Below are 57,671 nucleotides of genomic sequence, written 5' to 3'. Positions count from 1 at the left end.
CGCATTCGTCTGCTCGCTCGCCCACCCGATCGGATCCTCACTGACGAATCTGGCGGTCGTTGGGTCGTAATACCGCTCCCGATTGTAGACAAACGGTACTATCGCGCTCTCGCGCAAATGATATGTTGGAGGTTACGTCGTAGTTGCTGGCGCGCAATACTGCTCCGTCCGAGTGATCTAGGCGCGGGGTGCCATTACGTCTTACGTGCAGATCTCTTCCGCCGGGTTTGGCGGCGCGCGCAGCGCGACGGCAAACCCAGCGGAACAAGACCGTCGTGTGCCACCGCTCCAAGGCCGCGCTGGCCTTCGCGAACCACCCTGACGCCCCCCCTCAAGGTCGCGCAACGCGCGCCCGCAGGGCCTGATCGTCAAGTACGAGACTGAACGATGCTCGTCCAGACTGAAGTGATGTAAACGCAGCGCGGGCGATGAGTGCGTCAGCACTCACCGCCCGCCGACCACCACCAACTCACACAAGGAGTTGATCATGCCGATGCCAATCATAAAGCACGTTCACCCATCTCCGAGCGGTCCGTCAGCATTTAGGAATCCGGGCGTTATCAGAAACCGGCACGCCTGCCCTACCGTATGCGCAAGGAGCCGGCCACTTTTTCCGTGGATGAATCTCTCCGGACGCTGGATCGAGACCGCCGGCTTCGAGCCCGGACAGCGCGTGCGCATCACCGTCGGGCACCAGAAGCTCGTCATTACGCCGCTTTAAATGAAGAAGGGCCGCTCGCGCGGCCCTTCTTCACTTCACAACCACATCAGCTATGGATACACCACAATATTGGGCTCCAGCAGCACAGCGCCGCGATAAGGCCGGATGGAACGGATTTCCGCCGTCGCACAAACAAGTCGAACGTCCAGCCCGATGTTAGGTTCAAGATCAAACGCAAGTAACCCGTCAATCTGATGCCGCAAGCTGATTTCCGAGACAAAGCTGTCATCAAGCATAGCGTTGACATCAATGTTGGCACTGCGCACATCCAGGAGGGCGATCGTGACCGCGTAATCAGACCGCCCAAGCCGCTCGACCGCCGGTCGATGCTCCCGGTGTAGTACTTCAAGTATCACGTCGACAAACTCCAGCCGACGCGGATCGACGGGCCCATCTGCCGGATCGTGTCTTCTCATCCGCTTGGCTCGCTCCACGCTGATGGAAAGCACGCTCGCATCATGAAAGGATGGGTATCTCCCGAAGACCTTCAGGAGAAGTTCATTGTCTTTCACAACAGGCCACGCCGAACCACTTACCTCGTCCATTTTCTTCGCCCTTTTACTGAAACCGCCTATGGAATTGGGCAGAGTTCCAGCCCGTCGTTGCGATCAAACCCTGGACCTGCGTTGTGGCCATGCGGCGTCATCCCATCATGAGAATGACCACCATGATACTGAGCCGACAAATCGCCATTTGAATCGTAGTAGTTCACGTTGGGTTTAAAAGGATGAACGATAAACCCGCCCCGCGGCCCACCCGTAATGGGCATAAGTTTAGACTCACCAAACGGATCCGTGAATTGAACCGGATTCCCTCCCACGTAAGCATACGCATTCGTCTGCCCACTTGCCCACCCAACCGGATCCTCACTGATGAACCTTCCGGTTTGCGGACTGTAGTACCGCTTCCGATAGTAATACAACCCGGTCCCGTCATTCTCCCGCCCCGCGTACTGCTGCGTGTTCGGATCGGCCAGACCCGTCTGCATCGTCGCACCATACGGCTCATAGCTATATTGCGTCTGAGTTTGCTGCTGCGCATCCGTCAACGCGAGCACATTGTTGTTCGCATCGCGCAGAACGTACCTGTCCTTGCTCGAATCGTCCCCAATGCGTCGGAACGTCAATTCATCTACGCCATTCGTAGGGTACGGGGAGAACACCCGGATCCGCTGCGACCAATCCCCGTCCGGCACCATGAAGTTCATCTCATCGCCAATCCAGGTGGTTTGCATACGGTGGCCGTTGATCGTGCGGTCCTTGCGGCGACCGAACCTATCGTAACCGAAGCTCGCCGTCACGCCGCCGCTGATCTGGCCAAGCCGGCCTTGTTCGTTCCAGCTGTATTGATTGGTCCCGTCGCTTACGACATTACCGTTGAGGTCGTATGAGAACGTCTTACCCGCCCAACGCGTCAACTGGTTCGCGGCGTTGTACTGTGCGTCGCCGACCGCCTGCGGCAAACTTATCCTGGCAAGACTGCCACCCGTTTTGACACGTCGCCCGGCGAGGTCATATCCATACGTCAGATCACCCAGAACGCTGCCGTCGACGCGCTTGTACGTGATCCCCGTCAACTGGCTCGCAGCATCCCAGGCGTAGATGGCAGCGATTCCATTGGCAAACGTGACTTTACTCAGACGACCAAGCGCGTCATACGAGTAACCGAACGTACGCACGTCTTCGTCATTCACCTGATACTGGATCTGCGTCACGCGATGTTCCGCGTCGCGGCTGTAATTCACGGTTGCGCGGTCCATGTCGATACCGGCGACCTCGCGTGTGTCAGGTGCGTAGCGGTATGTCCAGATGCCCTGGATCGTCGGAGCATCCAATGTACGTATAAGCTTGCCAGTTACGGCATCGTAGTAAAAAATGGTATCGACTTCTTTCTGGTTGCGGCCATCAGCTGTGGGGAAAAAGTCCTGTGTGCCGCTCAAGTTTCCAGTCTTGTTATCCCAGCCGTACACCCAGCTTCGGACGGGCGCAGCGCCTGCTGCCGTTCGGAAATCGGTCTGTACTGCACGACCGGCTGCGTCGTAGATATAGGTCGTTACCTGTCCCTTGCGGTCGGTCACCGCCGCTATTTGCCCTGCGCTATTCCATTCGTAGCTCTCGCTGTTGCCCAGAGGATCTGTCCTGGTCTGAGGACGTCCAATGGAGTTATATGTGTATCGCGTCGTGACGCCCTTGGGATCAGACTGACTCAGCAGGTGGCCGTTGCGATCCCATGTGAGACGTATCACGTTGTTGAGCGCATCAGTAATGTCGAGGGTGCGGCCAAGCGCATCTAGCGTCCGCTGCGTCCTGTTGCCCTGCGGATCCTGTACCGCCGTCACCCGACCGGCCGCATCAGTCGTGAACTGAGTGGTCCGGTTCAACGGATCTGTCACACCAGTAAGATCGGTGCCCGTCCAAACATACGCGATCAAGCCCTTCAGCGGGTCGGTGACCGTCAAACGGCGGCCCTGGCTATCATTCGTGAAGGTTGTGCGGTTGCCGAGCCGGTCCGTAGCCGATAGCAGATTTCCCTTGGAGTCATATGTGTAGGCGAGACTTACGGCGCGTTGAGGATCGCCTGCCTGCGCTTTAGTGAGCAACCGACTGTAAGCATCGAAGGTTCGCGTCACGAGAGTGCCGTACTGATCCGCATCGGTGATGCGGTTGCCGTTTGCATCGTAGGCGAACGCATACTGACGGTCGCCGACTGTGGCGCTCGTCATGCGGCCCGCCGCGTCGTAGCCGTACGTCTGAACCTGAGCGATGCTCTGTCCGGCCGGATAGGTGTTACGCTGCACTCGTCCGTTCACATCGAACTCCAGACGACGGACGCTGCCGCGTCGGTCGGTCACCTCCGTCTGGATGATTGCCCCACCCGTGACGGTGTAGGCCATCGCAAACGTGCTGCCGTCCGCGAGCTTCTGGCGCACCACGCGGTCATTGTCGTCATAGGTGTTGATGACCTGCTGGTTGCCTTCGGGGTCCGTAACGCCGACAAGCCGACTCTTGTCGTCCCAGCTATATTTCCAGAGGCCGCCCGCTGCATCCGTTATCTGAATCAGGCGGTCCTGACCGTCGTACTGGTAACTCACCTGACGGTTCAGCGCGTCCGTTACGCGAGAAACGAGTGGCGTGCCGCGCGTACCGGTCACCGATGTAAACGCTAGCGATCTACCGTTGGGGCTCGTCAGCTTCGTAACCGCGCCCGTCTTACTGTCGCGGGTGATCGTTACCGTGTTGCCGTTACGGTCTTGAAGGCGTGTCAACCGGTACACCCCGCCGATCATCGCGAACTGCATGGTGCGGCCGTCGCGCAGCGTCAGCAGTTTGGTACCGCTGCCAGTAATAGTGGCGCGGAAATACTTCCCCGGGCTCGTCAGGTCGTCCCACGTCGACGTACTGCCGGAGCGAAGCGTGAATGAAACGCGGATTCCGCTCGGCAGATACAGCTGGATGAGCTGCCGAAAATTGTTGCTGTCTGCGGCGCTCACCGTTAAATAGCTGTCGTAGTTGAACGTCGTGCCGATGCCAAAGGCGCCGGCCATCGGTCTACCTGACGAGTCGTATGCGCCGCTGCGGTAGACGCGTGCGAGATCCAGCGGAATAGTGTCGCCAACGCGCAAATCATGAGCAACGAGATGGAACTGACCGGTGTTCAGTTTCACCGGGTCCGCACCCGACGTGCTGCTGCCACAGCCGGCTGTCGCCCCGCCGTCGCCACAGCCGCCAGCATCACCCGAGCCGCCTGAGCTATCGGAACCGTCTGGACTCGCTGAGCCGCCAGAACCGTCGGCTCCGCCCGATTGATCGTCAGCGTCGTCCGTGCCGTCGCCATCAGCAGTTATCGTTCCGTCGGGCGAGGACGGCTCGGACGTTGTACCGGTCGTGGGGCCGCTGCAGTAAGCGGCAATTGTTGAGGTATCTCCGCACGCGTAACCGCCCATACCACCAAAATCGGCGGACGCGGCATTCAACGGGCATTGCGGATCAGCAGGATAAGCGCCTGAATTGATATACCTTGTCTCGCAGTCTATTGCCGCATGGGCATGCGGTGACACGAAGCCTGACAAAAGAACAAAGAAGAACAGGACGAACGGACGCATCAGCGCCCGGCGCCCCGCAATGGCATCGGTGACTTGCATGGATTTCTCGAGGAAGAACACGAATTGCCTGGCTAGCGCGAGATTTGCGCCCAAGCAACGGATGAAGAAGTCACTTCAGGGCTAACCAACGCCGAAGAATTCAGCGCATCTGTAGGCGTTGAAGACACCGCCATTTGTCTGCGAATCCCCGATATGTTGCCCGCCGCGTCGTAGTCGTAATAGGCAGTGGCGCCCGCGACCGATACCGACGTGAGGCGACCTGCTGGGTCATAGGCATACGTGATGTCGTCAGCGTGTGCCGACATCGGCAGAATCGCGATATACGCCACTGCACTGGCGCACGCGATTTGCAGCGCCCATTCCCGACCTCGCTTGGCTGAGCTATACAAGCGAGCACCTCGGTCCCCAGGAAAACTCGTGATCGATATCCTTATTATTAGGTTAGGTAGCTTTATTAATGGCTTATACGACACCGAAGCGTGAAACGAATATCTATCAGACCGGTCTCTATTTAAGTAGTACTCCTCCTGCCCTTGTAGGGCTTTTCTCATATATCCGTGACACACGGTATCAGCTCGTTTTTGCGTTGCCCAACTACGCCGTCCAATGGTCCTTTGATCCGCACTTTCGGGCAGTCCAATCATTTCCGTGTCATCGAGTCTAACCAACCGCGACTTAGTCCAACGAATTCCGTTTCCCGACAAATCCATATCTCGGTTTCCAAGGCCCATGACAAAAGCACTGTATAGATGTACAGTGCCGATAAAATACCTGCCAACCTCACCTGCCCCGTCCCGCTGCTTATCGAGAACGCTGCTGATGAGCGTCGCGTTGCCCGGGCGGCACCACCGAACGCTACTTTTGAGTAACAAGGCATGCCAGATGATCGGCGCATAGCCCACATCGACATGGACGCATTCTTTGCGTCTTGTGAACTGTCGCAGTATCCAGAACTACGAGGCGAGGCCATGGTGGTTGCCGGTCGTCGCACGGATGCGCCGCGAACCAACCCGGACGGCACGCGGGAATTTTCGCGCTTACGCGACTATGTGGGCAGAGGCGTCTTAACCACCGCCACCTACGAAGCCCGCGCACTCGGAGTTCATTCCGGCATGCCCACCATGAAGGCCGCCCGGTTAGCGCCGAATGCGATTCTCCTTCCGGTGAACTTCGACCTCTATCGAACGTATTCGCGACTGTTCAAAGATGCAGTGCGGTCGGTCACCCCGAGCATACAAGACGTCGGAATCGACGAAGTCTACGCAGACGTCTCGCTCACGAGTGGCAGTTCGGAGGAAGTAGCGCGCAAGTTGAAGTCCGCGGTGTTGGAAGCAACAAGTCTCACCTGCTCTGTGGGAATCGCACCCAACAAGCTGCTTGCAAAGCTGTGCTCCGATATACAAAAACCCGACGGCATCACGATCCTGAAGTTCGAGGAAGTGCAGTCCAGGATCTGGCCAATGGCCGCGAACAAGATCAACGGTATTGGCCCCAAGGCCAGCGCGAAGCTTGCGTCATTGGGAATAACCACCATCGGTGGAATCGCTGCGTGCGACGAGCCCTGGCTCATCGAGCACTTTGGCCGAAGCTACGGTTCGTGGCTTCGCAGAGTGTCCCACGGTCTCGATGACAGACCCGTGGTGACATACAGCGAACCGGTCTCGATGAGCCGCGAGACCACATTCGAACGGGATCTGCATGCGGTGCGGCACCGGCAGGAACTGGGCGCCGCATTCACCCGGCTGTGCGAACAGGTGGCAGCCGATCTACAGAGAAAAGGCTATCTGGCGAGGAAGATCGGCATCAAGCTGCGCTTTAACGACTTTAAAACAGTCACGCGCGACATTACGCTTCCTGAACCCATTGCCAACGCGGAAGCCTTGCGTCGCGCGGCAACTGACTGCCTGAAAAGAGTGGAGCTCGTTAAATCCATCAGACTGCTCGGAGTCAAGGCCGGTAACCTGCAGCCCGCCGGACAAGCTCCTCGCGACGAGTCGGTTCAGTTCACGCTCGATTTCTAACTCGCGCGTTCTGTTCCATGCAGCGCGACACCGGAGCGCCGAAGCCGTGCCTGCCAGTTCAGGCAGACTTTCCTTTTACCAGTGAAGAATAAGAAGCCGGTGCCGCTGCGGGTGGATTGTTTGCGTTCGCCCCAGCATTTCCCGCACTATTCCCCGGCACGTTCCCCGCATTCGAACGTAGCGGCGGCGTAACGCTGTCCGCAAGCCAAGCAGCAATCGAAAATGCAAACGTATTGACGCCGTTCGCGCTCTGCACTGACACGCTGCCGCGATGCATCTCCGCGATCGCCTTAACGATTGCAAGACCCAGGCCGTGATTCTCGCGGCTATTGGTGCGCGACGCTTCAGCACGATAAAAACGGTCGAACAGATGTTCGAGCACGGCGGGCTCGATCGGCTCGCCGGGATTCGCAACTTCAATGCGCACCTGTTGGCCGTCTCGCACAATGCGCACGTTGATCTGAGCACCAGGCTGGCAATGCTGGATCGCATTCATCAACAGATTCGTGCAGGCGCGACCGAACAGCGAGCGGTTCACATGCGCTGCGGCGTCGCCATGCAAGCGCGCATGCACGCGAGCTTCTTCGAGCGGAATCTCCAGAAACTCCAGCGTGTGCGCAACTTCAGCCGCGAGCGATACTTCAACGAGGCCGGTCGCGCGCTCGCCCTGATCGGCTCGCGCGAGGAACAGCATGTCGTTGATGATCGCGCGCATACGTTCGTATTCCTCGAGATTCGACTGTAGCGTGTGACGTAAATCGTCCACGGAGCGGTTGCGTGTCAACGCCACTTCGGTCTGCCCGATCAGGATCGTGACCGGCGTGCGCAATTCGTGCGCGACGTCCGCATTGAACGATTCAAGGCGGCAGTACGCGCCGTCGAGGCGTTCAAGCGCGCCGTTGAACGAATTAGCGAGATCATTCAATTCATGCGGCAACGACGTGGTATTCAGCCGCTGCGAGCGATTGTTCGGACTGACGGCGGACGCGTCGCGGGTGAGACGCGTCAACGGTGCGAGGCCGATGCGCGTCACCGAATAACTGAGCAGCAGCACCGCGAGGCTGCCAAGCGCCGATAGCGCCGCAAGCGCGAAGCCGAACACGCGCATTGTGCGAATGTTCGGCAAATAGCTCGATGCAACCTGCAACTGCATTGGGGGACGCGTCGAATAGCCAGGAATGGACACAGTAGTGGTGAGCATATCTTCACCGCCGCCCACCGGCCTCACGCGGGCGTAGCCACCAGGCCAGGTCTTCACGGTCGAGCCTTCGATGGGCTTGCCATAGTTGTACGACGGCTCGATGCTCGTTACCGCATATACGGTGCTGCGGTCATGCGGCGTCATGTCGGTCAGCTTCTCACGCGACATGCGCCATTTTTCAGGTGTCAGCCCGTGATTGCAGATGAGCCGAGCGATCTGCGCACGGTCGTCGAGCGACTCGCGCAAGTGGTTCTCGAGCTGCGAGCGCAACACCGCAAAAAGCCCCGCGCCGACGAGCGTAAATACGAACAGCGCGACGAGCGCGAACATCAATGCGAGGCGCCGTGCTATTGAACGGTTCATGGCTGTTCCGCCTCTTCGCGCACTTCGAGCACATAACCCATGCCGCGCACGGTATGCAGCAGTTTGGAAGAAAACGGCCCGTCGAGCTTCGCACGCAATCGCTTGATCGCCGTTTCCACGACGTTAGTATGACTATCGAAGTTGACATCCCAGACGAGTTCGGTGATCGCGGTCTTCGACAGAATATCGCCTTGCCTGCGGGCCAAAACGCTTAGCAGCTGGAATTCCTTCGCGGTCAGATCGAGACGCACGCCCTCTCGCGTCGCGCGCCGCCCGATCAGATCGACAAACAGATCGCCGACGGATATCAGCGTGGATTCCTGCGAGCGCGTGCGGCGCGCCAACGCGTGCAGGCGCTCGACGAGTTCGAGGAATGAGAATGGCTTGGTCAGATAGTCGTCGGCGCCTTCGCGCAGACCGCGCACGCGGTCGTTCACATGGTCGCGCGCCGTCAGCATGATGACAGGCGTCGACTTGCGCATGCGCAGCGCCTTCAGCACGCTAAAGCCGTCGCGTTTAGGCAGCATGACGTCGAGCACGATCACGTCGTAATCGAACTCGGTGGCCAGGTGCATGCCCTCTTCGCCATCGAGCGCGACGTCCACGACCCAGCCCTGCTCTGTCAAACCGGAGCGCAGGTAGTCCACCACCTTGTGCTCGTCTTCAACAATCAGCAATTTCATGCGCGCCCCCTAGTGTCTGCATTATACGAAACGCCTCCCGTTGCTTCGCGTGCACTCTGCCGACCCTCACGGGGCAGCGGCACGAGTCTGAACGGGATCGGCGCCCTCCGGCTGCATGTCCTGTTGCGCAACTCTGGGGTTGCCGCTCGCCAGTCCCGTGCTCGCGTCCCAGCCGCCGCCCAGCGCCTTGACGAGCGAGACCGAAAGCGTCATCTGCTGGCCGCGAATCTGTGCGTCCTGACGCCTGCTGTTGAGCAACGACTGCTGCGCGGTGATCACATCCAGATACGCAACGAGGCCGCCCGAATAACGGTCGTTCGCAAGCGCAAGCAGACGTTGCGAATCTGCGACCGCTTGCTCCGACTGCTTCGCCGCGCCGTCGAGCACGGCGAGACCCGTAATGCCGTCCTGCACCTGCTGGAATGCGTTGAGCACCGTTTGCCGATAATCGGCCTCGGTCGCTTTATAACCTTCGCTTGCGAACTGCACGTTAGCCGCGCGGCGTCCGCCGTCGAACAGGACCTGGCTCGCTGCCGCACCGAGCGTCCACATCAGCGTGGGGGCGCTCAGCAAGCTCGCGAACTGCGTGCTTTCCCAGCCGATGCCGGGCGTCAGCGTGAGGCTCGGAAAAAACGCCGCCTTCGCAACGCCGATCTGCGCATTGGCCGCTGCCATCGCGCGCTCCGCCGAGGCGATGTCGGGCCGCCGTTGCAGGATGTCGCTCGGCACGCCGAGCGCAATCGCCGGCACCTGGAAGTTCAGTACCTTCGGCTCGATTGCGAATTGCGGCGCGGGCACGCCGACGAGCGCCGCAAGCGCGTGCTCGAATTGCGCGCGCTGGTTCAGCAGCAACTGCGCCTGCACACGTGTGGTGTCGAGCAGCGATTTTTGCTGCAACACGTCGAGCCCCGACACGGCGCCGAGCTCGTGTTCGGAGTTCACATAATCGAGTGCTTTCTGCTGCAGCGTGACCGATTGGTTCAGCACGTCGATTTCTGTGTCGAGCTCGCGCAATGAGTAGTAGTCGCTCGCCACCTCGGTGGTGAGCACGAGCCGCGCATTGGCGAGATCGTCCGCAGATTGCTCGGCGGAAGCCGCCGCGCCTTCCACCTGGCGGCGTATGCGGCCAAAGAGATCGGTGTCGTAACTGATCGTGGGACCGATCTGCAGATTGTTCTGCACCGTCGACCTGGTCGGCACGCCGTAGTTCGTGCGCGGCCTGTCGCGCGAAATCCGGAAGCGCGACGCCGATGCGGCGAGGTCCACTTCGGGAACCTGCTGCGCACGCGTGTTCGCAAGCGTCGCCTTCGCCTGAGCATAGTGCGCGCTCGCGGCCACCAGCGTCTGATTCTGTGCGAGTGCCTGCGTCTCCAGCGCGGCGAGCGCGGAGTCGCGATAGACGTTCCACCAGTCAGGGTCCATGGGCGCATGCGACGGAGCCGCGACGCGCCAGTACGAATCGGTATTCCACGCGGGCGGCACCTCTGCCTGCGGCCGCTTGTAGTCGGGGCCGACCGTACACGCGGCCAGCATGGCCGCGCTGGCAGCCGCACTCGCAGCCGCACCGACCGCCGCGGCAACCCTGAATACGCCGCTGCTGCCGCGCGTCGGCTTCACGACGCCCCCTTCGTGTTCTTCTGCGGTTGCGCGATCTCGACATGATCGCCATCCGCAATCGAATCACTCGGGTTGATGATGACTCTGTCGTTTCCGTCAATCCCGCTCTCTATCTCGAGCGTCTGTCCGAGATCCTGCGCGATCACGATCTTGCGCAACTGCACATTGCCCTTCGCGTCGACGACTGCAACTCGCGGACCCTCGGCGCGAAACAGCAACGCGTTGCCGGGCACCATCCACTGCGCGCGTGCAGCCGACGGCAGCGCCACTTGCACATAAGCGCCCGGACGCAGCTTGCTATCGGGATTCGGCAGCGTCACTTCGACTTGCAGCGAGCGAGTCGGCACGTCGATCGCGCCCGAGATATGCGTGACGGTGCCATGGAATTGCTGGCCGGGCAGTTCGGCCTGCGTGACCACCACGTTCTGTCCGACCGACACGTTCTGCGCATACGCCTGCGGCAATTGCACATAAACGCGCAGCGGGTCCGACTGTGCAAGCGCGAACAGCGCGCGGCTCGTGCCGCTACCCGCATCGATCAGATCGCCTACGTCGACATTGCGTTGCGTGACCACGCCCGCGAACGGCGCGACGATCCGCTTGAACGATTCAAGCTGGCGCAGGCGCTGCACGTTGGCATCGGCGGCAGCCAGGTTCGCCACGTCCTGCGTGTACGTGCTCTGCCGTTCGTCGAGCTCCTGTTGCGAGACCGCATCACGCTGACGCAATTGCTGCCAGCGTTCGAGCGAGCTCTTCGCAAGCGCGAGACTCGAACTGGTTTGCTGACGCTGCGCGAGTGCCTGCGCGAGCTCCTGATCGATTTCGGGCGTATCGAGTTCAGCGAGCAACTGGCCCTGCTTGACGCGCGTGCCGATGTCGGCATACCAGCGCAGCAGGTAACCGGTAGAGCGCGCAAAGATCGGCGATTCGACACTGCCGCGCAACGTGCCTGGCAACGTGGTGCTGCCACCGCCTTCAGCCGGCGTTGGGCTCGTCACGTTCACATATTGCGTGGCGTTCTGCTTCGTCGTTTGCTCGACGGTGCGGTTTTGCATGAGGTTCGCAATCACAGTGCGCAAGGCCCCCAATGCGAGCAATGCCAGCACGATCCAGATGGCGATCTTCGCGCGCTTCCATTCGCGATTGCGCGGCGGCAGTGCGTGGCCGCTTTCGGTCTCTCGCGACGGAATCGCCAGCGATGCATGAGTTTTTTCGGTCATCTCAGTTAGCCATCTCGGTTAGCTAGCTCCGTTAGCCTGGGTAGCCGTTTTCTTCACGTTTCGTCGATTTGCCTGTTTTTGCCTGGTCGACTTCAGGCCGGTTCGCCGGCGCTGCCGCTTCCACCATCTTCATGTTCGTTGCGATGGCGACGCGCGAGGCGCGTATGAATGCCCGCGAACACCAGCGGCACGAAAAACAGCGTGGATACCGTCGCAAACAGCAATCCGCCGATCACCGCGCGACCGAGCGGCGCGTTCTGCTCGGCGCCTTCGCCGAGGCCGAGCGCCATCGGAATCATGCCGATGATCATTGCGAACGCGGTCATCAGCACCGGCCGGATGCGGCTCGCTCCCGCTTCGAGCGCTGCGGTGAGCGGTGGCGCGCCGGCGGAAAGCCGTTGACGCGCGAACGCGACCATCAGAATACTGTTGGCCGTGGCGACGCCCATCGTCATGATCGCGCCCGTGAGCGCCGGCACGCTCAGATGCGTGCCGGTCAGGAACAGCATCCACACAATGCCGGCGAGAGCCGCAGGCAAAGCGCTCACGATAATCAGCGGATCGATCCACGACTGAAAATTCACGACGATCAGCAGATACACGAGCACGATCGCCATCGCCACGCCGAGGCCGAGCCCGAAATAGGAACTGCGCATCGTCTGTACCTGGCCGCGCACGGTGATCTGACTGCCGCGCGGCAGCGACGCGCGCGCTTGTTCGACGAGCTTGTCGACCTGATCCGCGACGCTTCCCAGGTCGCGCTTATCGACGCTCACGTACAGGTCGATCACCGGCCTGATGTTGTAGTGCGTGACGACCGCGAACTGGTTTTGCGACTGTACGCGCACGAGGTTGCCGAGCAGTTGCGTCGGCCCCGTTGCCGAGGCCGACACTGGCGTGCGCAACAGGTCGTCGATCGACGAAATGCTGTACTGCGGCGTTTGCACCGCAACGTTGTACTCGACCCCGTTGCGGTCGTTGTACCAGAAGCCCGGGGACGTCTGCGAGCTTCCCGATAGCGAAATCAGCACGTTTTGCGCGACATTGCTCGCCGTGAGATTGAGTTGCTGCAAACGGGTGCGGTCCATTTGCAAATTGATGGCGGGCTCGTCGAGTTTCTGCTGGATGTGCGTGTCGACAGTACCTGGAATCATGCGCACCTGTTTGAGCAGCTTGCGCGCGACCTCGAAGTTGCCCTGCTGATCCGCGCCGGCGATCTGCACGTCCACGGCTGCGGGAAGCCCGAAGTTGAGAATCTGCGTGACGATGTCCGCGGGCTGAAAGAAAAATTCCACGCCCGGAAAACGTTGCGGCAGCATAGCGCGCAGCTTGTCCACATAGACTTCTGTCGGCTCGTGACCTTCTTTCAGCGCAATCTGCATTTCGCCGTCGAGCGTGCCGATCGTCCCCGCATTGCTGTACGAAAGGTTGATACCGCTGTACGGCAAACCCAGGTTGTCGAGGATAGTGCCGAGCTCTTTCCCGGGCACGACTTCGCGAATCACCCTTTCGACTTCGTCGGCTAGACGCGCGGTTTCCTCGATCCGCGTGCCGGTCGGCGCGCGCATATGCAAGCGGATATTGCCCGCGTCGACGCTCGGGAAGAAGTCTTCGCCGAGCACGAACGCAAGCCCCATCGACACCACGCAAAAGCCCAGAAAAATGCTGCCGAAGCGCGCCCGGCGCACGAGCAGGCTGCTGAGAATCACAATGTAGGCGGCCCGCATGCGCTCGAAGCCGTTATCGAAGCGGCGATAAAGACGTGCGAACAGACCCGGCTTCGCGTCGGCCTTCGGCTTGTGCGCGTGGCCCATCAGCAGCATGGCCAGCGTGGGCACGAGCGTGCGCGACAGCACGTATGACGCGAGCATCGCGAAGACCACCGCTTCGGCGAGCGGCACGAACAGGTAGCGCGCCACGCCGGTCAGAAAGAACATCGGCACGAAGACGATGCAGATACACAGCGTCGAAACGAGCGCGGGAATGGCGATTTCGCCTGCGCCTTCGAGAATCGCATCGTGCAGGTTGGTCCCCATGTGCAGATGCCGTTCGATGTTCTCAATCGTTACGGTCGCGTCGTCGACGAGAATACCCACCGCGAGCGCAAGGCCGCCCAGCGTCATGATGTTGATGGTCTGCCCGAGCGCATGCAAAGCGATCAGCGAGGACAGGATCGACAACGGAATCGAAATCGCAATGATGCAGGTGCTGCGCCAGTTGCCGAGAAACAGCAGAATCATCGCGGCGGTCAGCGCCGCGGCCACCACTGCCTCGCGCACCACGCCCTGCACTGCCGCCTTCACGAACACGGACTGGTCGAACAGCGCGGTTATCTTCAGATCCGGCGGAAGCGCCGCGCGCGCGGCCGGCAGCAAGCCGTGCAGCGCGTTGACGATGGAGAGCGTCGACGCACTGCCGTTCTTCAGCACCGACATCAGCACGCCGCGATGGCCGTTCTCGCGAACGATATTGGTTTGCGGCGAGAAACCGTCGCGCACGTGAGCGACTTCGCGCAGATAGGTGGTCGCGCCGTTGACCGTGCGCACCGGAATATCGTTGAGCCCTTCCAGCGTCGACGGCGAGCCGTTCATGTTGATCGTGTATTCCTTCGGTCCGATCTTCGCCGTGCCTGTGGGCAGAATAAGGTTTTGCGCGTTGAACGCGCTGACCACGTCGAGCGGCGTGAGGCCTTTGGAGAGCAACGCGCGCGTGTTGAGGTCGACAGAGATCAGCCGCGATTTGCCGCCATATGGATAGGGCACGGCCGCGCCGGGGATCGTCACCAGTTGCGGCCGCAGGAAGTTCAGCGCGGTATCGTTGAGCTGCTGCTCCGAGAGCCTCGTGCTCGACAAGCCCAGTTGAATCACGGGAATGCTGGAGGCCGAATAACTGATCACCAGCGGCGGCGTCGCGCCCGGCGGCATCTGCTTGAGCTGCGCCTGTTCAACGGCCACCGTCTGCGCAATCGCGGTCTGTATGTTCGCGTTCGGCTGCAGAAACACCTTCAGGATCGTGATACCCGCGAGCGATTGCGACTCGATATGCTCGATGTCGTTGACGGTGGTGGTCAGACTGCGTTCGTTGACTGAGGCGATCCGGTGGGCCATGTCCTCGGCGGACAAGCCGTTGTACGTCCAGATGATGCTGACCACCGGAATGTTGATTTCCGGCAGCACGTCGACCGGCGTGGTGAACAGCACGAAAGGCGTCGCCAGCACGATCAGAATAGCCATCACGATGAACGTGTAGGGCCGCTTAAGCGCAACGTTGACAATCCACATGAAACGCGCCTGAGTAAAGTGCAGGTGACTGCAGGAAGCAGGTGAGGGATGGGGACTTGGCGCTTATGCTAGATCGCTGGCACCAACACCTGCATGACGCGAAAATGGCGGGAATGTCAGGAAGCCAATCGTAAGGAAAGGCCGTTGACAGGCGGCCCTCGGCGCTGGCGGGCCGCCGTCATATTTCAATCATCCTACGCTTTTTTTATACCTTCACTTCGCGAACAGCGACGACATATCGGCGAACGCCTTGAATTCGAGCGCGTTGCCCGACGGGTCGAGAAAGAACATGGTCGCCTGTTCGCCGACTTCGCCCTTGAAACGCACATGCGGCTCGATGATGAAGTCGATGCCCGCTTTCTGCAGCTTGTCCGCGGCGGCCTGCCATTGCTCCATTGAAAGCACGGCGCCGAAGTGGCGCACCGGCACGGCGTCGCCGTCGACCTTGCTGGTCTGGCGGTGGCCCACTTCTTCCGGCGCGAGATGCGCGACTATCTGGTGCCCGTAGAAGTTGAAATCGACCCACTGCTCCGAACTGCGCCCTTCGGGGCAGCCGAGCAATTCGCCATAAAACTCGCGCGCAGCGGCGAGACTATGAACAGGAAACGCCAGATGAAACGGCGGCAAGACGGTGTCGGCAACGCTCATGATGTGAGGCTCGCTGGTTATGTAGGTGATGCGGTTGATGATCCCGGTGGCAACCTGCCTGATTCGCCATTAGCTTAACCACAAGTAAAAATGGTGAAAAACGATATATATTTGACCTGACCAACACCGGAATCGATCAATCGAATCATGCTTTCCGAACTCAAGACTTTCATTGCCGTGAGCCAGTATGGGACTTTTTCGGGCGCGGGCGCTCGCATCGGGCTCACGCAATCGGCCGTCAGCGCGCAGATGCAGCGGCTCGAAGAAGAGCTGGGTTTCGCGCTGTTCGATCGCACGGGCCGCTCCGCCACGCTTAACGACGCGGGGCGCGAAACGCTCGCGCTCGCCGAGGAAATGATGACGCTCTACGCGCGCCTGTCCGAACGCGGCGCGGTCGCGGCGGAGAGCGGCATGCTGCGCATAGGCGCCATTGCATCGGCACAAGTGTCGTTTCTCGCGAACGCATTGTCGCGCTTTCGGGTGGACCGTCCAGGGTGGCGGATTCGCGTCGTGCCCGGCGTATCGCTCAACCTGCTCGGACAGGTCGACTCGGGCGAACTGGACCTGGCCGTCATCATCAAGCCGCCATTTGCACTGCCGTCGGAACTGGAATGGCGCACGCTCGTCACTGAACCGTTCGTGCTGCTCGTGCCCAAAGCGCTCGCGCGCGGCAAGCGATCATGGCGCGAACTGTTGAAAAGCGAGCCGTTTATCCGCTACGACCGTACTTCGTTCGGCGGGCGGCTGGTCGACCGCTTCTTGCGGCGCTCGCGGATAAACGTACACGACGTGCTGGAACTGGATGAACTGCAGGCGATCGTGCAACTGGTCGCGCGCGGCATCGGCGTCGCATTGATTCCTGACACCGCGGGCCTCGGCAAGTGGCCCCCCGGCGTGGCCGCCCTGTCGCTCGACGAGGCGACGTTTCATCGCGAGATCGGCCTCGTGCAGCGTCCGCGGCACAGCCGTCAGGCGGTGGCCGGTGCGCTCGCCGAGTGCATCGGAACGGCGGCGAACCAATAAAACGCGGCATACATGAAGCATTGCCCACGAGTGTGCCGATCGACGTGCGTTCAACTGTACCTGTGCGCTACATGCTTCGGCGCGCAGAATCGTCGTTCCCACTGCCCGCCCCTGAGTCGCAGCCCATGACGCCTACTGCCTTTCTCACCGCCGATGTCCTGATCGCCTATAGCGCCTACTTCGTCGGCACGGCAAGCCCGGGCCCGAGCAATCTCGCCATCATGTCGCTCGCAATGAGCGCGGGGCGCCGTTCGGCGCTCACCTTCGCGTTGGGCGTGGTGTCGGGATCGTTCTTCTGGGCGCTGCTGGCTTCGCTCGGTTTGTCGGCGGTACTCGCCACCTGCTCGGAATGCCTCGCCGCGATCAAGATCGCCGGTGGGCTCTATCTGCTGTGGCTCGGCTTCAAGTCGGCGCGCTCGGCCTTCGCTCCGCGTGCACTGCCCGCGAGCGAGGCGCGCCGGAACGAGCCGCTCAAACGGCTCTATCTGCGTGGCCTGCTGCTGCATCTAACCAATCCGAAGGCCGTTCTCGTGTGGATGTCGCTCGTGTCGCTCGCAATGTCGCCAGCGGGCGGTACGTCGCATATCGCGCCAATCGTGCTCGGCTGCATGTGCATTGGCGTGTCCGTGTTCAGCAGTTATGCACTGCTGTTCTCAACGGCATCCGCGCGGCGCGTCTACATCGCGATCCGGCGCTGGCTGGACGGCTCTCTCGCGATCATGTTCGGCGTTGCCGGTCTGAAGATGCTGACGTCGAGAAGCTAACGCCTTCATTGCGCCCCGGGCTGGTCCACGCCCGCCGCGCGCAGTGCTTCGTGCAACGTCCCGAAAATGCAGCTGCTGTCGATAATCGGCGTGATGCCATGCCGGTCCATATCCGAGCGTAGATAGGGGTTCACGCGAGCGAAAATCACGTTGATGCCACTTTGTTTCAGCAGTCCGCACAGTTCGCCCACGGAGCGCGACGCCGAATAATCGAGGTCGGTAATCGCGCTCGAGTCGATCACGAACCAGCGCACTGTGCTCGGCGCGCGATCGATCAGGCGCCGGGCGTCGTCGACGAAAAAGTGGTCGTTCGCATAGAACAGGTCGGCGCCGAAGCGATAAACGATCAACCCCGGCGCAGTCTGCGCGCCGGGAACCGCGGGCACCGGAACCCAGACGCCGTCGTCGCCGGGCGCGAGAATCATCGTATGCGGACGGTAGCTGTGGCGCACATGGCGCAGCAACGACAAAGCGACCGCCACCAGAATGCCGTGCTCGACGCCGATCAGCACCACGGCCGCGGCTGTGAACACCGCGAGCGCGAACTCGCCCGGACTCTCGCGGCGAATCGCGAGCAAGGTTTTCAGGTCGACCAGCCCGACCGCGATTGTGAATACGATGCTTGCCAGAATGCAGCGCGGCAGATACTGCAAAAACCGGCTGAAAAACAGCAGAACGACTACCACGACGGCCGCGAAAACGATCTGCGCGAACTGACTGCGCGTGCCGGCTCGATCGGCCATCGCCGTCTGCGTCGGACTGCCGTTCACCACGAACGCTCCGGAAAACCCCGCGGCTGCATTGGCCGCGGCGATGCCGAGCAGGTCGGCATTCGTGTCGGTCGCCTCGTGATGGCGCTCGGCGAACACGCGGCTCGCCGCGGCGCTTTGCGCGACGATCATCACGAAACACGAGGCGGCGACCGGCACGAGATCGAGCGCCTGCTGCCATGTCACCGACGGCATCCGCAGCGGCGGCAAGCCTCCGGCCACCGGACCGAGTACCGCGATGCCACGTGCGGCGAAACCGTACATATCGCTCGCGGCGATTCCCGCCACGACCGCAATCAACGGCACTGGCAAACGCGGCCACGCACGCTTGAAGAATAGAACTGCCACGACGACGAGCACGGAAATCGCGAGCGTCGGAACATCGAGTTGCGCCCAGTCGCGCGCGACGAGAACAAGCTGATCCACACTGCGCGCCGCATGTCCCGCCAAGCCGAGCATGTCGCCCAGCATCGCAATGCCCACTTGAACGCCGACTCCGGCAAGAAAGCCCACCAGCACCGTGCGCGACAGGAAGTCGGCGAGAAAGCCCAGTTTGAAAATGCGCGCGACGAACAACAGCGCAGCGGTAAGCAACGCGACCATCGCGGCGAGCGACGCGTATTCCGCGCTCGAAACGGGCGCCATGGTCGACAGGCGGCTCGCGAAGATGGTGGCGGTGGCCGAATCCGCCGCGACGACGAGATGCCGCGATGCGCCGAAGAAGGCAAACGCGATAAGCGGCAGAAAGACGGTGTAAAGGCCGGTAACAGCCGGCATGCCCGCAATGCGCGCGTAGCCGAGCACCTGCGGGATGTCCATCGACGCGAGTTGCACGCCCGCCAGCACATCGCGCAACGCCGCCGCGCGGCTCAACGGAAGCACGCCCTTGAGCATGCTTGCGCGTGTCGCCAGATTCGCCAGAAAGTCTTGCATACGCGATGCCGCCCCAAACTCAGGTTATCGCGCATCGTGCCGCGATTCGGCACTCGAAGGCAAGGCCCGCAGGCAAAACCGCCGACGGCTGAAGCCCGGCAACGGCATTTACTTGCCCGTGCCGGTGAAAATCGCGACGTTGAGAATCAACGTTTGAAGTGGCCTGTGCGCGGATCGACATGCAGCGCGAAACCGAACAGCGCCGCAATGCAGATCGGACAGGCAATGAAGAAAACCGCCAACATCTCATACCCCGTAACCAGTTTTCGTTGCCCACGAGTCTACGCGATAAGGTAGCGGAGAAAATGTGCGAAAACCGCACAGCACTGTTGCGGACTATTACACCATTGCCGGATCGCGGCGCATTGTAGCCCATGAAATGCCGGGTAAAAATGCAAAGCGCTTCGTCGGCGCAGATGTCAAAGGTACAAGTTCGGTCGCGCAAACGTTGTCGCGATTATCGCGGCGCGAGGAGCGCTAACAGTCCAGTCCGGTGCGCGAGGAAAATGCTTTTGACACTGGTAGCACGTCATTCGTGCTGGATCGCGTGGCAGCAGCGAGCTGCGTCTATAAAGAGCCGCGCGACCGCAGCGTTTATAATCCGGCATGACTCGAATCCCGCACCACTTCTCCCCGCCGCCCGCCGCGCACGACTGCCGCGTCTCTTGCCACATCCCGGCGGTCGCATGAAAACACCGAAACGTTTGCTCCCGCTAGTCGAGGAAGGCCTGATCGACGAAGTCATTTCCCAATTGATGAGCGGTAAGGAAGCCACCGTGTACGTGGTGCGCAGCGGCGACTCCACGCGCTGCGCAAAGGTCTATAAGGATGTCAAACAGCGCAGCTTTCGTCAGGCTGCGTCGTATCGCGAAGGTCGCAAGGTCAAGAACAGCCGTCAGCAACGCGCGATGGAAAAAGGCAGCCGCTACGGTCGCGAGGTGCAGGAACAGGCCTGGCAGAACGCCGAAGTCAGTGCGCTTTTCCAGTTGGCCAACGCCGGTGTGCGCGTGCCGCAACCCTTCATTTGCAGCGACGGCGTGTTGCTGATGGAACTCGTGACCGACGCGGAAGGCAACGTGGCGCCGCGTCTGAACGACGTCGATCTGAGCGAGGCGCGCGCGCTCGAACTGCATGCACTGCTCGTCAATCAGGTCGTGCGTATGCTGTGCGCCGGCATGATTCACGGCGATCTGTCCGAATACAACATTCTGCTTGCCGCCGACGGTCCCGTGATCATCGACCTGCCGCAAGCCGTGGACGCCGCCGGCAACCTCGAAGCGCCCGCGATGCTGGAGCGCGACGTAAACAACCTCGCCACGTATTTCGGCCGCTTCGCGCCCGCGTTGCTGAAAACGAATTACGGCAAGGAAATCTGGTCGCTTTACGAAGCCGGCGCATTGCACGTGGATGCGCAGTTGACGGGTCACGTCGAAGCCGATACGACGCCGGTCGATCTCGAAGCCGTCCTGCAGGAACTGGAGGACACGCGGCTCGAAGAAGAGGCGCGTCAGCGCCATGAAGAAGCGCTGCGCAGCGGCGCCTGACGCTCAGTGAGAGGCCGCACGCGGCCTTCGGAAGAAACGATCAGGCGCCGCCGCAGCGCGACGCGCTAATCGAAGCCGCCTTTGCGCCCGGTGCCGGCCCCACGGACTCGCGCATTGTCACGCTCACCGGGAACTCGCGGAATATCTCCCACGTGGTTCGATAGCACTCGTTGAGGAGCCAGCGCACCGCGTTTTGCGTCAGTTCGGCCGTTGGAATATGCACCGACGTGAGGCCGGGCGCGGCATAAGCGGCGGAGTAATCGTCGTCGTAACCGATCACCGACAATTCGTCCGGCACCGAAATGCCAGCCTGGTGAAAACGCGCGAGCGCGCTGACCGCCATTGTGTCGTTCGCGCAGAAAAGACCCGTATAACGCCGCTTCGAATCGAGCAGTTTCTGCGCGGCGGCATAGCCGCCTTCTGGCGAGAAGTCAGATTCAATCAAGGTCACGTCGCTGCGGGAAATGCCAGCGCGCTCGAGTTCGGCGAAGAAGCCTTCGAGCCGCGTCAGGTTGTCCGAAGCCGTAAAAGGCCCGGAAATCACGGCGATTTCGCGGTGGCCGTGCTCGAGCAGCGTGCGCGCCGCCAGTTCGCCGCCGTGCCGATGATCCGCGCAGAACGAGGCTTGCGGGAACTGGTCGAACGCCCGATTGAGGAACACCATTTTCGGATGCATTCGATGCAGTATGATGAGGTCTTCATCGTGCAGATCATGGCTGATCACCACGACGCCGTCGCAATCGCGGCCAATCAGAAAACGCACCGCCTCGATGGCCTGCTCGCGCGGCGACACTTCTCCGCAGCCGGTTGCGACCACCACATGCCGGCGCACCGCGCGTAGCTCAGTGTCGGTCTGTTTGAGGATGGTGCCGTAATAGGAGCCGAAAAACGTCGGCACGAAAATACCGATCATGCCGAGCGACTGCATGGCCATCGCGCGGCCGATGGAAGACGGACGGAAGTTCAACTGCTCGATTGCAGCCCGCACGCGCGCTGCGGCGTCGGCCGAAACCGGGCCCTTGCCGGAAATAACCCGCGACGCGGTCGACATGCCGACACCAGCGAGCGCCGCGACATCTTTCAGTGTTGCCACACGGTTCTCCGTCACACCATGCCGTTTTCCACGACACGCACACCGGCGCGTTACAAACGCGCACCGCTCGCCGCGTCGAAGAGCGAGACATGTGTGCTGTCGAGCGAGAACGCCAGCGTATCGCCCGGCACTACCGGGGTCTTGCTTTGGTCGATCGACGCGATCTGCTCTCCATGATAGTCGAGCCAGACGACGCGGTGGTTGCCCATCGGCTCCACGAGCGAAACTTTTGCGCGCTCGCCAGCGCCTTCGCCGGTCTGCGTTGGGCCAATGCGTACATCTTCTGCGCGAACGCCTAGCACGCATGGCCGGGGCGAAGATTGCGGCTGTGATTCGCCGGACTGATCGACGAACGCGTAGTTCGACACGTCGAGCCGCCACTGCCCTGTGCAAAAATGCAGCGAGCCGTCGCGCTGCTCCAGCGTGCCGTTGACCTGGTTCATCGCGGGCGTGCCGAGAAACGTAGCTACAAAGAGATTGGCGGGCCGCGCATAGACTTCCGCAGGTGTGCCGAACTGCTGGATCGCGCCGCCTCGCATGACGGCCATGCGCGTGGCGAGCGTCATCGCTTCGACCTGGTCGTGCGTCACGTAGATCATCGTTGCGCCGAGACGCTGGTGCAATTGCTTCAACTCACGGCGCAGTTCGGTACGCAGTTTGGCGTCGAGATTCGACAGCGGCTCGTCGAATAGAAACACGTCGGCTTCGCGCACGATCGCGCGGCCTATCGCCACGCGTTGCCGTTGCCCGCCCGACAGTTGCGCCGGCTTGCGTTTGAGCAGCGGCCCGAGTTGCAGCATCTCGGCGGCACGCGCCACACGCCGCGCGATTTCCGCCTTCGGCGTACCGTTGATGCGCAACGCAAACGACAGATTGCGCTCCACGCTCATGGTCGGATACAACGCGTACGACTGGAATACGAGTGCAATGCGGCGATCTTTCGGATCGGCCCATGTCATGTCCTCACCGGCGATTTCAATGTTGCCGTCGGTCACGTCGATCAACCCGGCAATGCTGTGAAGCAACGTCGACTTGCCACAACCCGAGGGCCCGAGAAGCACGACGAATTCGCCGGCTTGCACGTCGAGATCGAGGTTTTCGATCACCGTGTTACCGCCGAGCCGAATGGTCAGATTGCGTACCGCAACGTTCGCCGCATGCGTAGTGTCCGCGGCGCCGGCGACGCTGGGCGCGTTGTCGATCTGTGCCGCGTCCGCAGCTTGAGTCATGTCAGCCGCGCCTGTCAGTGGACTTGCGAGCGTGTTCGCCTGTTTAACCGCGTAGGTCATCGCTTTACCCTTTGACCGCACCCGACGCAATGCCGCGGACAAACCAGCGGCCCGAAATGAAGTACACAGCAAGCGGCACCAGCGAGGTCAGAATCGTCGCCGCCATGTTGACGTTATAAAGCCGCTCGCCGGTCGTCGTATTGATGATGTTGTTCAGTTGCACCGTCATCGGCAGATTCTTCGTGCCGGCGAACACGAGGCCGAGAATGAAGTCGTTCCAGATGCCCGTCACCTGCATGATGACCGCCACCACGATGATCGGTGTGGACATAGGCAGCATCAGCTGGACAAAGATACGCCAGAAACCGCCGCCGTCGATGCGCGCCGCCTTGAAAAGCTCTTGCGGAATCGACGCGTAGTAGTTGCGAAACAGCAGCGTCATCACAGGCATGCCGAAGATCGTATGAATCACGACGATACCCGGCAGAGAACTGAACAGATGCACGCTCGCGAGCACCCGCACGAGCGGATAGACCATCACCTGCACGGGGATGAACGCGCCCATCAGCAACACGCCGAACAGCATGCCCGCACCGCGCGGACGCCAGAACGACAGCGCGTAGCCGTTCACAGCGCCGATAGCAATCGATAACACGGTGCTCGGCACGACGATACGCACGGAGTTCCAGAAGCCCACCTGAATGCCATTGCAATCGAGCCCCGTGCACGCGGACTCCCACGCCGCGCTCCATGCGTGCAGCGTGAAATGCGCCGGAAGAGCGAGCAGGTTGCCGAGACGGATCTCGCTCATCGGTTTGACGGACGTGACTAGCATCACGTAGAGCGGCAGCAGAAAAAATAGCGCCGCGCTGAGCAGAAACAGATAAACACCAACGCGCGCCGGTGCGAATGCCGCACGGCGGCGCCGCTTTGGCGCGGTATGCGGCGCGGCGCTTTTCAGCGGAGAACTGAGCGTGTTCATCACACCTCCTTGCGCAACGCCGCGCGGCTGCGGGCATAGAAGAACGGCGTGAGAATCGCGAGCACGGTGACGAGCAGAACGATCGACGCCGCCGACGCGAGGCCGATGTTCGCGCGGCCAAACAGATAGTCCATGATGAACTTCGCCGGCACCTCGCTCGCGGTGCCGGGGCCGCCTTGAGTCATTGCGACCACGGCGTCGTAGAGCTTGACGACCATCACGAAAAGCAGCACGAACGCGGTGGAGATCGACGGTCCGAGCATGGGCACGACGATGCTCGCATAGACCCGCCAGCGCGGAATGCCGTCGATACGCGCGGCTTTCCACAACTCGTCGTCGATGCCGCGCAAGCCCGCCAGCAGCAACGCCATCACGAGACCCGACGCCTGCCATACGGTGGCGATGACGATCGTGTAGATCGCCCAGTCCTGGTCGACGATCCAGTCGAAGCGCGCATGAACGAAACCGAGCTTATGAAGCACAGCCTGCGCGCCGAGCTGCGGATTCAGAATCCACTGCCAGACAAGGCCCGTGGCAACGAACGACATCGCGTACGGATACAGAAACACGGTGCGCAATGCGCCTTCAGCGACGACACGTTGATCGATAAAGATGGCGAGCAGCAAACCGATCGCCATGCACGCGACAATGAAACATGCGCCGTAAATCACGATGTTTTGCAGCGACAGCAACCAGCGGCCGTTGTTGAAGAGCCTCACGTATTGCGCCAATCCCGCGAAGTCGCCCGATGGAAACGTGCGCGAATTGCTAAGCGAAACACGCGCGGTCCAGACCATCGTGCCGAGATAGGCGAACACGACGGTCAGGACCATCGGCAGCAATGCGAGCCATGCCGCAATCGAAAAACGCTTCTTTAGCGGCTTTTTCAGGGGCTTTTTGCGGGACCCTGAGCCGGCCCGCGACGCATGCAGCCTGATCGCGTGCATATTGCGCCTAGCTCTTCAACGCGCCGGCAAACGCTTTTTGCGCGTCGTCGACCGACTGGTTCTTGTTCCAGAAGTTGGTGACGACGTCGATCAGTGCGCCTTGCGTATCGGGTGAAAGCAGCATTTCCGGATTCGGCAACTGACGCGACTTGTCCTTCATGATCGCAATGCCCTCCTTCGCGCAGATGTCGAGAGCACCGGCATCCACATCGGGGCGAATCGGAATCGAGCCTTTCTTTGCGCTGAATGCGACTTGCGCGGGCGGCGAGGTCATCACCGTGGCAAGAAGGTTCTGTGCTTTCACGGTGGTGGCGTTATCGCTCTTCGGAAACACGAATACGTCGCCCGCCACGAGGTACGGCGAATGCGGGCCGAAGCCCGGGAAGCAGCCAAATTCCTTGCCCGCGCTCTGCTTCGCCGCCGAGAATTCGCCTTTCGCCCAGTCGCCCATGATCTGCACACCGGCCTTGCCGGAAATGACGAGCGCAGTCGCATCGTTCCAGTTGCGGCCGGGCGAGCCTGCATCGACGAAATCGTGCAAGCGCTTGAATGCAATCAACACCTTTTTGAACGCGTCGGATTTCACCGCATTCGCGTCGTGGTCGCGATACACCTTGAGATACAGGTCGGGGCCGCCAACGTCGGCGAGCACGGCATCGAAAGTGATTTTTTCCTGCCACGGCTGGCCGCCGAATGCGAGCGGAATCACGCCAGCGGCTTTCAGCTTGCCGAGATCGGCGATGAAATCGTCGTAGCTCTGCGGCTCGGTGGTAATGCCGGCTTTCTGGAACGCGGGTTTCGAGTAGAAAAACCAGGCCGGCATATGAATGTCGACCGGCGCGGCATAGTAGTGCCCTTTCACCTTGATGCTGTCGAGTATCGACTGCGGGAACACGCCGCTCCAGTTCTCTTTCGCGGCGACGTCGTCCACATTGTTGAGCAGCCCCTGATCGATCAGGTCGTGAAACTGTTTCGACGTATTGAACTGCGCTGCCGTGGGCGGATCGCCGCCGACAATACGGTTGATCGCGGTGGAGCGCGCCTGATCCGCGCCTGCAACTGCGTTATCGACCCACTGACCGCCGGCCTTGTTATAGGCATCGGCAAACTGGCGGATCGCGGCGGACTCGCCGCCCGACGTCCACCAGTGAATCACGTTGGCCTTCAGAGGCTCCGCATGCGCAAGCACGCCATACATCGCCAATGCCGCAACCATCACTCGCAAGACCGTTTTTCTGCTGTTCATTCCGTCTCCTCCGAAGGCTCGCGCCCGTGTCTCAAGTCGACATGCAAACCAGCTTCTGTTTCTTTTTCGTTGCTCTTTCGTTGCCTCTTAGATGCGCTGGCTTCTCTCTTTTCGCTCCTTGAGGAATTGCGACACCAGTTCGGCGCTGCGCTTCAGCGTGCGTTTCTGCGTGACGTAATCGACATGCACGATACCGAAACGGCGCTCATAGCCGAATGCCCACTCGAAGTTGTCCATCAGCGACCACAGGAAATAGCCGCGTATATCGACGCCGGCCTTGATCGCTTCGTCCACCGCCGCAAGATGGCGCTTCAGAAACGAAATGCGCTGCGTGTCGTTCACGCGTCCGTCGATCACCGCGTCGTCGGAGGCCATGCCGTTTTCGGTGATATACACCGGCGGCAAGTTCGCATACTCGCGGCTGAAGCCGATCAGCAGATCGCGCAAACCGTCCGGATACACTTCCCATCCCATCTGCGTGCGCTCGACGCCTTCCAGCGGCACGTCCTTGAAGCCATGCGCGCCGTCGCTCGCGACATTGGTGCGAAAGTAATAGTTGATGCCGAGAAAATCGAGCGGTGCCGAAATGGTCTGCATGTCGCCGTCGAGTATCAACGGCTCGGTGCCCGGCCATAATTCGAAAAGCGCCTGCGGATATGTGCCCTTGAGCAAGGGATCGAGAATCCACGCATTGTGCTGAATCTCGAACAGGTGCGCGGCGCGCCGGTCCTCGGCACTGTCGCTGTTGGGCGTGCCGCGCCCGATATTCGCGACGATGCCCTTCTGCGAGGCCGGATCGTTCGCACGCAGTACAGGCAGTGCGAGTCCGTGCGCGAGCAGCAGGTGATGCATTGCCTGGGTGGCGAAGCGCCCGTTGGCAAGACCGGGCGCGTGATGGCCGTTGCCATAGCCGAGATATGCGGAGCACCACGGCTCGTTGAGGGTCGCCCATGCATCGACGGTGCCGGCCAGCTCGCGGCTCATCAGATCCGCGTAATCCGCGAAACGGTATGCGGTTTCGCGATTGAGCCAGCCGCCGCGATCTTCCAGATGCTGCGGCAAATCCCAGTGATAAAGCGTCACGAAGGTGGTGATGCCCTTCTCTTTCAGACGCGTCAGCAGGCGCTTGTAGAAGTCTAGTCCCTTGCGATTGGGCGCGCCGTTGGCGTCCATCACGCGCGGCCACGCAATTGACAAGCGGTAGCCGTCGAGCCCAAGTCCGGCGAGCATTTCAACGTCGGCTTCCCAGCGATGATAGTGATCGCATGCCACTGCGCCGCTGTCGCCGGCGAGCACTTTGCCGGGCGTCGCGCAGAAGGTGTCCCAGATGGATGGCAGGCGGCCGTCTTCGTCGACCGCGCCTTCGATCTGATACGAGGCGGTGGCTGCACCCAACAGAAAGTTCTTGCGCCACAGCGCCGAGTCGGCGGCAGGCATGAACGGATCGGCGGACGAATGAGAGGAAAGTGCGTCGTGTGCCACGGATTCTCCATGCAAGCGAATGCTCGGCTGAGTTGAGTGAACCGGGTACGGCGAAATACGCGAAGCGACTGCATTGACAGCTGCGAAGGCAGAAGTGGAAGCGCTTCCATTCAACGCTCGCGAACAATATCAGTGGCCTCTTCGACGCGGCAATCAGGGTTTGTCTGGAGCGGTGCTGGCAAGCCGTCTCAACGCATGCCCGACGCATTGATCAGCGCCGCGCTGCACCGGAAATGCGGCGCGATCGCAGGCCTCGCATGGGCTTTTCCAATCCGCCGAGACCTGCCTCTTCATTGCGGTGCTTGCAGTAACAACAGAGGATAGCCTTTTACCGTGTGAGGCAATCATCGTCTTGCAGGCTCTCGCGGGTGACGCCCGTTATTTAATGGCGCCGCTCTATTCAACGGACAGTGAGCGCCGCGCCCGCCGCTTCCGCGCGCTTCGCGACAAAATTCCAACGCAGCGCTGTGGCCGTCTCAACGGGCGCCGGCAGAAGCCCCGCTCGGTAAAACGTGTCGGCGATCTTTTGCTGTTCACCGAAGTTCTGCGTATCCACTGCCCGCACCGCGTAACTGCGGCGTCCGTTCGCGCGCTCGATGGTCGCGGCATCCAACCCCCAGATCGGCGCGAGCAGCTTCGCTGCGTCGTCGGGATGGCTGCGAACCCAGGCTCCCGCCGACGACAACTGCGCGAAGACGGTGCCGATCACGTCCGGGTGGGCTGCGGCAAAGCTACTCGACGCGAGGTAGTACCGCTGATACGAGGCAAGGTCTGCGCCGTTGGCGAGGATGCGTACGTCCGGCGCCTGGTCGACAGCCGCGACATACGGGTCCCATGTGACCCATGCGTCCACGCTGCCGCGCTCGAATGCGGCGCGTCCGTCGGCGGGCGTGAGATAGCTGATGCGCACGTCGGCGGGTGCGAGACCTGCCTTGGCGAGCGCGGCGAGAAGCAGGTAATGGCTGCCGGCGGCCTTGGTCACCGCGATACGCTGGCCTTTCAGGTCGGCGAGCGTATGCACGGGCCCGTTGCGCTTCACGATGATGGCCTGAGCGCCGGGCGACGGCGCTTCCTGTGCGACGTAGACGAAGCGCGCATGAGCCGCCTGCGCGAACACCGGAACCGTGTCGGCAACGTCGGCGCTGAAGTCGACCGCGTCGGCGTTGAGCGCCTCGGTCAACGGCAAGCCGCTCGCAAACTCGTTCCAGCTAATGCTCACGCCAAACGGAGCCAGCGCCTGCTCGAGCGAGCCGCGCGCTTTCAGGATGGTGATGAGTGTCGAAGACTTCTGATAGCCGATCCGCAGCTTCACAGGAGGCGGAACACTGCCGGTGGTTTGCGCGTGCGCAGCGCTGACAACGAGCAACGAGCTCAGCGCCACTCGGGCGAGCAATCGAAAGATAGAAAGTGTCACGGCTCGAAATTCCGGTGAGGTCAATGCAATGAAACTGCGATCGTAGCAACGGCGGATCGCACGGGTAAGCGAGCGTTTTAACTATGCTTAGCAGATGAACGCATAACGCTTAGTCTCTTCCGGCATATCAATGCCAGAATTGATTGGTGGTCGCGGATCAACGGCCGATTGAAAATCAAAAGGATCGACAGACGCAGTCGCGCGTTCACTCTCGCGCTTCGCGTCGCCCACTTCCGCATCCGAAACCGTCCATGACCACGACCCGGCCTCGCCAGCTACATCTGAACGTCAACATTCTCCACTCGGGGTTCGTTCCTTCTGCGTGGCGCGTCGAAGAAGCCGATCCACGCGCGTTCATCGACATCGATCATTACGTGCGCGTCGCGCGGATCGCCGAGGCCGCGAAATTCGACGCGGTGTTTCTCGCGGACAACGCATCGATTGCCGATCAGATCGACTTCCGCCCTATCACCGCGCTGGAGCCCACCGTGCTGCTGGCCGGCATCGCATCGGCCACGACGCATATCGGCGTGATCGGCACCGCGTCGACCAGTTACAACGAGCCGTACAACATTGCGCGGCGCTTCGCGACGCTCGATCATCTGAGCGGCGGACGCTCGGGCTGGAACATCGTGACGACCGCCGATCTGGGCTCGGCGCGCAATTTCGGCCGCGACGCGGTGCCGGATCATGCAGAGCGCTACGAACGCGCGGCCGAGTTCACCGACGTCGTGAAAGCGCTGTGGGATAGCTGGGAAGACGACGCGTTCATCGGCGACAAGGCGAGCGGGCGTTTCATCAACACGGCGAAAGTGCACCGCATCGAACATCGCGGCAAATACTTCAGCGTCGACGGTCCGCTCAATCTGCCGCGCAGTGCGCAAGGGCATCCGGTGCTGATCCAGGCGGGCGGGTCGGCGGACGGTCGCGATCTCGCATCGCGCTACGCTGAAGCGGTGTTCTCGGCGTCGCAATCGTTCGACGAAGCGGCGGCCTATGCGCGGGAACTCAAATCGCGCGCGGCGGCGTTTGGACGCGGTGACGAAGCGATTCGCGTGCTGCCGGGTCTCACCACCATCATCGGTGCGACTGAAGCGGACGCGCTGCGCCGTCGCGACGAACTGGTGGATCTGATTCCATGGAGTTACAGCCTCACGCGGCTCGCGGGCATTCTCGGCGTGAGCGTGGAGCGGCTGAAACTCGACGAGCGTCTGCCCGACGATCTCACGTTGCCCGGCGGCGGCAACGGCAATCACACGTTCTTCCGCGCGACGCTCGCGCAAGCACGCAGCAATGGCTATACGGCGCGTCAGTTGATCCGCGCGCTGGCGGGCGGCGGCGGACATCGCGTAATTGTCGGCACACCGGAACAGATCGCCGACGATATCGAACACTGGTTCAAAGGCGGCGCTGCCGATGGTTTCAATCTGATGCCAGATGTGCTGCCCGGCGGCTTGCAGGATTTCGCGGACGGCGTGGTGCCGCTTCTGCAACAGCGCGGCATTTTCCGCATCGAATACGAAGGACGGACACTGCGCGAACACTTCGGTTTGCCGCGGCCGGTGAGTGGCCGCCGATACTTTGAAGCACGACAGGAAGCTGCGATTGCGTGAGCGGCGGACGTCGTAGCGATAGCCGTAACAGTCCCGCTATTGACGCCTTCGGCTTCGTGCATCACCCCACAGTTGCCACCAGACGCCAAGCGGTGCGACCGGTAGCCGAGCAACGTTAGACCGATGCCCGTTCTGGACTCAAGGCGCCATCTTCGCCACGAGAAATCAAGAAGCCGACTCTGCTATCAACCGGCATCTTGATCGATGTCGTCGGGCTGGAAGATGCCACCGCGCAGATCACGCCAGGCGCTTCGTAGGCAATCGCGACGACGGCGCCGTTTCCCGATTACCTCACCTGGCCGACACTTTCTCGTGACGAGCGAGCAGCATATGTGCGAGCCATTGCAATCCGCCGCATAGCATCAGATAGACGAAGCCGACGAACAGAAAGATCTGTGCTGGATACACCATCAGGCGGTTGTTGAGCTGGTTTGCAAGGAACGTGAATTCCGGCACGCCGACAATATATGCGAGCGACGTATCCTTGATGAGCGACACCCATTGGTTGACGAACGAAGGCATCATCACGCGCACGGCTTGCGGCAGGACGACCTCGCGCAGCGCCTGCCAGCGCGTGAGTCCGAGCGACAGGGCCGCCTGCCGCTGCCCTTCCCCGATCGAAACGATGCCCGCGTGCACGGAATGCGACAGGTAGGCTCCACCGATGAGCGCCAGCGCGCACACGACCGTCGCGAGCCCGGGAACGTTCACCTTGAGCAGGACGGGCATGAGAAAGAACGTCCAGAAGATCAGCATCAGGACGGGAATGGCGCGAAAGAAAGCGACCCACGCGGTCAGCAGCACATGCACGAAGCCGCGTGTCATGGCCAGCGCGATACCGCCCGCGAGGCCGAGCATCGCAGCAAGCAACGCCGAGGCGACTGAGAGCGCATACGTCAACGCGACGCCGCCGAGCGGCCCCGAAGGAAACGCGCCCAGCAGAAGATAGCGCAGCGAGGCAATCCAGTCGAAGCCGCTCATGCACGACCTCGCCGCAGTGCGCGCACGCCCGTGTGCTGCCAGAGCACCAGCGCCACCTCGATGACCGCAATCGTCAGCACATAAAACACCGTAGCCGTGCCGAATGCCTGGAACGTCCTGAACGTCTCGGTATCGACCTGACGCGACATGTACGAAAGTTCGGCGACGCCTATAGCCATCGTGAGCGACGAGTTTTTCACCAGGTTCATGTATTGCCCCGCGAGCGGCGGCGTAGCGATGCGCAGCGCCTGCGGAAGGATCACGTAGCGCAGCGTCGAGTAGCGGCTCATGCCGAGCGCGGCGGCTGCCTGCTGCTGCGCTCGACTCACGCCGCGCATCCCGGCGCGAAACTCTTCGCCGATGAACGCCGCCGAGTAGAACGTCAACCCCACACAGCCGGCGAAGAGTTCGAAGCTCGGCCAGCGCAGCACAATGGGCCCAAAGGCCACCGCATGCGGCGTATTGAGCCAGGCCATCCACTCGGACGGCAGCAAGGCGGCCGCGCCGAAATACCAGAACAGCAATTGCACGAGTAGCGGCGAATTGCGGAACACGAACACATACAGTGCCGCGCCCCGCGCCAATACGGCGTTACGCTCCGTGCGCGCGACGGCCAGCACGAAGCCGAGCAGCGTCGCGCAGATTCCCGCACACGCGGAAAGCATCAGCGTGACAGCAAAGCCTTGCTCCAGCCACGCGAAGTATTTCGGTTCAAGCCAGGTTTGCATGATCGGCCAACGCGATTCGTAAATAGCGAAGCCCGAGGCCACTCAACATGTGGAAGCGGCCCCGGGCATCGACGGCAATCGGCAAGCTCAATTGCTCTTTTGCGAATCGCCGATCCTGAACAGACGCGGCAGCGGAGCAGCACTCTTCGGCCCAAACCACTTGTCGTAGATCTGCGTGGCCTCGCCGTCCGCCTCGAGTTTCGTGAGCGTGCCGTTCACGGCGTCGAGCAGGCGCGTCTCGCCCTTCGGCACGCCGACGCCTTCGTAGTCGTTGGAAATCGTGAAGGGTGCGATCTCGTAGTTCGTCTTGTCCGGCACGCGCGCAAGAAGCGCGACCAGTTTCGGTCCGTCCTGTGTGATTGCCTGCACGTTGCCCGTGCGAAGCGCTGCGAATGCAAAGGGCGTGTCGTCATAGGCGACGATGGTGGCATTCGGGAACTTCGCCCGCACCTGCTGTTCGTTAGTCGTGCCCTTGTCCGCGCCAATGCGCAAGCTGTTGATCTGATCGGGCGACTTCAGCACGCCTTTCTTCGCGATGAACTGCGTGCCCGATGCGAAATATGGCGTGCTGAAATCCACTTCCTTCTTGCGCTCGTCGGTAATCGTGAAGTTCGCGAACACGAGATCGACCTTGCCCGACTTCAAAAACGCGATGCGATTGGCCGGATTAGTCGGCTGCACTTCCAGCCTGACGCCGAGGCTCTTCGCCACGGCGCGTGCATAGTCGACGTCGAGACCGACAATCTGGTTGTCCTTCGGATCGACAAAGCCGAACGGCGGGTTGCTGTCGAACGCCGCAACGCGCAGCACGCCCGCCTTCCTGATGTCGTCCAGACGATCCGCGTGAGCGGCGTTGGACGCCACCATCAGCAGTGCCGCGAGTACCGCGCCCCAAGTCCTGATTTTCATTGTGATGTTCCTTTTCGTTGCGCCGGTGCGCGTCGCAGTGCGTCGCACTGCAACGGCGCCGTGGCGAGGTCCGCACTCTAACGGCGCGGTGTGCGCAACGGAACCAAGTTTTTGTCAGGTCCAAAGCAAGCACGGAGATTTGGACAGACGCCGAGGGGCGGCAGGTGAAAAACGCGCTCGCCGTTCCGCTCAGCGCGTTTGAAATTTCACAACGACTGCGCACGAACAAACACGCTCGGGTTATCTGCGTGCGCCACCGCTCAGAGAGGCACCGTGCGGGTATGCTTACTGCTTCCTCGCGAGCACAGACCGCGACGCGTCACAGCTCTTGTCGCGCGACACAATGGAGAATCGACATGCGCCTCGATGATGAAGTAGAAAGCCAGAACGTCGAAGACCGGCGAGGCGGAGGAATGCGGTTGGGCGGCGGCATCGGCATTGGGACGATTGTGATCGCTCTGGCCGCGTCGTACTTCTTCGGCATCAATCCGATGACGATTATCAACGGTGCGCAAGTGCTGCAAGGCAACGCGCCGCAGCGCAGTGCGACGACAAACGCGCCGCCCGCCGAAGATGCCGGCAGTCACTTCGTGCGTCGCGTGCTCGGCAACACCGAACGCACCTGGCAGCATATCTTTCGCACGCAGTTGAATCAGGACTATCCGGCGCCGAAGCTCGTGCTCTTCAGCGACGCCACGCGTACCGCATGCGGCACCGGCCAGTCCGCGATGGGCCCGTTCTACTGTCCGCCGGACCGCACGGTTTATATCGACTTGTCGTTTTACCGCGAACTGCGCGACCGCTTCGGCGCGGGCGGCGACTTCGCGCAGGCGTATGTCATCGCGCATGAGGTGGGGCATCACATACAGAACGTGGTGGGTATCTCCGACAAGTACGAAGCGGCGCGTGCGCGCATGTCGCAGGCGCGCGGCAATGCGCTGTCCGTGCGGCTCGAATTGCAGGCGGATTGTTTTGCGGGCGTGTGGGCAGCGGTCGCGCAGCAGTTGAACGCGAAGCTGATGGAACCGGGCGACTTCGAGCAGGGGTTGACCGCAGCGGGCGCGATCGGCGACGACCGGTTGCAGCGGCAATCGCAGGGACGCGTCGTGCCCGAGGCATTCACGCATGGCACGAGCGAGCAGCGGCAGCGGTGGCTGCGGCGCGGCCTCACGACGGGCGATATCCGCCAGTGCGATACGTTCTCGGCGCAGTCGTTGTGATCTCGGCGTGGCGTCAAGCGTCGCGCGTGGAGACGCTGTAGTGTCATGCCAGCCAGCGAGCGCGCTTTGTCGCCTCGCGGCGTGAACAACGCGAGCGCCGCGGCGACGATGAACAGCGCGGGCACACCGCCCGCCAGATGGCCGGGATGGCGCGCCTCGTCCATCTGCGATCATCAGCGGGCAGTCCGAATGGCTGCTGTGCAGCGAGATTGGGTATCGCGTCTGACGAGTACCGCACACTCTCGAGATCCCTACAAACAAAAAACTAACTTTACATAACACTTTCAACTATAAAATCAGGACGTGCGGCGAACGGCCTTGTCTCGCCGCATGCCCTCTGCCCGCCGGCCTTGCCGGCGGGCTTTTTTTGACTCATCTGCATGAGTCCCCGCCATTCCTTCAAATCCCTTTCATATCAGGAAAGACGCCGGATCAAGTCCGTATTCTTTCGCTTGACTTACTTGATATATCACATACTGTATCGGTTCGACCAACGCTTTCACGACATCTAAAAGGTCGGCCGCGGAGCTGCTCGTCCGCAATCACAAGACAAGGCATACCAAAGGAGACAGTGATGAAAACGGATCATCAGGAAGGAGCGTCGTCGTGGGTAGCGTCGCCGTGGGTGCAACTCGTATTCGGTGTGATCTGCATGGCGATGATCGCCAACATGCAGTACGGCTGGACCTTGTTCGTCAATCCGATCAACGAAAAATATCAATGGGGCCGCGCGGCGATTCAGGTCGCGTTCACGATCTTCGTCGTGACTGAAACATGGCTGGTGCCCGTTGAAGGTTATCTGGTCGACAAGTACGGGCCGCGCCCGGTTGTAGTCGGTGGCGGCCTGCTATGCGCGATTGCGTGGGTGCTGAATTCGGTGGCGTCGTCGCTGCCGTTGCTCTACATCGCGGCGGCCATCGGCGGCGTCGGCGCGGGCGCGGTCTACGGCACCTGCGTGGGCAATGCGCTCAAGTGGTTCCCTACTCGTCGCGGCCTTGCAGCGGGAATCACCGCAGCCGGTTTCGGTGCGGGGTCCGCGGCCACTGTCATTCCGATCTCCAACATGATCAAGAGCAGTGGGTACGAAGCGACCTTCCTGTCGTTCGGCCTCGGCCAGGGCATCATCGTCGTCCTGCTCGGGCTCGCCTTGCTCGCGCCGCCGGCCAGTTTGCTCGCCACCGCAAAAAGCACGATCAAGCGCGTGGTCTACAACGCCACGCCGCGCGAAGTGGTGAGCTCGCCGGTGTTCTGGGTGATGTACCTGATGTTCGTGATGATGGCTGCGGGCGGCCTGATGGCTACCGCGCAACTCGGACCGATCGCGAAAGACTTCGGCCTGCACGATTCTCCGGTTTCGTTGCTCGGGTTGACGTTGCCGGCGCTGACTTTCGCATTGACGATCGATCGCGTGCTGAACGGTTTGACGCGGCCGTTCTTCGGCTGGATCTCGGATCGCATCGGCCGGGAGAATACGATGTTCATCGCATTCGCGATCGAAGCGGTCGGCATTCTGGCGCTGTCGAAATACGGCCAGAGTCCTGTGGCATTCGTCGTGCTGACCGGCATCGTGTTCTTCGCGTGGGGCGAAATCTACAGCCTGTTCCCCGCCACGTGCGGCGATACGTATGGACCGAAATTCGCGGCTACGAATGCGGGCCTGCTCTATACCGCAAAAGGCACGGCTGCGCTGCTCGTGCCGTTCACCAGCGTCATTACGGCAGCAACCGGCAACTGGCATGCCGTCTTCATGCTTGCGTCCGGCATGGCGGCAGCAGCCGCGCTGCTCGCGCTCTTCGTGCTGAAGCCAATGCGGCGCGCGCACGCGGCGCGTCACGCGAGTCCGGCGAGCGAGAGCGCTTATAGCGGCGCATTGATAAGCGAATCGGCGCGCGTCTCGGCCGACGGTGGCTGATCAGTGTTATCAGTGTTAATCGAACGGGCCGCATCGCCGCACAGCGGCGACTGCGTGTCCGGGAATGCGGGAGTACGATCTCCCGATCCGCACGACCGATATGACTGAACACGCACGGGAATAAATGAGTGACTGCCGGTGTTCACCGGAAAAGGCGCGCTGTAGCCTGACGTTCGACGGACAGCTGAAGCGCATCTCGCAGTCGCCTCTATCGTCACTCCACACTACCGTGAGCCACACATGAACGTATCCGAACGCCTCGCGCAGCTGGGGCTCCAATTGCCGCAGCCGATCAACCCGCTCGGCTCCTATCGAACGGTGTCCGTTTCAGGCAGTCAGCTCTATGTCTCCGGTCTCGGTCCGTTCGAGGATGGCAAGCCGATGGTCGGGATAGTCGGCGGCGATATGTCTCTCGAAAGGGCTCAGCACGCGGCACGCCTGACGATGCTGATGATCCTGGCCTGCGTCGATCAGGCATGCGGGCTCGACAATGTCGACAGATGCAGCCGACTCACTGTCTACGTGCGCGCTGAACAATCGTTCACGCAACATCCGCAAGTGGCCAATGGCGCGAGCGACCTTCTGTTGACGTTGTTTGGTCAGAGCAAGCTTCCGGCTCGCAGCGCCCTTGGCGTGCACACGTTGCCAATGGGCATCCCCGTCGAGATCGACAGCATCTTCGAGTTGAAGCGGTGAACATGAGCCGGCACACGTAAGAAACTACTCGCCATATCCCACCCCATTGCGACGTCTTAACTGCACCACATCGCGAAGTGGAGGCGCCCCGAACAGCCGGCTATATTCGCGGCTGAACTGCGAGGGGCTGTCATACCCGACCCTGACAGCCACCGACCCGACATCTCCCTTCTGTCCAAGCAGCAGCTTTCGAGCTTCGTGAAGCCGCAGTTGCTTCTGATACTGCAGCGGACTCAGCGTCGTGACGTTCTTGAAGTGATGATGGAACGACGACACGCTCATGTTCACCTCTTGCGCCAGCATCTCGACCCGCAAGATCTCGGTGTAGTGATTCTGGATCCACTCGATCGCGCGCGCGATCCGGTAGGTCTGACTCCCATTTACGGCGATGTGTCGCAGCCGCTTGCCCTGCTCGCTCGTCATCAACCGGTAGAGCAGCTCCTTTTCGACGAGCGGCGCGAGAACAGGAATGTCACCCGGAGTATCGAGCAATCGCACGAGTCGCAGCGCCGCGTCGAAAACCGGTTCCGATAGAGAGCCCACGGCGATGCCCTCGCCCGCCGACACCGCCCCCGGCTCCGGCAGAGACAACTGCGTCGCCAGTTCCGCAATGCACTGTGGATCGAGCGTGAGCTTCACGCATAGATAAGGCGCTTCGGACGACGCTCGCGTGACCTGCGATGTCATCGGCAGATCGACGGACGTCACGAGGCAATGCAGATGATCGTAGTCGTAAGCCTGCCCCGCGACCACGACCCGCTTGGCCCCTTGCGCCGCGAACACGAATGCGGAGTTCGTCACGCCGCAGCCGAGATCGGCGGGCGCCGAGTACCGGTAGAAAGCCAGAGACGGAATCGCAGTCTGGTGCGCGCCGTCGACTGGGGCGAACCGGCTGACGAGCGCGGCCAGTTCGCGGCGTGCCGCTTCGCGCGACGCCGAGGGATCCATCCCGGAAGAAGCCAGATTCATGTGCATTGAACTCCGTTGACGGAAGCGAGCATACTCAACCGCTGCCAGACTGCCACGTCCGGCTCGTTCGATTTGCAGAATTGTTCAATATTTTTGCAGGATTGTGTAAGCGGAACGGCAAGCCGTCGGTCACACTGCCGCGTACACCCGGCGCCAAGTTCGGGCTTTCCCCACCGGAGAGGTTCCATGTCCACATCGTTTGTCCTGAACGGCAAGAACGTCACGCTCGACGCCGATCCCACCACGCCGCTCCTCTGGGCAATTCGCGAGAACGCCGGCCTGCACGGCACCAAGTTCGGCTGCGGCATGGCGCAATGCGGCGCCTGCACGGTTCATCTCGAGGGCGAGGCCACGCGTTCGTGCGTGCTGCCGCTCGCCGCCGTCGCGGGCAAGCGCATCACGACCATCGAAGGTATCGAAAGCCGGCCCGCGAAGGCGATCCAGGCCGCATGGGTCAAGTTGCAGGTGCCGCAGTGCGGATACTGCCAGTCCGGACAGATCATGTCGGCCACCGCCTTGCTCGAACACAACGCCACGCCTACCGACGCCGATATCGACGCCGCAATGAACGGCAATCTGTGCCGCTGCGCAACCTACACCCGGATACGCGCGGCCGTCCACGAAGCAGCCGCCACCCTGAAGGCCTGACCATGACGACCGGATCTGATCTCAAGGACGCAGTCCGCCCGTCGCGCCGGACCTTTCTCAAAGCAGCCGGCGCCGTCGCTGCAGTCGGCGCGAACATCGGCCTCACCATCGGCTTCGAGTGGGCGGGCATGGGCCGCCGCGCGCTCGCCGCCACGATGCCCGACGCGACGTTTGCACCCAACGCCTTTCTGCGCGTCGCGCCTGACAACAGCGTGACCGTCGTCGCGAAGCACGTCGAGATGGGCCAGGGCGCGTACACCGGTATCGCGACCATCGTCGCCGAAGAACTGGACGCGAACTGGCAGGACGTACGTGTCGAGAGTGCGCCCGCCGACGCAAAGCGCTACGCGAATCTGGCCTTCGGCACGATGCAGGGCACGGGCGGCAGCTCGGCAATGGCGAACTCGTGGATGCAACTGCGCGAAGCCGGTGCGAAAGCGCGTGCAATGCTGGTCTCGGCCGCCGCCGCACAGTGGAAGGTCCCCGCAACGGAACTCGTGACGCGCGACGGCAGCGTGCACCACGCGGCCACGAACCGCAGCGCAACCTACGGCTCCCTCGCGTCGGCCGCTGCACGGCTGCCGGTGCCGCAGAAGGTTGCGCTCAAATCGCCGAAGGATTTCCGCTTGATCGGCCATCAGTTGCCGCGCGTCGACGTGCCGCCGAAAACCGACGGCACCGCGCAGTTCACACTCGACGTCACGTTTCCCGGCATGCTGGTCGCGCTACTGCAGCGTCCGCCGCTCTTCGGTGCGACGGTCAGGTCGTTCGATGCGTCGGCGGCGAAGGCAGTGCCCGGCGTCGTGTCGGTCGTGCAGGTGCCGGGCGGCGTCGCGGTGGTCGCAAAGGGCTTCTGGGCGGCGAAACAGGGCCGCGATGCGCTGAAGATCGAATGGGACGATTCAAAGGCGGAAAAGCGCAGCTCGGACGCGATCATGGCCGAATACCGGCGGCTCGCCGAGCAGCCGGGCGCAACCGCCCGCAAGGACGGCAATGCGGAGCAGGCGCTCTCAGGCGCGGCGAAGAAAATTTCCGCATCGTACTCGTTCCCGTATCTCGCTCACGCGCCGATGGAGCCGCTCGACGCGGTCGTCAAACTCACCGCCGACAGCTGTGAGATCTGGGCCGGCGATCAGTTCCAGACCGTTGACCAGGCCAATGCCGCGCGCACGGCCGGGCTCGACCCGCAGCAGGTGAAGATTCACACGCTGTACGCGGGCGGCAGCTTCGGGCGGCGTGCGAATACGCGCTCGGACTATATCGTCGAGGCCGTGTCGATCGCCCGCGCGCTGGGCGCGAACGGCACGCCGGTCAAGCTGCAATGGACCCGCGAGGACGACATCCACGGCGGCCTCTATCGGCCCATGTACTTCCACAAGCTGGACGCGGGGCTGACAGCGGACGGCAAGCTCGTCGGCTGGCGGCACCGGATTGTCGGCCAGTCGATCCTCGGCGACACACCGTTCGCGAGCGTCATGGTCAAGAATGGGATCGACGCGACCTCGGTCGAGGGTGCCGCCAACCTGGCCTACGCGATTCCGAACATCTCGGTCGAACTGACGACCACGCAGACCGGTGTGCCGGTGCTGTGGTGGCGCGTGGTCGGCAGCTCGCACACGGCATTCGCGGTCGAGGCGTTCATCGACGAGGCCGCGCACGCCGCAGGCAAGGACCCGTTCGCTTTCCGCCGAGATCTGCTCGCGCACGAACCGCGCATGCGTGCCGTGCTCGAACTCGCCGCGCAGAAAGCCGGCTGGGACCCGGCCAAACCGTTGCCCAAAGGCCGCGGGCGCGGCATCGCCGTCGCCGAAGCGTTCAAGACGTTCGTCGCGCAAGTGGCCGAGGTTTCCGTCGATCCGGACGGCAACGTGAAAGTGGAGCGCGTTGTCTGTGCGGTGGATTGCGGCACGCCGATCAATCCGGACGTGATTGCTGCACAGATGGAAGGCGGGATCGGTTTTGGCCTCGGCGCGGCGTTGCACAGCGCGATTACGCTGAAAGACGGCAAGGTCGAGCAAAACAATTTCGACGCTTATCAGGTGCTGCGAATCGCCGAAATGCCGAAGGTCGAAGTGCATATCGTGCAGTCGGGCGAAGCGCCGACGGGCGTCGGCGAGCCGGGTGTCGCGCCTGTCGGGCCGGCGGTTGCGAACGCAATTTTCGCAGCCACGGGCAAACGGCTTTACGACTTGCCATTCCCGAGCGCTGCGGGGAAAACCGTCTGACAGGCACTCGCGGGGCTACCGGCTTTCCGGCCGGAAGCCTCGCTGCCGGAGCACGACACCGTCACTAACATATTGAAAATAATTCAATAAACGTCCCGATGTGTCGATAACAGGTTCAGCCGCTTTTCCGTTGCGGTTGGACTTCACATGCAGAGCTCATACAACCCCTGGCTAGGGCAATGTCGTTTGTCGTGGCGACGCTTGCGTCGTACACGGCACTCGACCTCACCGGCCGCATCTTCTTGCTGGCTTCGCCGCGGTTGCGGCACGTCTGGCGCATGGGCGGCGCGGCGGCGCTCGGCGTCGGCATCTGGTCGATGCACTTCGTGGCCATGCTGGCATTTTCGCTGCCCATTCCGCTCGGCTACGATTTCGCGGACACGGCCTATTCGCTTGCACTGGCTGTGGGCGCGTCGTATCTCGCGCTCTGCCTGACCACTCAGGCACGGCTCACGGCCGCGCGCCTGCTGGGAGGCGGCGCCTTCATGGGCGCGGGCATCGCCGGCATGCACTACAGCGGAATGGCCGCTTTGCGCATGTCGCCCGGCATCAGCTATCAACCGGCCTGGTTCGCTGCCTCGCTCGCGATTGCCGTTGGCGCTTCCACGGCCGCGCTGTGGATGGCGCGCGCGCTCAGTAACGACGACGCACGACACGTGGCGCGCAAGCGCTTTGGCGCAGCGCTCGCAATGGGCGTTGCGATCAGCGGCATGCATTACGCCGGCATGGCGGCCGCCGAGTTCGCGCCAGGCGCGATCTGCGGCGCGGCGGCCGGCGTGAATGCCGCATGGCTCGCCACTTCGGTGATCCTGTTCACGTTCGCGATACTGATCGTCACGTTGCTGCTGTCGCGTTTCGATGCACGCACGAGCTTCCTCGTCGGCGCGGTGTCGAAGCTCAACGGGCAGATCCTGCGCCTCGCCACGCTCGACACGCTGACCGGATTGCCGAACCGCGCCACGCTGACCGAGCGCATCGAGAGAGCGATTCATGCCTCGCGCCGGCAACGGTCGCTCTTCGCGATCCTCTTCATGGATCTCGATGGCTTCAAGACGATCAACGATTCACTCGGCCACTCGGCCGGCGACCAGGTACTGTCCGCGTTCGCGCAACGCTTGCTGGTTTGCGTGCGCGCCGGCGACACCGTCGCGCGCCTCGGCGGCGACGAATTCGTGGTGCTGTCCGAGAACCTGGCTTCGCGCAACGACGCGGCCGCGCTCGCAGAAGGTGTGCTCGAGCGTATGCGGCGCGATACATGGGCCGACTCACAACCGCTTCAGGTGATGCCAAGCATCGGCATTGCATTGTTTCCCGAGGACGGCGACACCGTCGACACGCTGCTCAAGCACGCGGACGCCGCGATGTACGAAGCGAAGCGCGCCGGCCGCAGCACCTATCGCTTCTTCGAACGGAGCATGAACGAAGCCGCGACGCGCACGCTGCAGATTCAGAACGCGTTGCGCGAGGCGTTGGCCGAGGGTCATTTCACGCTGCACTTCCAGCCCAAATTCGACGGCAAGAGCGAGTCGCTTGCGGGCGCTGAAGCGCTGATCCGTTTGCATCATCCGCAACTCGGCACGCTTGCGCCGCTCGAATTCATTCCGATCGCAGAGCGCTCCGGGCAGATCGTGCAGATCGGCTACTGGGTATTGCGCGAGGCGTGCCTGCAGATTCGCCGCTGGGCGGCGCAAGGCCTGCCGCCCGTCAAGGTGGCGATCAATCTGTCACCGCGCCAGCTATTGCAGGCGGATCTCGTGCCGACCATGCTCGATATCGTGAAGGCAGAGGGCGTCAGATGCGAACAGATCATGTTCGAGATCACCGAAACGGTGGCAATGCATGACGCGCCCCGAACCATCGAGATGCTTCGGGAATTCCAGGCAAGCGGTTTCGAAATCGCAATCGACGATTTCGGCACCGGCTATTCCAGCCTCGCGTATCTGCAACGGTTTCGCGTGAAGCAACTGAAGATCGACCGCTTCTTCACCAACGGTCTCGACGCGCACGGCGCCGAAGGCAGCGCGATCGTTTCGGCGATCATCGCACTCGCGCATTCGCTGGAAATGGATGTGGTGGCCGAAGGCGTCGAAACCGAGTCGCAACTGCACATGCTCAAGGCAATGCGGTGCGACGAAATGCAAGGCTTCCTGCTCGGCAAGCCGCTGACCGCGGACGACTTCGGCGATTTCCTGCGCGGAACCGCGGTGACGGCGGACGTCTGCTGAACGGCCAACCGGCGCAACGTCGGTTGCTGCCGTAGTCAGATCAGATCAAGTCACGCGCGACGTCGCCCATCGACGTAAGCGCTGCCGGCGCCTGAGCCAGGTCGCGCCGCGTGAGCTTGCCGTCCACCGACGCGCCGCAATCCATGCGCAATTGCTGATAGTAGATGTTGCCCGTCACATGCGCATTGGCCTGCAACTCGACGAAGTGGTCGGCAATCACGTCGCCGACTATCTTGCCGTTGACCATCACGTCGTAACCGTGCACGTTGCCTTCGATCGATCCCCGGTCGCTCAGCACGAGCAGCGTCTGGCTGCCGGGCTCGCCGCTGACATTGCCCTTCACGTGGCCGTCGAGGCGCAGTCCGTCGGTGAACTGAAGATCGCCCACGATGCGCACGTCGTGCGCGATCAGCGTGGCGAGCTTCGTTTGCCGGATGCCCGCGGCTTTTTTCTTGCTGAACATAAGTACTCCGGAAAGTTGGTGTGTGTCGCGTGGCTCAGGCAATGCGGCGCCGGCGCCTAGCGGCGAGTCGTGGCCGTCTGCGCGTGCGTCTGCATGATCGGCGCCGTTCTCTTCTGGCCGCGCAGGAACTGCAATTCGTCGTTGAGCCGCGCGACGTCGGCAGCGGCGCTATCGGCCGTTTTCTGTACTGCCGCGCGCGCCGCCGACTCCTGCGCTAAAGCAAGGCGCGCGCGAGCCAACTCGATCTGCTCGGCGCTTCTATCGACGGCAGCCGGAAGGCATTGCGTGAGCGGCCTACCCGCACGGCGCGCCTCGCCGATGACCACGGCAGCGCCGCCGGCGAGCGCACTGAGCGCGCAAACAAGCGCCCAGGCGGCGATGCGAAAACGCACAGAACGCACCGGCGCAAGCGTGTACGCGCGACGCGTCAGAGCGTCGGCGTCGCGGGAAAGAATGGGATCAGCCATGAGAAGCAGGGGCGAAAAGCGCGAGATAGGCCGCGGGATCGACGGGCGCGCCGTTGACCAGCACTTCGAAGTGCAGATGCGGACCGGTCGAGCGTCCGGTCGATCCGACGTCGGCGATATATTCGCGCGGCAGCACCAGATCGCCGACCTGCACGACGACGCGCGACGCGTGGCCGTAGCGCGTCGTGAGTCCGTTGCCGTGATCTATTTCGACCACGTTGCCATAGCCGGACTTTTCGCCCGCGAGCACCACGCGGCCGCCTGCCGCGGCCAGTATCGGCGTTCCGGTTCTGGCGACCAGGTCGAGGCCCGGATGAAAACTCAGCCGATGCGTGAAGGGATCGACGCGGTTGCCGAACGGCGAACCGAAACGCGCGCCGCCAGCGGGCATGCGGCCGGGAAACGCGGCATAAGCCATGGCGTGCGCGGCGGTCTGCCGTTCGAGCGCGCCCAGCGTGGCGGCGATGCAATCGATCTGTTCGCCAGTGCGTTTTGCATCGACGCGCGCACCGAGGTGCCGGATGACGCCGCTGCACCGGCGCGGCGGCAGAGAGGGGCCGCCCTCGCCTTCGCTGTCGGTTGCGTCGGCATCGCCGCTCGAAGCCGGCGATGCGGTAACCGGCGCGCCCTGCGCAACCGGCGCTGAGCGCGGTGTATTCAGACGCGCTTCGAAATCGCGCAACGCACCGACTTGCGCGCTGAGGCGCGCGATGCGCGGTTCGATTTGCGCCATCGACGCGCTGAGCTTACCAAGCTGGTCGATTGCATAATCGCGCTCGATGCGGTTCGCGGTCTGCATTCCGGACGTATCGCGCGCGGACCAGTACATGCCGATCGCGATGCCCGCCAGCAATGCAAGAGCCGCGGCCGCACCGGCGGCGCCGAGCGCGCGCGTCAACGCAAAACGGCGGGTGACCAGGCCGACGGAACCGCTCGCGAGCCGAGTGCGTGGGCGAAACACGGACAACATCAGCGCGTCCCCAGCCGCAAAATGCACGCATGGCGCCGCACACCGCACGCTAGCGTCGAATGTAAAGCGGACATGAAACGGGCGAACTCAACTGACTGCATTCGGCATCGACCGGGCAGATGCCGCGGCGGTAATCGATAGAGGGCGCCGATTATCGCCTTGCCGCCGCAAGAAGCATCTCAAATACGCTGTCCGCGGCGGCCCGCCTCCCTCAGGCCCTTTCCAATGCGGCGAGGCGCTCCGCCAACTTTTCGCTCGCGCGCGTCATCGGCAGGCGAAGTTCGTCGCGTATCAGGCCTTGCGAAGCGAGCAGCGCTTTGACCGGCGCGGGATTCGGTTCCGCGAACAGCGCGTGGATCAGCGGCACGAGCGTGTGGAAAATGCGCCGCGCCTCCTCCAGCGCGCCGGCCCCGAGCGCGCGATACAGCGCGACGAACCGTTCAGGCCGCACATGCGCGGACGCGGCAATTGCTCCACTGCCGCCCACGCACAGCGTGTTGAACATCTGCACATCTTCGCCTGCAAGCACTTGCAAGCGACCGTCGTGAATCAGCGCGAGCGTGGTGTCGAGCGAGCCCGCGCAATCTTTCACCGCCTGGATCCGCGGATGCGCGGCAAGCGTCATTAGCGTGTCCAGTTCGAGCCGCACACCGGTTCGATACGGAATGTCGTAGAGCACGATTGGCTTTTCGCTCGCATCCGCAAGTGCCGTGAAGTGGCTGACGATGCCGGCCTGCGACGGCCTGATGTAATAAGGCGCGGCCATCAGCAGGCCAGCGATAGGCAGCGAATTCAGTTGGCCGATGCGCTCGCGCATGCTCTGCGTGTTATTGCCGGACACGCCGACGACCACGGGCAATGCCGGCCTGACTTCGGCGCATGCGTCGGCACCCGCGCGGCCCGCTTGCGCCGCGTCGAGGATCGTTGCGAGCACGGCGTCCTGCTCGGCGGCGTCGAGCGCGGCCGGTTCACCGGTCGTGCCTAACGCGACAATGCCGGCTATGCCCGCGTCGGCATAGCGGTGCACGAGCGCGCGCAGCGCGGCGTGATCGACCGCGCCGTCGGCGAAAGGCGTGATGAGCGGAACCCAGATACCCGAAAAAATGGACATGTCTTTCCTCTTACGTCGATGAGCGACCGTATCGATTCCGGCAGCGTGCGAAGGAGAAAGACAGGAAGGACCGCCGAAGCGCTTGATCCGCTGTTCCGTCGCATCTGACGGAACAGCGTGCTCCGGTCAGATGAGCGGCTGTTTTTTGGCTTTGGCGCTGAACTCAGGGCTCAGTTGCTCGCCGTTGCGCGCGGCAAAGAGCGAACGGCGCGCGCGCGCATTCGCAACGCTTGCGAAAGCGGACCGGGTCGCGGTCGACGAGCAGAGTCGGAGTGTTTGGCCAAGGAGCATGAAGCGCAGTGTAACCGCGCCCGCCGCGGATTGGCAAAGCGCATCCCAAAATGGCTTGACTTCTACGATAGGCGAACTAATATACGCACCGCGTATATCCGGCGCAGACATTCTCCCACAGGTGCCTTCATGAGCGTCCCGCAACAAGCCTTCCTTCGCGACGCCATGCGCCGCCTGAACATGACCCGCGAGACCTTCGCGGGCCGCATCGGCGTCTCTCGCCGGGCGCTGGATACGTGGCTTTTGCCCGACGACTCGCAGGAATCGCGGGCGATGCCGGAGATCGTCGAGCGCTTCGTGTCGGAAATCGTGGTGCACGGCGAGCCCGGCGAGAAGTATACGCAAAGCGTAGATTCGCAGTCGCTGGCGAGCCAGATGCTGTGGGAAGGCAAGCCGCAGTTGCTGTCGGTCGACCAGTTCTCGCGCGACTCGGTGGAGGCTTTGTTTCGCGTCGCGGACATCATGCAGCCCATCGCACGGCGCCGCAAAATCTCGCGCGTGCTCGAAGGCGCGGTGCTCGGCAATCTCTTCTTCGAGGCAAGTACGCGGACTCGCGTGAGCTTCGGCGCGGCGTTCTGCCGGCTTGGCGGTTCCGTGTGCGATACCACCGGTTTCACGTTTTCTTCCATGGCGAAGGGCGAGTCGATCTACGACACGAGCCGCGTAATGAGCGGCTACGTCGACGCACTCGTGATCCGTCATCCCGAGCAAGGCTCGGTGGCCGAATTCGCGCGCGCGACCAATGTGCCTGTGATCAACGGCGGCGACGGCCCCGGCGAACATCCGAGCCAGGCGCTGCTCGATCTGTACACCATTCAGCGGGAGTTCTCGCGGCTCGGCAAGATTGTCGACGGGGCGCATATCGCGCTCGTCGGCGATCTGAAATACGGGCGCACCGTGCATTCGCTGGTCAAACTGCTGGCGCTGTATCGCGGCATCAAATTCACGCTGATCTCGCCGCCCATGCTCGAAATGCCGGGCTATATCATCGAGCAGATTTCGCGCAACGGGCATGTGATCGAACAGACTCACGACCTGCCAACCGGACTGCGCGGCGCCGACGTGGTGTACGCCACGCGCATCCAGAAAGAACGCTTCACCGACGAATCGTTCGAAGGCTACACACCCGACTTCCAGATCAATCAGGCGTTAGTAGACAGCGTGTGTGGCAGCGATACGCTCATCATGCACCCGCTGCCGCGCGACAGCCGGCCGGGCGCGAACGATCTGAGCGTCGACCTCAATCACGACTCGCGGCTCGCCATTTTCCGGCAAACCGATAACGGCATTCCAGTGCGGATGGCGATCTTCGCGGTGCTGCTCGGCGTCGAAAAGCTGGTTCAGCATTCCATGCGCGACGCTGCCTGGCGCCCGCCCGCATACCTCGGCCCCGACGACGCGGTGTTTCACGGCATCGACTGAAGCAGCCGGCAAATTAATTCGGGTAACGAAGCAAAACCGAAGCAAAGCAAACGGGGGCATGAAGCAGCGCGTCAGGCTATCGCGTTGCCACCGTTGCGCCTGAAGCTAGCTGCAAAGAACTGCACCTGATATTGCACCGCGTTGGCCCAGTACTTCCACGTGTGGCCGCCCGGCCGCTCCGCATAATGATGCGGCACGCCCAGTTCGATAAGCCGCGCATGCAGCATCCGGTTCGACTGCACGAGTGAATCGTTCATTCCGCAGTCGATCATGAGCGCAATATGCGCGCTCGCAAAGCTGCGCGCATGCTCGACGATAGGCTCGTCGTTCCAGAAGTCCGCATGCCCCTCGGGATCGCCGAACACCTGGTCGATGCCCGGTTCATCCTCGCAACCGCGCGGATCGACCGCGCCGCTCATGCTTCCCGCGGCCCCGAATTCATCAGGCCGATCCAGCGCGATATGAAGCGCGCCGAACCCGCCCATGCTCAAGCCGGTGATCGCGCGCCCTTCTTTCGTTGCAATGGTGCGGAAATGCATGTCGATGTACGCAACGACCTCGGTGCCTACATAAGTCGTGTAACGGCTGCGCGAGTCGACCGGACTATCGATGTACCAGCTTTCGCGGCCGCCATCGGGCATCACGAGTATTACGTGGTAGCGGTCGGCGAGTTTGCCGATGGGCGAATTCGCGGTCCAGTTGGTATAGTCGCCGCCCGAGCCGTGCAGCAGATAGACGACCGGAAAACGGTCAGCCGCGTTGCCGCGCGCATAGCGGTCGGGCAGCACGACTGTCGCTTCCAGAGACTTGTGCATGGCCGCGCTCGGAATGGTCACGACACGGGACTGGAAGGCCCATGCGGGAGCGGCGACAAGCATCATCGCGACCAGCCAGCAAAGACGTGCCTTACTCATGTTGTCGCTCTCCCTTTCCACGTGTCCGGGAACCCAGCGGGCATACCAACGGCGTAGGCCATACGGGGCGGCAATATCCAGCGACGACTCTAGCAACGGCGACTTACAGCCAAATTTCAGCAAACCCTACGATTCGTCTCACGCGATGCGCGGCGCATGCTTCCGAACACGCGTGGCCGTGCAACTATTTGATGTGGACACCCAGGCCCGCGCGGCCGGGTGCGATGTCGTCCTTTAACGTAAGCTCGGGAACCCGATAATCGCCGCCGTTCTGCGCACGGAAAGGTATGGGCGCCGTGTTCCAGAGATTGTCGAGACGTTCGCCGAGCGCGTCGCGCGCTTCGGCATATTTCTCTTCGTCGATGCGGCTCGTGCGATACACCACGAAGGGCGGCAGTACATCGAAACCGGGGTAATAGAGTATGCCGTGCTGGATCGGGAACAACACGTCGTCGATTGGACCGTTGATGCCGCGCGGACTATAGTGCGATTCCCATCCGCCCGTCGTGACCACCAGCATGGCGCGTTTTCCTGCGAATGTGCCCTCGCCGTAGCGGTCGCCCCAGCGCGCGTCCGAGTGTTCGCCCACGCCGTATGCAAAGCCGTATGCGTAGACGCGCTCTACCCATCCCTTCATGATTGCGGGCATCGAGAACCACCACAGCGGGAACTGCAGAATGACCGCGTCCGCCCATTTGAGCTTTGCCTGCTCCGCTGCTATGTCCGCACTTTGCAGTCCGTTTTCGAACGCATATTTCGACGCGCGCGAAGGATCGAAGCGATCGCCGGTTGCGGGAGCGAGGCTATCGCCTGCATCGAGTGCCGCCTTCCAGTTCATCGCATACAGATCGGAACCCTGAACCGCGTGCCCCGCGTCGCGCAGGCGCTTGACGGAGAACTCCTTCAGCGATCCATTCAACGACCGTGGTTCTGGATGAGCATAAACAATCAGAACGTTCATTTGCGGTTGCCTCTTTCATGTCTGGAAGAACACACGATAGGCGCCGCCACGGTATATTGGAAATGAATTGCTGATATGACAGGTATTACCGTGAATAATCTCCGCAAGCTGGACCTGAACCTCCTCGTCACGCTCGACGTTTTGCTGGCTGAGCTGAACGTGACGCGCGCGGCTGAGCGGCTCAATTTCTCGCAACCTTCCGTGAGCGTGCACCTGGCCAAGCTTCGCGACGTGCTGGGCGATCCGCTGCTGCTGCCCGGCCCGCGCGGCATGCGCGCGACGGCCCGCGCCGAGGCGCTGCGCGAGCCGTTGCGGCAAGCGCTTGAGGCATTGGAGCAAGCAGTGGCGCCCGCGCGTCCTTTCGACCCGGCGCAGGCCGCGCACACCTGGCGCGTTGCCGCGACAGACTACGCGGAGTCGACCATCATCCTGCCGGCGTTGCCGGGCCTGCGCGCGGCGGCGCCCGGCACACGGCTCGCCATTGTCGAGGCGGCGCCGCCCCGCATCGCGAGACAGGCCGAACACGGCGAGATCGACCTGGGCTTTCATACGAGCGAAGGAGCGCCTGCCGGCATGCGTAGACGAGTGCTGTTTGCCGAGCGCTACGTGCTTGCCGGCCGCGCCGGTCATCCGCGTCTGAAGCGGCGGCCGACACTTGCGCAATTCTCGAAGTTCGAGCACGTGATCGTATCCCCCGACGGCGGCGGCTTTGCCGGCGCGACCGACGAAGCGCTCGCCCAAGCCGGCCTCTCGCGCCGCGTCGTGCTCTCCGTTCCGCACTTTCTGTTCATGATCTCCGCGCTCGCCAACACCGACCTCGTGGCGATGGTGCCCGCGCGGCTGGTCCGCGACAACGCCGCGCTACGCGTGGTCGAGCCGCCCGTCGGGGTGCCGGGCTATGAAATGGCGATGCTGTGGCATGAACGTTCGCATCGGGATCCAGCGCATCAGTGGTTGCGTGCGCATATTGCCGATTCTGTTTGAAGCGCCGTGGCGGTTAACCGTTGGCACGGCCAATTGCATCCAGTTTCGCGAGGATTTCGTCGCTTAGCTTGAGCTGCGCGGCCTGCAGGTTCTCGCGCAAATGCCCGACGGACGACGTGCCCGGAATCAACAGGATGTTTGGCGCGCGCTGAAGCAGCCATGCGAGCGCCACTTGCATCGGCGTTGCGCCAATCGTTCCCGCGATATCGGTCAGCGCGGACGACTGGATCGGCGTAAAGCCGCCCAGCGGAAAGAACGGCACATAAGCAATGCCCTTGGTTGCCAGTTCGTCGATCAGCGCGTCGTCGGCGCGGTGCACCAGGTTGTAGTGATTCTGCACGCAGACGATCTTTGCAATGCGCTGTGCTTCGGCAATCTGCGTCGGCGTTGCGTTGCTCAGCCCGATATGGCGGATCAGCCCGCGCTGTTGAATTTCGGCGAGCGCGGTGATCTGCTTTTCTACCGATCCTTCGCTCGGCGCGTGCACGTCGCCCATCATTCGCATGTTTACCACTTCGAGCATGTCGAGCCCGAGGTTGCGCAGATTGTCGTGTACGCCGCGCTCGAGATCCTCCGGCTCCTGCGCCGGCAGCCAACCGCCGTCGCTGCTGCGCACCGCGCCGAGCTTGGTGACGATCACGAGATCGTCGGCATACGGATGCAGTGCCTCGCGAATCAGCTGGTTGGTGATATGCGGGCCGTAAAAATCGCTGGTGTCGATGTGATTGACGCCGCAAGCCGCCGCTTCACGCAGCACGGCGATGGCGGCGTCGCGGTCTTTCGGCGGCCCGAACACGCCGGGCCCAGCGAGTTGCATGGCGCCGTAGCCCATGCGCCGCACTTGGCGCGCGCCGAGCGAAAACGTATTCGTGACATCGAGGTTTGGCATGGTGCTCTCCTTTCTGAGTAGTTGAGCCGCAGTATGGCGGGGATTGCATCGTTTAATAAAGCGGGCTAACGTGCACGGGTTGTTCAATATAGTGAACAGTGACATGGAATTAAACGACCTGACCGCTTTCATCTCAGTGGCGCGCGCGGGCGGCTTTCGCGACGCGGCGCGCACAAGCGGCGTTTCCGCGTCGAGTCTGAGCATTGCCGTGCGCCGCCTCGAGACGAAGCTCGGTCTGCGCCTGCTGAACCGTACGACCCGCAGCGTCGCGCCGACCGAAGCGGGCCTGCGTCTGCTGGAAAAGCTGACGCCGCTCTTCAGCGAAATGGAAGCGGCGCTCGACGTGCTCAACGTGTTTCGCGACCGGCCGAGCGGCACGCTCAAACTCAACGTGCCGGCGAGCGCCGCGCGCATGGGGCTGCCTGGTGTGATAGCGCCGTTTCTGAAAGCCTATCCGGACATACGGGTGGAAGTGGTTGTCGAGGACGGCTTTGTCGACGTGCTGTCCATCGGCTGCGACGCGGGCATCCGTTACGACGAGCGACTCGAGCAGGACATGATCGCCGTGCCGATCGGCCCACGCGTGGAACGCTTCGCGACCGCCGCCGCGCCGGAGTATCTGCAGCTCCGCGGACGCCCGCAGCATCCGCGCGACCTCCTTACGCATGCTTGCCTGCGCGTCCAGTTTGCCGGCGGCGCGACGCCGACATGGCTCTTCGAGCACGACGGCGAAGTGGTGCAACTGAATCCGTCGGGACCATTGCTCGTGCGGCCCGGCGCGGCGCTCGACCTCGTGATCAGCGCGGCGGTCGCGGGTGTGGGCGTGATTCACCTGTTCGAAGACATGCTGAGGCCGCACCTGGACAGCGGCGCATTGGAGCCGATTCTCGAACCCTGGTGGCAAAGCTTCTCAGGGCCCTTTCTCTACTATCCCGGCCACCGTCACTTGCCCGCGCCCTTACGCGCGTTCGTCGATTTTTTGAAGGATCGCAATGGTTGAGTGAACAGGGCCGCAAATTCGACGTCGCGCGGTCGATTTGCTGTGATAATGGGCTGCCGCATCGGAGCGCACGCGCATTCTCAACACCTGATCCACCGCACCATGAAGAACGACACACGCGTTAGCCCGCTGCGCAACTTCGCCGAATTCGTTCGCGCCGAGCGGGTTCGATTGACCGAACAATGGATGAATGCGGTTTTTCGCGACGTCGATCTGGTGGAGGCCGATAAGCTCACGTATCAGCAACTCGCCGATCATCTTCCGGAAATTCTCGACGGCCTGTGCGCGGCGCTCGAAGTTGAAGATCTGGAACGCCTCGAACCGGAGATCGAACGCGATGCGCGCAAGCACGGCATGGTGCGCTGGCGCCAGGGCTACCGGATAGAAGAACTGGTGCGCGAACTGGATCTGTTCCACCAGGTTCTCGCCGATGCGCTCGACGAGTACGCCACGCGCGACAACGCACTCACCCGCCGCCACGAAAAGCGCGCGCGCCGCCTGGTGGCAGAAGCGCTGAGCATGGTCACGCTCACGTCGATCAAGGAAGTGGTCAGCGAACGCGACCGCAAAATCGACGAATACACCGGCCGGCTGGAGCGCGCAAACTACGAATTGACGCTGAAACAGCGGCTCGTCAGCGACTTGTACGAGTCGCGCATGTACATCACGCGCAGCGTCGTTCATGATCTGCGTAACTTTCTGAATTCGTTCTCGATGGCGCTGCAACTGATCGCTCGCGTGCCCGCCAAGGCCGACACCGCGTTGCAGCTAGCGAACCGGCAAGCGGCGGACATGAAGGCGCTTGTCGAGCAGATGGTCGAGTACTCGGTGATCCTCGGCGACGGCACGCCGCTCACGCTCGAACAGGTCGACCTGCATGAACTCTACGAGGAGCTCGTGGCGTCGTCGCGGCCGTCCATCGAAGAGAAGGGACTGACGCTGCGCGCGGCGTTCGATCCGGCGCTGCCTGCCGTAACGTCAAACCGTCTGAAGCTCAAGCAGATCGCCGTCAATCTGCTTTCCAATGCGACCAAGTACACCAAATCGGGCCAGGTCGAGCTGTACTTCCTGACGGCCGGTCCGCAGCACTGGTCGATCCGTGTGTCGGACACCGGCGTGGGCATCCCGGCCGCCGATGCCGACCGGGTATTCGCCGAATTCGAACGCGCCGCAGGCGAGGAAATCCCCGGTACCGGGTTGGGTCTCGCCATCGTCAAGGAACTGTGCCGCGTGCTCGACGGGCACATCGACTTCGCGTCTCGCGAAGGCATGGGCACCACCTTCACGATCCGCTTTCCGTTGAAGCTCGCGGAACAGCCGTAACAGCAGACGGGGCGAACCGACCGATTATCGTCTCGCTCCGCTGCTGGTCATGCGCGGGCATGCGCTCATTGCGCCGCCGCCATTGTTCAAACCGCGCGTCACAACCTCTGACGATGTGCCGTCGCGGCGCGCCAGTTCTGCGAGATCGAGCAAGGCGGCGTAGCGCGCGGGGCAATCCGTCGACGGAACGAGTTCAGGAAGTTCACGCGGCAACTCCGGATTTGCCATGAACCTCTGCACGGCGATCACCAGTGCGGCCGCCACGATGATCGTCGCCCATACGCGCGCCTTGCGAACGGTGGTTGGATCCGAGGCTCGCAAGCGCCGCCGGTGCGACACGGCAACACGTTGTTCGTCCGACTTCGCGCCGCGCGGCTGCATCGCTCGTGTGGCATTGAAGCGGCTCGGCCGACTGGCTCGGCTGGTTCGAGTCAAGCGCATTCTGAATGACATGGCGTCGCTCATCATGCCCAGTGCGCCGGCACATACAGATTGCCGACCCAATGACCCGGCACCCAAACCGCCGGGCGCGGCGCCGGCGCAACATAGACGCGGCGCGGCGCCACGTAGACAACCGGCGGCGGCGCATAGACCACGGGCGGCGCGACATAAGCGACAGGCTTGGGCGTAATCACGACAGTCGGCGGGGGCGGCGGCGGTGCATAAACCACGGGCTTCGGTGTCACGACGACAGCCGGCGCAGGCGGCGGCGCATAAACCACGGGCGGCGGCGCTACTGCGACAGCCGGCGCGGGCGGCGGCGGCACGTACACCACAGGCTTCGGCGCGACCACGACCGTCGTGCCGCCCGTCGCGACGACACCCGTGCTCACCACGGTTCCACTCGATGTCACCGTATTGCCGTGCGTGCCGGTCACGCTAGTGGACGTCGTCACGACTCCCGGCGCCACACGCGTCGCCGTGCCGGAATGCTCGACCGTGCCCCCATCCGATCCCGTTACCGTTCCCGAACGCGAGCATGAAGCACCGGCGCAACTGGTCGACGCCGAGTGATCGACCGTATCGCCGTTGGAGCGCGTCACCGATCCCGACGACGAGTACTGCCCCGCGCCCGTCTTGGTCACTTCGCCGGAGGTGGTGGCCGTCTTGCCATCAGGTCCCGTGAGCGCGCCCGTATGCGAGCACGTGCCGCCAGCACAACTGGTGTCACCGGCGTGCTGCACCGAGTTTCCGTAGCGGCCCGTCGCGGTGCCCGAATTGGAGAACTGTCCGGGCGAATTGCGAGTGACCGTGCCGGTGTTCGTCGCGGCGCCGCCATAAGGCCCGACGACACCGCCTGCATGCGAGCAGCTGCCGCCGCCGCACGAGCCGTAGTGGCCTTCGTTATAGACACCGCGCGAGGTGTAAGCGGTTCCGTGCTGCGACCACGCGAATGCCGACGCGCTGCCCAGTGCGAACATCGCCGTTGTCGCTGTCAGCGCGAGTTTGCGCAGTGTGCGGCGAGCGGAAGGAGAAGAAGACGTGGCGGCCGCAAATGAAATGCCGCTGGCCGGGACTGCGAACGAATGAGTTTTCACGGGTATGTCCTTCGTGGATTCAGGCCACTTCGTGCGACTGCTGCTGCGCTGTGTGGCGATGAACGGACTATAGGAGGACGCTCCGCGACAGTCATCAGCCAAGATATGTCACGCTGTTTCATCGTGAAAGAAGCCTTCTGGGCAAGGCTTCGAGAGCATCTTGCAGACGCCGTGACATATGCCGACATAATTCGCTTCGCAGAGAAAGCATCGTGCCGCACGGCTGCCCGAGCGACGACACGCTGCAGTCTGGCTACGGAAAATAGCGGCCGATTTCCGTTGACAACGCATGCGGCAAAACAGCACACTCAGTTCATGTTGACGCACACCTCCATCGCCGTAGCGATTAACCACCCGAAGCGAGCCATCATCGGCTGGCCTATGGGAGCATGTTTGCGTTAGCAGTCTGAATCTGCAAAACAAAACCCCAAGGCCCCGCCGGTAACGGAAGGGGCCTTTTGTTTTGGGCATCTCCGTCGGCCGGCTCGATAACGGAGAGCAAGATGGATCAGGCAAGCCCGCAGTGCATGGACGACGACGCATATCGTTATGCTTACTATCAGGACGAGTGTCTACCGAAGGTGGTGGTGCATTTCCCGGTCGCGCCAGGCGCGACGCTGACATGGCGTGTCCAGGCGAACAGCACGCTTACCGTGAAGGGTGCGCGCCTCTGGCTGACGCGCATCAGTTCACCGTACGATCACTGGATCGCGCCGGGTCAAACATTCAGCCTGCAGCGCGGCGAACGCATATGGCTCAGCACTGACGGCGAACGCACAGCGCAAGTTTCGCTGACCTCCGCGCTGCCCGCGAACGGCGTCCTCGCGCGCTGGCTCGGCCAGCTCGCCGGTTTGAGGCTGGGGCCGCCCAGCCCGCGTTGACATGCGTTGACATGCATTGCCAGGCCCCGCGCATGTCGCGCGAACTCGTTGCATGCAGAGCGCGAGCCTGAAAGAACAACGGCGCGACGGCTCGCAAGGCCATCGCGCCGCGCAACGACATACGCTTCATTGAGCCGTGTTTTGCGCCGCGTCTTGCGGCGTAATCTGCACGGCCGCAGCCGAAACGAATACCGCGTGAATCGTGTCGCCCACCTTCACGTCTGCAAGGTCGACTTGCGGACCGACTTCGAGCGTTTGCGTCTGATACGCGCCGCGCAACGTGACGAGGCGCCGCTTGCGGTCGATCTTTTGCACGGTAGCGAGCACTTCGACCTGACGCGCCGATTCGAACCCGCCCGAGGCCGGTGTGTAGACCTGCGTATCGACGCGTTCACGAATGCCCTTGCCTTTGCCCGTCACCCGCTCGGCCTTGACCAGCAGCGCGTTTTTATAGAGCGCATCCACATGGTCGCCCACCTTGAGTTTTTCGAAACCGGCGACTTGCTGGCCCACGAGCACGATCACTACGTTGCCGTTCGCTCCCTTCAGCGTGAGCGAGCGGCTGCCAGGATCGATGCCCACGATGGTGGCCTTCATATGCACCGGCTCCACCGCACTGACAACACCTTGCGCGGCGCTCGCCAGCGGGTCTTGCGCCCACGCCGGCTGAGCCGCGGCGAGCACCGCTGCCGTCAATGCTGCTCCTATCGTTGCTGCATTCATTTACGCTCTCCTTGATGAATCGCCCGTGTCATGTTGCCCATTTCGCATAATGTCGAATGGAAAAATATTCAGGACGCTTGACTAAAGGTGTAGCGCAACGATTGTACATGCCTTACAAAAAGCTTCAATCGCGATCCGGTACAACGCTTGCCAACGCGCGACGCAAAAAGAAACAGCCTCTTCGCGGTAGCAAAGAGGCTGTTCGGTAACACCAAGCGCTGCATGCGCGCTAAACCATCACACGCGTTCGATCGCGATTGCGATGCCCTGTCCCACGCCGATACACATCGTGCACAGTGCAAAGCGTCCCTGCGTGCGGTGCAG

General features: G+C 62.2%; 48 protein-coding genes and 1 pseudogene (2 of these 49 running past the window's edge). 17 read left to right on the top strand and 32 right to left on the bottom strand.

What is annotated here, in order from left to right; translation table 11 throughout:
* Positions 1 to 117: the 5' portion of an RHS repeat-associated core domain-containing protein gene (locus RW095_RS41495; protein WP_394365094.1), read on the bottom strand. Its footprint begins 228 nt before the window's first position; 117 of the gene's 345 nt are visible here — the first part of the coding sequence; the start codon lies at positions 115 to 117; the stop codon falls past the left edge of the window.
* Positions 118 to 487: 370 nt separating this feature from the next.
* Between RW095_RS41495 and RW095_RS18185 the strand changes: the two genes are divergently transcribed.
* Complete coding sequence (locus RW095_RS18185; RefSeq protein WP_317017377.1) at positions 488 to 721, top strand: SymE family type I addiction module toxin; 234 nt, start codon at positions 488 to 490, stop codon at positions 719 to 721.
* A 50-nt stretch (positions 722 to 771) separates the two neighbouring features.
* Here the strand turns inward: RW095_RS18185 and RW095_RS18180 are convergent, their stop codons facing one another.
* Positions 772 to 1,266 carry an Imm50 family immunity protein gene (locus tag RW095_RS18180; RefSeq protein ID WP_317017376.1) on the bottom strand — a complete coding sequence of 165 codons (495 nt, stop codon included), beginning with the start codon at positions 1,264 to 1,266 and terminating at the stop codon, positions 772 to 774.
* A 26-nt stretch (positions 1,267 to 1,292) separates the two neighbouring features.
* Positions 1,293 to 4,862: an RHS repeat-associated core domain-containing protein gene (locus tag RW095_RS18175; RefSeq protein ID WP_317017374.1), complete on the bottom strand. Its 3,570-nt coding sequence runs from the start codon at positions 4,860 to 4,862 to the stop codon at positions 1,293 to 1,295.
* Between the two features lie 836 nt (positions 4,863 to 5,698).
* Between RW095_RS18175 and dinB the strand changes: the two genes are divergently transcribed.
* Complete coding sequence (gene dinB / locus RW095_RS18165) at positions 5,699 to 6,844, top strand: DNA polymerase IV (protein ID WP_317017373.1); 1,146 nt, start codon at positions 5,699 to 5,701, stop codon at positions 6,842 to 6,844.
* A gap of 58 nt (positions 6,845 to 6,902) precedes the next feature.
* On the opposite strand, the gene RW095_RS18160 is transcribed toward dinB, so the two are convergent.
* From RW095_RS18160 to RW095_RS18135, 6 genes are all read right to left on the bottom strand, one after another.
* The gene (locus RW095_RS18160; protein ID WP_317017372.1) at positions 6,903 to 8,408 is read right to left on the bottom strand and encodes a heavy metal sensor histidine kinase; all 1,506 of its coding nucleotides are present in this window, start codon (positions 8,406 to 8,408) and stop codon (positions 6,903 to 6,905) included.
* The gene (locus RW095_RS18155; RefSeq protein ID WP_020066467.1) at positions 8,405 to 9,091 is read right to left on the bottom strand and encodes a heavy metal response regulator transcription factor; all 687 of its coding nucleotides are present in this window, start codon (positions 9,089 to 9,091) and stop codon (positions 8,405 to 8,407) included. Before RW095_RS18155 ends, RW095_RS18160 begins: the two co-directional genes overlap by 4 nt.
* Before the next feature lie 66 nt (positions 9,092 to 9,157).
* On the bottom strand, positions 9,158 to 10,624 hold the full coding sequence (locus tag RW095_RS18150) for an efflux transporter outer membrane subunit (RefSeq protein WP_317019883.1): 1,467 nt from the start codon (positions 10,622 to 10,624) through the stop codon (positions 9,158 to 9,160).
* Positions 10,625 to 10,704: 80 nt separating this feature from the next.
* Positions 10,705 to 11,928 carry an efflux RND transporter periplasmic adaptor subunit gene (locus RW095_RS18145; RefSeq protein ID WP_128584709.1) on the bottom strand — a complete coding sequence of 408 codons (1,224 nt, stop codon included), beginning with the start codon at positions 11,926 to 11,928 and terminating at the stop codon, positions 10,705 to 10,707.
* 92 nt (positions 11,929 to 12,020) lie between these two features.
* Positions 12,021 to 15,209, bottom strand: a complete 3,189-nt coding sequence (locus RW095_RS18140) for an efflux RND transporter permease subunit (protein WP_317017368.1) — start codon at positions 15,207 to 15,209, stop codon at positions 12,021 to 12,023.
* A 213-nt stretch (positions 15,210 to 15,422) separates the two neighbouring features.
* Entirely contained in the window at positions 15,423 to 15,857 is a 435-nt protein-coding gene (locus tag RW095_RS18135) for a VOC family protein (RefSeq protein WP_027776038.1), read from the bottom strand.
* A 147-nt stretch (positions 15,858 to 16,004) separates the two neighbouring features.
* Between RW095_RS18135 and RW095_RS18130 the strand changes: the two genes are divergently transcribed.
* The gene (locus RW095_RS18130; protein ID WP_317017366.1) at positions 16,005 to 16,880 is read left to right on the top strand and encodes a LysR family transcriptional regulator; all 876 of its coding nucleotides are present in this window, start codon (positions 16,005 to 16,007) and stop codon (positions 16,878 to 16,880) included.
* Positions 16,881 to 17,005: 125 nt separating this feature from the next.
* Complete coding sequence (locus RW095_RS18125) at positions 17,006 to 17,644, top strand: LysE family translocator (RefSeq protein WP_317017364.1); 639 nt, start codon at positions 17,006 to 17,008, stop codon at positions 17,642 to 17,644.
* A gap of 5 nt (positions 17,645 to 17,649) precedes the next feature.
* On the opposite strand, the gene RW095_RS18120 is transcribed toward RW095_RS18125, so the two are convergent.
* On the bottom strand, positions 17,650 to 19,347 hold the full coding sequence (locus RW095_RS18120) for a SulP family inorganic anion transporter (RefSeq protein ID WP_317017362.1): 1,698 nt from the start codon (positions 19,345 to 19,347) through the stop codon (positions 17,650 to 17,652).
* A 686-nt stretch (positions 19,348 to 20,033) separates the two neighbouring features.
* On the opposite strand from RW095_RS18120, the gene RW095_RS18115 reads away from it, so the two are divergent.
* The gene (locus RW095_RS18115; RefSeq protein ID WP_128584706.1) at positions 20,034 to 20,891 is read left to right on the top strand and encodes a PA4780 family RIO1-like protein kinase; all 858 of its coding nucleotides are present in this window, start codon (positions 20,034 to 20,036) and stop codon (positions 20,889 to 20,891) included.
* A gap of 40 nt (positions 20,892 to 20,931) precedes the next feature.
* Here the strand turns inward: RW095_RS18115 and RW095_RS18110 are convergent, their stop codons facing one another.
* From RW095_RS18110 to RW095_RS18080, 7 genes are all read right to left on the bottom strand, one after another.
* Positions 20,932 to 21,984, bottom strand: a complete 1,053-nt coding sequence (locus tag RW095_RS18110; protein ID WP_317017360.1) for a LacI family DNA-binding transcriptional regulator — start codon at positions 21,982 to 21,984, stop codon at positions 20,932 to 20,934.
* Between the two features lie 50 nt (positions 21,985 to 22,034).
* The gene (locus tag RW095_RS18105; RefSeq protein ID WP_317017359.1) at positions 22,035 to 23,213 is read right to left on the bottom strand and encodes an ABC transporter ATP-binding protein; all 1,179 of its coding nucleotides are present in this window, start codon (positions 23,211 to 23,213) and stop codon (positions 22,035 to 22,037) included.
* A gap of 64 nt (positions 23,214 to 23,277) precedes the next feature.
* Complete coding sequence (locus RW095_RS18100; RefSeq protein ID WP_317017357.1) at positions 23,278 to 24,195, bottom strand: carbohydrate ABC transporter permease; 918 nt, start codon at positions 24,193 to 24,195, stop codon at positions 23,278 to 23,280.
* Positions 24,195 to 25,142, bottom strand: coding sequence for a carbohydrate ABC transporter permease (locus RW095_RS18095; protein ID WP_317017356.1), 948 nt, complete (start codon positions 25,140 to 25,142; stop codon positions 24,195 to 24,197). The genes RW095_RS18100 and RW095_RS18095 overlap by 1 nt, the downstream gene beginning before the upstream one ends.
* A 7-nt stretch (positions 25,143 to 25,149) precedes the next feature.
* Complete coding sequence (locus tag RW095_RS18090; RefSeq protein WP_317017354.1) at positions 25,150 to 26,388, bottom strand: ABC transporter substrate-binding protein; 1,239 nt, start codon at positions 26,386 to 26,388, stop codon at positions 25,150 to 25,152.
* An 87-nt stretch (positions 26,389 to 26,475) separates the two neighbouring features.
* Entirely contained in the window at positions 26,476 to 27,825 is a 1,350-nt protein-coding gene (locus RW095_RS18085) for a GH1 family beta-glucosidase (RefSeq protein WP_317019882.1), read from the bottom strand.
* Positions 27,826 to 28,270: 445 nt separating this feature from the next.
* Positions 28,271 to 29,284 carry an aliphatic sulfonate ABC transporter substrate-binding protein gene (locus tag RW095_RS18080; RefSeq protein ID WP_394365093.1) on the bottom strand — a complete coding sequence of 338 codons (1,014 nt, stop codon included), beginning with the start codon at positions 29,282 to 29,284 and terminating at the stop codon, positions 28,271 to 28,273.
* Positions 29,285 to 29,535: 251 nt separating this feature from the next.
* Here RW095_RS18080 and RW095_RS18075 point away from each other — a divergent pair, with 251 nt between their 5' ends.
* The gene (locus RW095_RS18075) at positions 29,536 to 30,897 is read left to right on the top strand and encodes an LLM class flavin-dependent oxidoreductase (RefSeq protein ID WP_317017353.1); all 1,362 of its coding nucleotides are present in this window, start codon (positions 29,536 to 29,538) and stop codon (positions 30,895 to 30,897) included.
* Positions 30,898 to 31,188: 291 nt separating this feature from the next.
* Here the strand turns inward: RW095_RS18075 and RW095_RS18070 are convergent, their stop codons facing one another.
* The 3 genes from RW095_RS18070 to RW095_RS18060 form a co-directional block, all read right to left on the bottom strand.
* Complete coding sequence (locus RW095_RS18070; protein WP_317017351.1) at positions 31,189 to 31,878, bottom strand: amino acid ABC transporter permease; 690 nt, start codon at positions 31,876 to 31,878, stop codon at positions 31,189 to 31,191.
* Positions 31,875 to 32,606 carry an amino acid ABC transporter permease gene (locus tag RW095_RS18065; protein WP_317017350.1) on the bottom strand — a complete coding sequence of 244 codons (732 nt, stop codon included), beginning with the start codon at positions 32,604 to 32,606 and terminating at the stop codon, positions 31,875 to 31,877. The genes RW095_RS18070 and RW095_RS18065 overlap by 4 nt, the downstream gene beginning before the upstream one ends.
* Before the next feature lie 87 nt (positions 32,607 to 32,693).
* On the bottom strand, positions 32,694 to 33,515 hold the full coding sequence (locus tag RW095_RS18060; RefSeq protein WP_317017348.1) for an ABC transporter substrate-binding protein: 822 nt from the start codon (positions 33,513 to 33,515) through the stop codon (positions 32,694 to 32,696).
* Positions 33,516 to 33,871: 356 nt separating this feature from the next.
* Here RW095_RS18060 and ypfJ point away from each other — a divergent pair, with 356 nt between their 5' ends.
* The 3 genes from ypfJ (at position 33,872) to RW095_RS18045 (ending at position 37,343) form a co-directional block, all read left to right on the top strand.
* Positions 33,872 to 34,735, top strand: a complete 864-nt coding sequence (ypfJ, locus tag RW095_RS18055) for a KPN_02809 family neutral zinc metallopeptidase (protein WP_128584698.1) — start codon at positions 33,872 to 33,874, stop codon at positions 34,733 to 34,735.
* Positions 34,736 to 35,309: 574 nt separating this feature from the next.
* The gene (gene oxlT, locus RW095_RS18050) at positions 35,310 to 36,647 is read left to right on the top strand and encodes an oxalate/formate MFS antiporter (RefSeq protein WP_317017346.1); all 1,338 of its coding nucleotides are present in this window, start codon (positions 35,310 to 35,312) and stop codon (positions 36,645 to 36,647) included.
* 240 nt (positions 36,648 to 36,887) lie between these two features.
* On the top strand, positions 36,888 to 37,343 hold the full coding sequence (locus tag RW095_RS18045; protein ID WP_317017344.1) for a RidA family protein: 456 nt from the start codon (positions 36,888 to 36,890) through the stop codon (positions 37,341 to 37,343).
* A 24-nt stretch (positions 37,344 to 37,367) separates the two neighbouring features.
* Here RW095_RS18045 and RW095_RS18040 read toward each other — a convergent pair whose 3' ends face one another.
* Positions 37,368 to 38,312, bottom strand: coding sequence for an AraC family transcriptional regulator (locus RW095_RS18040; protein WP_317017343.1), 945 nt, complete (start codon positions 38,310 to 38,312; stop codon positions 37,368 to 37,370).
* 186 nt (positions 38,313 to 38,498) lie between these two features.
* Here RW095_RS18040 and RW095_RS18035 point away from each other — a divergent pair, with 186 nt between their 5' ends.
* From RW095_RS18035 to RW095_RS18025, 3 genes and pseudogenes are all read left to right on the top strand, one after another.
* A complete protein-coding gene (locus tag RW095_RS18035; protein WP_317017341.1) occupies positions 38,499 to 38,960 on the top strand; it encodes a (2Fe-2S)-binding protein in 462 nt (153 codons plus the stop codon).
* Positions 38,961 to 38,962: 2 nt separating this feature from the next.
* Positions 38,963 to 41,185 carry a xanthine dehydrogenase family protein molybdopterin-binding subunit gene (locus RW095_RS18030; RefSeq protein ID WP_317017340.1) on the top strand — a complete coding sequence of 741 codons (2,223 nt, stop codon included), beginning with the start codon at positions 38,963 to 38,965 and terminating at the stop codon, positions 41,183 to 41,185.
* Between the two features lie 147 nt (positions 41,186 to 41,332).
* A pseudogene (locus tag RW095_RS18025) lies at positions 41,333 to 43,410 on the top strand (putative bifunctional diguanylate cyclase/phosphodiesterase).
* A gap of 40 nt (positions 43,411 to 43,450) precedes the next feature.
* Here RW095_RS18025 and RW095_RS18020 read toward each other — a convergent pair.
* From RW095_RS18020 to dapA, 4 genes are all read right to left on the bottom strand, one after another.
* Positions 43,451 to 43,873: a bactofilin family protein gene (locus RW095_RS18020; protein WP_317017338.1), complete on the bottom strand. Its 423-nt coding sequence runs from the start codon at positions 43,871 to 43,873 to the stop codon at positions 43,451 to 43,453.
* Between the two features lie 56 nt (positions 43,874 to 43,929).
* Positions 43,930 to 44,340 (bottom strand): hypothetical protein, encoded by a 411-nt coding sequence (locus tag RW095_RS18015; protein WP_317017337.1) that lies wholly within the window; start codon positions 44,338 to 44,340, stop codon positions 43,930 to 43,932.
* Entirely contained in the window at positions 44,333 to 45,310 is a 978-nt protein-coding gene (locus RW095_RS18010) for a M23 family metallopeptidase (RefSeq protein ID WP_317019880.1), read from the bottom strand. Before RW095_RS18010 ends, RW095_RS18015 begins: the two co-directional genes overlap by 8 nt.
* Before the next feature lie 211 nt (positions 45,311 to 45,521).
* Positions 45,522 to 46,421, bottom strand: coding sequence for a 4-hydroxy-tetrahydrodipicolinate synthase (gene dapA / locus RW095_RS18005; protein ID WP_317017335.1), 900 nt, complete (start codon positions 46,419 to 46,421; stop codon positions 45,522 to 45,524).
* A gap of 420 nt (positions 46,422 to 46,841) precedes the next feature.
* On the opposite strand from dapA, the gene RW095_RS18000 reads away from it, so the two are divergent.
* Positions 46,842 to 48,134, top strand: coding sequence for an aspartate carbamoyltransferase (locus tag RW095_RS18000; protein WP_128591674.1), 1,293 nt, complete (start codon positions 46,842 to 46,844; stop codon positions 48,132 to 48,134).
* A 71-nt stretch (positions 48,135 to 48,205) separates the two neighbouring features.
* Here the strand turns inward: RW095_RS18000 and RW095_RS17995 are convergent, their stop codons facing one another.
* Positions 48,206 to 49,048 carry an alpha/beta hydrolase gene (locus RW095_RS17995; RefSeq protein WP_317017333.1) on the bottom strand — a complete coding sequence of 281 codons (843 nt, stop codon included), beginning with the start codon at positions 49,046 to 49,048 and terminating at the stop codon, positions 48,206 to 48,208.
* Between the two features lie 184 nt (positions 49,049 to 49,232).
* Positions 49,233 to 50,009 carry an NAD(P)H-dependent oxidoreductase gene (locus RW095_RS17990; protein ID WP_317017332.1) on the bottom strand — a complete coding sequence of 259 codons (777 nt, stop codon included), beginning with the start codon at positions 50,007 to 50,009 and terminating at the stop codon, positions 49,233 to 49,235.
* A gap of 75 nt (positions 50,010 to 50,084) precedes the next feature.
* Here RW095_RS17990 and RW095_RS17985 point away from each other — a divergent pair, with 75 nt between their 5' ends.
* The gene (locus tag RW095_RS17985) at positions 50,085 to 50,993 is read left to right on the top strand and encodes a LysR family transcriptional regulator (RefSeq protein WP_317017330.1); all 909 of its coding nucleotides are present in this window, start codon (positions 50,085 to 50,087) and stop codon (positions 50,991 to 50,993) included.
* A 13-nt stretch (positions 50,994 to 51,006) separates the two neighbouring features.
* Here the strand turns inward: RW095_RS17985 and RW095_RS17980 are convergent, their stop codons facing one another.
* Positions 51,007 to 51,882, bottom strand: a complete 876-nt coding sequence (locus tag RW095_RS17980; protein WP_317017329.1) for an aldo/keto reductase family oxidoreductase — start codon at positions 51,880 to 51,882, stop codon at positions 51,007 to 51,009.
* A 103-nt stretch (positions 51,883 to 51,985) separates the two neighbouring features.
* On the opposite strand from RW095_RS17980, the gene RW095_RS17975 reads away from it, so the two are divergent.
* Together RW095_RS17975 and RW095_RS17970 are read left to right on the top strand one after the other, a co-directional pair.
* Entirely contained in the window at positions 51,986 to 52,882 is an 897-nt protein-coding gene (locus tag RW095_RS17975) for a LysR family transcriptional regulator (protein ID WP_317017327.1), read from the top strand.
* 102 nt (positions 52,883 to 52,984) lie between these two features.
* Positions 52,985 to 54,205: a sensor histidine kinase gene (locus RW095_RS17970; RefSeq protein ID WP_317017326.1), complete on the top strand. Its 1,221-nt coding sequence runs from the start codon at positions 52,985 to 52,987 to the stop codon at positions 54,203 to 54,205.
* 24 nt (positions 54,206 to 54,229) lie between these two features.
* Here RW095_RS17970 and RW095_RS17965 read toward each other — a convergent pair whose 3' ends face one another.
* A complete protein-coding gene (locus RW095_RS17965; protein ID WP_317017324.1) occupies positions 54,230 to 54,586 on the bottom strand; it encodes a hypothetical protein in 357 nt (118 codons plus the stop codon).
* 83 nt (positions 54,587 to 54,669) lie between these two features.
* Positions 54,670 to 55,743 carry a hypothetical protein gene (locus tag RW095_RS17960; protein ID WP_317017323.1) on the bottom strand — a complete coding sequence of 358 codons (1,074 nt, stop codon included), beginning with the start codon at positions 55,741 to 55,743 and terminating at the stop codon, positions 54,670 to 54,672.
* A 503-nt stretch (positions 55,744 to 56,246) separates the two neighbouring features.
* Between RW095_RS17960 and RW095_RS17955 the strand changes: the two genes are divergently transcribed.
* Positions 56,247 to 56,624, top strand: a complete 378-nt coding sequence (locus tag RW095_RS17955; RefSeq protein ID WP_317017321.1) for a DUF2917 domain-containing protein — start codon at positions 56,247 to 56,249, stop codon at positions 56,622 to 56,624.
* 126 nt (positions 56,625 to 56,750) lie between these two features.
* Here RW095_RS17955 and RW095_RS17950 read toward each other — a convergent pair whose 3' ends face one another.
* Positions 56,751 to 57,347, bottom strand: a complete 597-nt coding sequence (locus tag RW095_RS17950) for a hypothetical protein (protein ID WP_317017320.1) — start codon at positions 57,345 to 57,347, stop codon at positions 56,751 to 56,753.
* Positions 57,348 to 57,584: 237 nt separating this feature from the next.
* Positions 57,585 to 57,671 carry the 3' portion of a 3-oxoadipyl-CoA thiolase gene (gene pcaF / locus RW095_RS17945; RefSeq protein WP_317017318.1) on the bottom strand. It continues 1,116 nt past the right edge of the window, so 87 of the gene's 1,203 nt are visible here — the last part of the coding sequence; its start codon lies off the right edge, out of view; it ends in the stop codon at positions 57,585 to 57,587.

The organism is Paraburkholderia kirstenboschensis (assembly GCF_032806925.1).
Taxonomy (GTDB): Bacteria; Pseudomonadota; Gammaproteobacteria; order Burkholderiales; family Burkholderiaceae; genus Paraburkholderia; species Paraburkholderia kirstenboschensis.
The sequence above is the reverse complement of the archived record's forward strand: the minus strand, read 5'-3'. Positions and strand labels throughout refer to the sequence as shown.

Bases quoted from the DNA above. Each gene is read 5' to 3' on its own strand.
- RW095_RS18185 (WP_317017377.1), top strand. From the start codon at position 488: ATGCCGATGCCAATCATAAAGCACGTTCACCCATCTCCGAGCGGTCCG.
- RW095_RS18180 (WP_317017376.1), bottom strand. From the start codon at position 1,266: ATGGACGAGGTAAGTGGTTCGGCGTGGCCTGTTGTGAAAGACAATGAA.
- RW095_RS18175 (WP_317017374.1), bottom strand. From the start codon at position 4,862: ATGCAAGTCACCGATGCCATTGCGGGGCGCCGGGCGCTGATGCGTCCG.
- dinB (WP_317017373.1), top strand. From the start codon at position 5,699: ATGCCAGATGATCGGCGCATAGCCCACATCGACATGGACGCATTCTTT.
- RW095_RS18160 (WP_317017372.1), bottom strand. From the start codon at position 8,408: ATGAACCGTTCAATAGCACGGCGCCTCGCATTGATGTTCGCGCTCGTC.
- RW095_RS18155 (WP_020066467.1), bottom strand. From the start codon at position 9,091: ATGAAATTGCTGATTGTTGAAGACGAGCACAAGGTGGTGGACTACCTG.
- RW095_RS18150 (WP_317019883.1), bottom strand. From the start codon at position 10,624: ATGCTGGCCGCGTGTACGGTCGGCCCCGACTACAAGCGGCCGCAGGCA.
- RW095_RS18145 (WP_128584709.1), bottom strand. From the start codon at position 11,928: ATGACCGAAAAAACTCATGCATCGCTGGCGATTCCGTCGCGAGAGACC.
- RW095_RS18140 (WP_317017368.1), bottom strand. From the start codon at position 15,209: ATGTGGATTGTCAACGTTGCGCTTAAGCGGCCCTACACGTTCATCGTG.
- RW095_RS18135 (WP_027776038.1), bottom strand. From the start codon at position 15,857: ATGAGCGTTGCCGACACCGTCTTGCCGCCGTTTCATCTGGCGTTTCCT.
- RW095_RS18130 (WP_317017366.1), top strand. From the start codon at position 16,005: ATGCTTTCCGAACTCAAGACTTTCATTGCCGTGAGCCAGTATGGGACT.
- RW095_RS18125 (WP_317017364.1), top strand. From the start codon at position 17,006: ATGACGCCTACTGCCTTTCTCACCGCCGATGTCCTGATCGCCTATAGC.
- RW095_RS18120 (WP_317017362.1), bottom strand. From the start codon at position 19,347: ATGCAAGACTTTCTGGCGAATCTGGCGACACGCGCAAGCATGCTCAAG.
- RW095_RS18115 (WP_128584706.1), top strand. From the start codon at position 20,034: ATGAAAACACCGAAACGTTTGCTCCCGCTAGTCGAGGAAGGCCTGATC.
- RW095_RS18105 (WP_317017359.1), bottom strand. From the start codon at position 23,213: ATGACTCAAGCTGCGGACGCGGCACAGATCGACAACGCGCCCAGCGTC.
- RW095_RS18100 (WP_317017357.1), bottom strand. From the start codon at position 24,195: ATGAACACGCTCAGTTCTCCGCTGAAAAGCGCCGCGCCGCATACCGCG.
- RW095_RS18095 (WP_317017356.1), bottom strand. From the start codon at position 25,142: ATGCACGCGATCAGGCTGCATGCGTCGCGGGCCGGCTCAGGGTCCCGC.
- RW095_RS18090 (WP_317017354.1), bottom strand. From the start codon at position 26,388: ATGAACAGCAGAAAAACGGTCTTGCGAGTGATGGTTGCGGCATTGGCG.
- RW095_RS18085 (WP_317019882.1), bottom strand. From the start codon at position 27,825: ATGCCTGCCGCCGACTCGGCGCTGTGGCGCAAGAACTTTCTGTTGGGT.
- RW095_RS18075 (WP_317017353.1), top strand. From the start codon at position 29,536: ATGACCACGACCCGGCCTCGCCAGCTACATCTGAACGTCAACATTCTC.
- RW095_RS18070 (WP_317017351.1), bottom strand. From the start codon at position 31,878: ATGAGCGGCTTCGACTGGATTGCCTCGCTGCGCTATCTTCTGCTGGGC.
- RW095_RS18065 (WP_317017350.1), bottom strand. From the start codon at position 32,606: ATGCAAACCTGGCTTGAACCGAAATACTTCGCGTGGCTGGAGCAAGGC.
- RW095_RS18060 (WP_317017348.1), bottom strand. From the start codon at position 33,515: ATGAAAATCAGGACTTGGGGCGCGGTACTCGCGGCACTGCTGATGGTG.
- ypfJ (WP_128584698.1), top strand. From the start codon at position 33,872: ATGCGCCTCGATGATGAAGTAGAAAGCCAGAACGTCGAAGACCGGCGA.
- oxlT (WP_317017346.1), top strand. From the start codon at position 35,310: ATGAAAACGGATCATCAGGAAGGAGCGTCGTCGTGGGTAGCGTCGCCG.
- RW095_RS18045 (WP_317017344.1), top strand. From the start codon at position 36,888: ATGAACGTATCCGAACGCCTCGCGCAGCTGGGGCTCCAATTGCCGCAG.
- RW095_RS18040 (WP_317017343.1), bottom strand. From the start codon at position 38,312: ATGAATCTGGCTTCTTCCGGGATGGATCCCTCGGCGTCGCGCGAAGCG.
- RW095_RS18035 (WP_317017341.1), top strand. From the start codon at position 38,499: ATGTCCACATCGTTTGTCCTGAACGGCAAGAACGTCACGCTCGACGCC.
- RW095_RS18030 (WP_317017340.1), top strand. From the start codon at position 38,963: ATGACGACCGGATCTGATCTCAAGGACGCAGTCCGCCCGTCGCGCCGG.
- RW095_RS18020 (WP_317017338.1), bottom strand. From the start codon at position 43,873: ATGTTCAGCAAGAAAAAAGCCGCGGGCATCCGGCAAACGAAGCTCGCC.
- RW095_RS18015 (WP_317017337.1), bottom strand. From the start codon at position 44,340: ATGGCTGATCCCATTCTTTCCCGCGACGCCGACGCTCTGACGCGTCGC.
- RW095_RS18010 (WP_317019880.1), bottom strand. From the start codon at position 45,310: ATGTTGTCCGTGTTTCGCCCACGCACTCGGCTCGCGAGCGGTTCCGTC.
- dapA (WP_317017335.1), bottom strand. From the start codon at position 46,421: ATGTCCATTTTTTCGGGTATCTGGGTTCCGCTCATCACGCCTTTCGCC.
- RW095_RS18000 (WP_128591674.1), top strand. From the start codon at position 46,842: ATGAGCGTCCCGCAACAAGCCTTCCTTCGCGACGCCATGCGCCGCCTG.
- RW095_RS17995 (WP_317017333.1), bottom strand. From the start codon at position 49,048: ATGAGTAAGGCACGTCTTTGCTGGCTGGTCGCGATGATGCTTGTCGCC.
- RW095_RS17990 (WP_317017332.1), bottom strand. From the start codon at position 50,009: ATGAACGTTCTGATTGTTTATGCTCATCCAGAACCACGGTCGTTGAAT.
- RW095_RS17985 (WP_317017330.1), top strand. From the start codon at position 50,085: ATGACAGGTATTACCGTGAATAATCTCCGCAAGCTGGACCTGAACCTC.
- RW095_RS17980 (WP_317017329.1), bottom strand. From the start codon at position 51,882: ATGCCAAACCTCGATGTCACGAATACGTTTTCGCTCGGCGCGCGCCAA.
- RW095_RS17975 (WP_317017327.1), top strand. From the start codon at position 51,986: ATGGAATTAAACGACCTGACCGCTTTCATCTCAGTGGCGCGCGCGGGC.
- RW095_RS17970 (WP_317017326.1), top strand. From the start codon at position 52,985: ATGAAGAACGACACACGCGTTAGCCCGCTGCGCAACTTCGCCGAATTC.
- RW095_RS17965 (WP_317017324.1), bottom strand. From the start codon at position 54,586: ATGCAGCCGCGCGGCGCGAAGTCGGACGAACAACGTGTTGCCGTGTCG.
- RW095_RS17955 (WP_317017321.1), top strand. From the start codon at position 56,247: ATGGATCAGGCAAGCCCGCAGTGCATGGACGACGACGCATATCGTTAT.
- RW095_RS17950 (WP_317017320.1), bottom strand. From the start codon at position 57,347: ATGAATGCAGCAACGATAGGAGCAGCATTGACGGCAGCGGTGCTCGCC.